General features: G+C 50.8%; 53 protein-coding genes (1 of these 53 running past the window's edge). 5 read left to right on the forward strand and 48 right to left on the reverse strand.

Annotation, left to right across the window (positions count from 1 at the left end; translation table 11 throughout):
• Positions 1-2,354, reverse strand: a 2,354-nt coding sequence (gene topA, locus KK083_RS26640) for a type I DNA topoisomerase (protein WP_254169177.1), incomplete at its 3' end; no start/stop codon positions are given.
• A gap of 206 nt (positions 2,355-2,560) precedes the next feature.
• Between topA and KK083_RS26645 the strand changes: the two genes are divergently transcribed.
• The 3 genes from KK083_RS26645 (at position 2,561) to mtaB (ending at position 5,637) form a co-directional block, all read left to right on the forward strand.
• Positions 2,561-3,076, forward strand: a complete 516-nt coding sequence (locus tag KK083_RS26645; protein WP_254169179.1) for a SixA phosphatase family protein — start codon at positions 2,561-2,563, stop codon at positions 3,074-3,076.
• The gene (locus KK083_RS26650) at positions 3,073-4,128 is read left to right on the forward strand and encodes an agmatinase family protein (protein WP_254169181.1); all 1,056 of its coding nucleotides are present in this window, start codon (positions 3,073-3,075) and stop codon (positions 4,126-4,128) included. Before KK083_RS26645 ends, KK083_RS26650 begins: the two co-directional genes overlap by 4 nt.
• 189 nt (positions 4,129-4,317) lie before the next feature.
• Positions 4,318-5,637 carry a tRNA (N(6)-L-threonylcarbamoyladenosine(37)-C(2))-methylthiotransferase MtaB gene (gene mtaB, locus KK083_RS26655; RefSeq protein ID WP_254169183.1) on the forward strand — a complete coding sequence of 440 codons (1,320 nt, stop codon included), beginning with the start codon at positions 4,318-4,320 and terminating at the stop codon, positions 5,635-5,637.
• Positions 5,638-5,838: 201 nt separating this feature from the next.
• Here the strand turns inward: mtaB and KK083_RS26660 are convergent, their stop codons facing one another.
• On the reverse strand, positions 5,839-6,492 hold the full coding sequence (locus tag KK083_RS26660) for an ABC transporter ATP-binding protein (RefSeq protein ID WP_254169185.1): 654 nt from the start codon (positions 6,490-6,492) through the stop codon (positions 5,839-5,841).
• A gap of 332 nt (positions 6,493-6,824) precedes the next feature.
• Between KK083_RS26660 and sucC the strand changes: the two genes are divergently transcribed.
• Both sucC and KK083_RS26670 read left to right on the forward strand, forming a co-directional pair.
• The gene (gene sucC / locus KK083_RS26665) at positions 6,825-8,036 is read left to right on the forward strand and encodes an ADP-forming succinate--CoA ligase subunit beta (RefSeq protein WP_254169187.1); all 1,212 of its coding nucleotides are present in this window, start codon (positions 6,825-6,827) and stop codon (positions 8,034-8,036) included.
• A gap of 54 nt (positions 8,037-8,090) precedes the next feature.
• A complete protein-coding gene (locus tag KK083_RS26670; RefSeq protein WP_254169189.1) occupies positions 8,091-8,942 on the forward strand; it encodes a DUF6089 family protein in 852 nt (283 codons plus the stop codon).
• 400 nt (positions 8,943-9,342) lie between these two features.
• On the opposite strand, the gene KK083_RS26675 is transcribed toward KK083_RS26670, so the two are convergent.
• From KK083_RS26675 to KK083_RS26900, 46 genes are all read right to left on the reverse strand, one after another.
• Positions 9,343-11,274 carry a polysaccharide biosynthesis protein gene (locus KK083_RS26675; protein WP_254169191.1) on the reverse strand — a complete coding sequence of 644 codons (1,932 nt, stop codon included), beginning with the start codon at positions 11,272-11,274 and terminating at the stop codon, positions 9,343-9,345.
• 66 nt (positions 11,275-11,340) lie between these two features.
• On the reverse strand, positions 11,341-11,544 hold the full coding sequence (locus KK083_RS26680) for a hypothetical protein (protein ID WP_254169192.1): 204 nt from the start codon (positions 11,542-11,544) through the stop codon (positions 11,341-11,343).
• 12 nt (positions 11,545-11,556) lie between these two features.
• Positions 11,557-15,570 carry an Ig-like domain-containing protein gene (locus KK083_RS26685; protein WP_254169193.1) on the reverse strand — a complete coding sequence of 1,338 codons (4,014 nt, stop codon included), beginning with the start codon at positions 15,568-15,570 and terminating at the stop codon, positions 11,557-11,559.
• 568 nt (positions 15,571-16,138) lie between these two features.
• Positions 16,139-16,576 (reverse strand): exosortase F system-associated membrane protein, encoded by a 438-nt coding sequence (locus KK083_RS26690; protein WP_254169194.1) that lies wholly within the window; start codon positions 16,574-16,576, stop codon positions 16,139-16,141.
• Entirely contained in the window at positions 16,555-17,079 is a 525-nt protein-coding gene (gene xrtF / locus KK083_RS26695; protein WP_254169195.1) for an exosortase family protein XrtF, read from the reverse strand. Before xrtF ends, KK083_RS26690 begins: the two co-directional genes overlap by 22 nt.
• Positions 17,076-17,717, reverse strand: a complete 642-nt coding sequence (locus KK083_RS26700; RefSeq protein ID WP_254169196.1) for an acetyltransferase — start codon at positions 17,715-17,717, stop codon at positions 17,076-17,078. The genes xrtF and KK083_RS26700 overlap by 4 nt, the downstream gene beginning before the upstream one ends.
• A gap of 121 nt (positions 17,718-17,838) precedes the next feature.
• Complete coding sequence (locus KK083_RS26705; RefSeq protein ID WP_254169197.1) at positions 17,839-18,960, reverse strand: DegT/DnrJ/EryC1/StrS family aminotransferase; 1,122 nt, start codon at positions 18,958-18,960, stop codon at positions 17,839-17,841.
• A 146-nt stretch (positions 18,961-19,106) separates the two neighbouring features.
• Complete coding sequence (locus KK083_RS26710; RefSeq protein WP_254169198.1) at positions 19,107-19,859, reverse strand: YdcF family protein; 753 nt, start codon at positions 19,857-19,859, stop codon at positions 19,107-19,109.
• A gap of 56 nt (positions 19,860-19,915) precedes the next feature.
• Positions 19,916-20,569 carry an acetyltransferase gene (locus tag KK083_RS26715; RefSeq protein ID WP_254169199.1) on the reverse strand — a complete coding sequence of 218 codons (654 nt, stop codon included), beginning with the start codon at positions 20,567-20,569 and terminating at the stop codon, positions 19,916-19,918.
• A gap of 32 nt (positions 20,570-20,601) precedes the next feature.
• On the reverse strand, positions 20,602-21,366 hold the full coding sequence (locus KK083_RS26720) for an SDR family NAD(P)-dependent oxidoreductase (RefSeq protein ID WP_254169200.1): 765 nt from the start codon (positions 21,364-21,366) through the stop codon (positions 20,602-20,604).
• Between the two features lie 2 nt (positions 21,367-21,368).
• On the reverse strand, positions 21,369-22,427 hold the full coding sequence (locus KK083_RS26725; RefSeq protein ID WP_254169201.1) for a 3-oxoacyl-ACP synthase III family protein: 1,059 nt from the start codon (positions 22,425-22,427) through the stop codon (positions 21,369-21,371).
• Between the two features lie 8 nt (positions 22,428-22,435).
• Complete coding sequence (locus tag KK083_RS26730; RefSeq protein ID WP_254169202.1) at positions 22,436-22,669, reverse strand: acyl carrier protein; 234 nt, start codon at positions 22,667-22,669, stop codon at positions 22,436-22,438.
• 33 nt (positions 22,670-22,702) lie between these two features.
• Positions 22,703-23,305: a sugar transferase gene (locus KK083_RS26735; protein ID WP_254169239.1), complete on the reverse strand. Its 603-nt coding sequence runs from the start codon at positions 23,303-23,305 to the stop codon at positions 22,703-22,705.
• Positions 23,305-24,435 carry a glycosyltransferase family 4 protein gene (locus KK083_RS26740; RefSeq protein WP_254169203.1) on the reverse strand — a complete coding sequence of 377 codons (1,131 nt, stop codon included), beginning with the start codon at positions 24,433-24,435 and terminating at the stop codon, positions 23,305-23,307. The genes KK083_RS26735 and KK083_RS26740 overlap by 1 nt, the downstream gene beginning before the upstream one ends.
• 32 nt (positions 24,436-24,467) lie before the next feature.
• Positions 24,468-25,631, reverse strand: a complete 1,164-nt coding sequence (locus KK083_RS26745) for a glycosyltransferase (protein WP_254169204.1) — start codon at positions 25,629-25,631, stop codon at positions 24,468-24,470.
• Between the two features lie 51 nt (positions 25,632-25,682).
• Positions 25,683-26,597: an NAD-dependent epimerase/dehydratase family protein gene (locus tag KK083_RS26750; protein WP_254169205.1), complete on the reverse strand. Its 915-nt coding sequence runs from the start codon at positions 26,595-26,597 to the stop codon at positions 25,683-25,685.
• Positions 26,598-26,680: 83 nt separating this feature from the next.
• Positions 26,681-27,784 (reverse strand): glycosyltransferase family 4 protein, encoded by a 1,104-nt coding sequence (locus KK083_RS26755; RefSeq protein ID WP_254169206.1) that lies wholly within the window; start codon positions 27,782-27,784, stop codon positions 26,681-26,683.
• The gene (locus KK083_RS26760; protein WP_254169207.1) at positions 27,781-28,755 is read right to left on the reverse strand and encodes a glycosyltransferase family A protein; all 975 of its coding nucleotides are present in this window, start codon (positions 28,753-28,755) and stop codon (positions 27,781-27,783) included. Before KK083_RS26760 ends, KK083_RS26755 begins: the two co-directional genes overlap by 4 nt.
• Position 28,756: 1 nt before the next feature.
• Positions 28,757-29,404, reverse strand: a complete 648-nt coding sequence (locus KK083_RS26765; protein ID WP_254169208.1) for an acetyltransferase — start codon at positions 29,402-29,404, stop codon at positions 28,757-28,759.
• A 2-nt stretch (positions 29,405-29,406) separates the two neighbouring features.
• Positions 29,407-30,486, reverse strand: coding sequence for a DegT/DnrJ/EryC1/StrS family aminotransferase (locus KK083_RS26770; protein WP_254169209.1), 1,080 nt, complete (start codon positions 30,484-30,486; stop codon positions 29,407-29,409).
• Between the two features lie 72 nt (positions 30,487-30,558).
• Entirely contained in the window at positions 30,559-31,572 is a 1,014-nt protein-coding gene (locus KK083_RS26775) for an ATP-grasp domain-containing protein (protein WP_254169210.1), read from the reverse strand.
• Complete coding sequence (gene asnB / locus KK083_RS26780) at positions 31,572-33,461, reverse strand: asparagine synthase (glutamine-hydrolyzing) (RefSeq protein ID WP_254169211.1); 1,890 nt, start codon at positions 33,459-33,461, stop codon at positions 31,572-31,574. The genes KK083_RS26775 and asnB overlap by 1 nt, the downstream gene beginning before the upstream one ends.
• A 47-nt stretch (positions 33,462-33,508) precedes the next feature.
• The gene (locus tag KK083_RS26785) at positions 33,509-34,639 is read right to left on the reverse strand and encodes a CapA family protein (RefSeq protein ID WP_254169212.1); all 1,131 of its coding nucleotides are present in this window, start codon (positions 34,637-34,639) and stop codon (positions 33,509-33,511) included.
• Positions 34,636-35,760 (reverse strand): hypothetical protein, encoded by a 1,125-nt coding sequence (locus KK083_RS26790; protein ID WP_254169213.1) that lies wholly within the window; start codon positions 35,758-35,760, stop codon positions 34,636-34,638. Before KK083_RS26790 ends, KK083_RS26785 begins: the two co-directional genes overlap by 4 nt.
• Positions 35,760-36,881 (reverse strand): polysaccharide deacetylase family protein, encoded by a 1,122-nt coding sequence (locus KK083_RS26795; RefSeq protein ID WP_254169214.1) that lies wholly within the window; start codon positions 36,879-36,881, stop codon positions 35,760-35,762. The genes KK083_RS26790 and KK083_RS26795 overlap by 1 nt, the downstream gene beginning before the upstream one ends.
• A 12-nt stretch (positions 36,882-36,893) precedes the next feature.
• Positions 36,894-38,147 carry a hypothetical protein gene (locus KK083_RS26800; protein ID WP_254169215.1) on the reverse strand — a complete coding sequence of 418 codons (1,254 nt, stop codon included), beginning with the start codon at positions 38,145-38,147 and terminating at the stop codon, positions 36,894-36,896.
• Positions 38,144-39,259 (reverse strand): glycosyltransferase, encoded by a 1,116-nt coding sequence (locus tag KK083_RS26805; RefSeq protein WP_254169216.1) that lies wholly within the window; start codon positions 39,257-39,259, stop codon positions 38,144-38,146. The genes KK083_RS26800 and KK083_RS26805 overlap by 4 nt, the downstream gene beginning before the upstream one ends.
• Positions 39,252-40,343 (reverse strand): non-hydrolyzing UDP-N-acetylglucosamine 2-epimerase, encoded by a 1,092-nt coding sequence (gene wecB, locus KK083_RS26810; RefSeq protein WP_254169217.1) that lies wholly within the window; start codon positions 40,341-40,343, stop codon positions 39,252-39,254. The genes KK083_RS26805 and wecB overlap by 8 nt, the downstream gene beginning before the upstream one ends.
• A 2-nt stretch (positions 40,344-40,345) precedes the next feature.
• Positions 40,346-40,873: an acyltransferase gene (locus KK083_RS26815; RefSeq protein WP_254169218.1), complete on the reverse strand. Its 528-nt coding sequence runs from the start codon at positions 40,871-40,873 to the stop codon at positions 40,346-40,348.
• A gap of 30 nt (positions 40,874-40,903) precedes the next feature.
• Entirely contained in the window at positions 40,904-41,938 is a 1,035-nt protein-coding gene (locus KK083_RS26820) for a glycosyltransferase family 2 protein (RefSeq protein WP_254169219.1), read from the reverse strand.
• A gap of 5 nt (positions 41,939-41,943) precedes the next feature.
• On the reverse strand, positions 41,944-42,915 hold the full coding sequence (locus KK083_RS26825) for a glycosyltransferase family 2 protein (protein ID WP_254169220.1): 972 nt from the start codon (positions 42,913-42,915) through the stop codon (positions 41,944-41,946).
• Positions 42,916-42,921: 6 nt separating this feature from the next.
• Entirely contained in the window at positions 42,922-43,707 is a 786-nt protein-coding gene (locus KK083_RS26830) for an acyltransferase (protein WP_254169221.1), read from the reverse strand.
• Positions 43,700-45,190, reverse strand: a complete 1,491-nt coding sequence (locus KK083_RS26835) for an O-antigen translocase (protein WP_254169222.1) — start codon at positions 45,188-45,190, stop codon at positions 43,700-43,702. The genes KK083_RS26830 and KK083_RS26835 overlap by 8 nt, the downstream gene beginning before the upstream one ends.
• Before the next feature lie 31 nt (positions 45,191-45,221).
• A complete protein-coding gene (locus KK083_RS26840; RefSeq protein WP_254169223.1) occupies positions 45,222-46,337 on the reverse strand; it encodes a DegT/DnrJ/EryC1/StrS family aminotransferase in 1,116 nt (371 codons plus the stop codon).
• The gene (locus KK083_RS26845) at positions 46,334-46,837 is read right to left on the reverse strand and encodes an acyltransferase (protein WP_254169224.1); all 504 of its coding nucleotides are present in this window, start codon (positions 46,835-46,837) and stop codon (positions 46,334-46,336) included. The genes KK083_RS26840 and KK083_RS26845 overlap by 4 nt, the downstream gene beginning before the upstream one ends.
• A complete protein-coding gene (locus KK083_RS26850; RefSeq protein ID WP_254169225.1) occupies positions 46,834-47,745 on the reverse strand; it encodes a DegT/DnrJ/EryC1/StrS family aminotransferase in 912 nt (303 codons plus the stop codon). Before KK083_RS26850 ends, KK083_RS26845 begins: the two co-directional genes overlap by 4 nt.
• Before the next feature lie 2 nt (positions 47,746-47,747).
• Positions 47,748-48,689 carry a GNAT family N-acetyltransferase gene (locus KK083_RS26855; RefSeq protein WP_254169226.1) on the reverse strand — a complete coding sequence of 314 codons (942 nt, stop codon included), beginning with the start codon at positions 48,687-48,689 and terminating at the stop codon, positions 47,748-47,750.
• Positions 48,690-48,721: 32 nt separating this feature from the next.
• Complete coding sequence (locus KK083_RS26860; RefSeq protein ID WP_254169227.1) at positions 48,722-49,141, reverse strand: sugar 3,4-ketoisomerase; 420 nt, start codon at positions 49,139-49,141, stop codon at positions 48,722-48,724.
• The gene (locus tag KK083_RS26865) at positions 49,119-49,544 is read right to left on the reverse strand and encodes a sugar 3,4-ketoisomerase (protein WP_254169228.1); all 426 of its coding nucleotides are present in this window, start codon (positions 49,542-49,544) and stop codon (positions 49,119-49,121) included. Before KK083_RS26865 ends, KK083_RS26860 begins: the two co-directional genes overlap by 23 nt.
• A 5-nt stretch (positions 49,545-49,549) precedes the next feature.
• Positions 49,550-51,922 (reverse strand): polysaccharide biosynthesis tyrosine autokinase, encoded by a 2,373-nt coding sequence (locus tag KK083_RS26870; RefSeq protein WP_254169229.1) that lies wholly within the window; start codon positions 51,920-51,922, stop codon positions 49,550-49,552.
• A 4-nt stretch (positions 51,923-51,926) separates the two neighbouring features.
• A complete protein-coding gene (locus KK083_RS26875; protein ID WP_254169230.1) occupies positions 51,927-52,718 on the reverse strand; it encodes a polysaccharide biosynthesis/export family protein in 792 nt (263 codons plus the stop codon).
• 357 nt (positions 52,719-53,075) lie between these two features.
• A complete protein-coding gene (gene gmd, locus KK083_RS26880) occupies positions 53,076-54,194 on the reverse strand; it encodes a GDP-mannose 4,6-dehydratase (RefSeq protein WP_254169231.1) in 1,119 nt (372 codons plus the stop codon).
• Between the two features lie 36 nt (positions 54,195-54,230).
• A complete protein-coding gene (gene fcl / locus KK083_RS26885; protein WP_254169232.1) occupies positions 54,231-55,181 on the reverse strand; it encodes a GDP-L-fucose synthase in 951 nt (316 codons plus the stop codon).
• Positions 55,182-55,345: 164 nt separating this feature from the next.
• Complete coding sequence (gene cysQ / locus KK083_RS26890) at positions 55,346-56,107, reverse strand: 3'(2'),5'-bisphosphate nucleotidase CysQ (RefSeq protein WP_254169233.1); 762 nt, start codon at positions 56,105-56,107, stop codon at positions 55,346-55,348.
• 104 nt (positions 56,108-56,211) lie between these two features.
• Entirely contained in the window at positions 56,212-57,471 is a 1,260-nt protein-coding gene (gene cysN / locus KK083_RS26895; RefSeq protein WP_254169234.1) for a sulfate adenylyltransferase subunit CysN, read from the reverse strand.
• A gap of 44 nt (positions 57,472-57,515) precedes the next feature.
• Positions 57,516-57,671, reverse strand: partial view of a four helix bundle protein gene (locus KK083_RS26900; RefSeq protein ID WP_254169235.1) — the 3' end only. It continues 294 nt past the right edge of the window; the window shows 156 of its 450 coding nt (coding positions 295-450); its start codon lies beyond the right edge, outside the window; its stop codon occupies positions 57,516-57,518.

Raw genomic sequence — 57,671 nt, forward strand, 5'->3', positions numbered from 1 at the left:
GTCTTGGCAGGAGCTTCTGCGGCTTTCGGCGTAGCAGCCCTTCCCCACCGCCCTTTCTTCTCGGGAGCGGCAGCGGCGAGCGTCACACACTCTTCATACGTGAGATCTGCAGGCACCTTGCCTTTCGGGATCTTCACGTTCTTCTTGCCAGCCTTGATGTAAGGACCAAAACGACCATTGAGCACCTGCATGTCAGGGTCTTCGGGGAATAGCTTGATGGTTCTGTTGGCGTCGGCGATGCGCTTGGCCTCGATCAGCTCCACAGCCTTTTCAGGTGTGATCGTATAGGGATCGAGGTCTTTGGGGATCGATACGAATTTCTTATCGTGCAGCACGTAAGGGCCGAACCTGCCGATGTTCACCACCACAGGCTTCTCTTCGAACAACCCGAGGTCGCGCGGCATCTTGATCAGCTCCAGGGCATCTTCAAGTGTGATGTTCTCGATGAACTGGCCCGGTCTGAGGCTCGCAAACTTCGGCTTTTCACCACCATTATCGTCGGGATTCTCACCGATCTGCACATAGGCGCCGAACTTGCCCAGCTTGGCATATACGTTCTTACCTGTTTTAGGATCCACGCCCAGCTCCCGCGACTTGCCCACGGAAGAGCGCTCCACCTTCTCCGTCTTCGACACTTTCTTGTGGAAAGGCTGGTAGAAGTTGGCGATCATCTTCTTCCACTGAAGCTTGCCGTTGGCGATCTCGTCGAACTCCTGCTCGATCTCGGAGGTAAAAGAATAATCGGTAATATCAGGAAAATGCTCCACCAGGAAATCGTTCACGATCATGGCGGTGTTGGTCGGGAACAACTTGTTCTTTTCCGCACCCGTGATCTCGGAGTCTACCTGCTTCTCTATGTTGTTGTCTTTCTTCAGCGTGAACACATTGTATTTGCGCTCAACGCCTTCGCGGATCTCTTTTACCACATAACCACGCTTCTGAACGGTGGTAATGGTAGGCGCATACGTCGATGGCCTTCCGATGCCCATCTCCTCGAGCTTCTTCACAAGGCTGGCTTCCGTATAACGGGGAGGATGCCGTGAGAACACCTGCTTGGCCACGAGCGAATCCAGGTCGAGGTTCTGACCGATGGTGAGGGGTGGCAGCGTTTTGCTGTTCTCCTCCTCGTCCTCATCGTCGCCGGATTCCATATATACCTTGAGAAACCCGTCGAACTTCACCACCTCACCTGAAGCGATGAGCCTGTAATTATTGGTGGAGATGCCGATGGTTGCTGTTGTCTTTTCCAGCTCGGCGTCAGCCATCTGGGAGGCGATGGCGCGTTTCCAGATCAGCTCGTACAAACGCAGCGCATTGCGGTCCATACCAGGATCGTTCACTGAAAAATCTGTAGGCCTGATGGCTTCGTGAGCTTCCTGGGCGCTGGATGACTTGGTCTTGAACTGGCGTGGCTGATGATATTGCTGTCCGAAGGCGGCGTTGATCTGCCGCTGGGCTCCCTGCCGTGCTTCGTCAGAGAGGTTGACGGAGTCCGTTCTCATATAACTGATCTTACCCGCTTCATAGAGCTTCTGCGCCACCATCATGGTCTGGATCACAGAGAACCCGAGCTTGCGGGCTGCTTCCTGCTGCAACGTTGACGTTGTAAAAGGGGGTGCCGGCGACCGCTTCGAAGGTTTGGTCTGCAGGTCAGTGATGGTGTACTTGGCACCTTTACAGGACTCGAGAAATGCAAGCGCCTCCTGGTCTGTGTCGAAACGCTCCGGTAGCTCGGCCATCAGCTGCTTGCCCTTGCCGAGATCGAAGATGGCGTTGACCTTATAAGACGATTTCACTTTGAAATCGGTGATCTCACGCTCGCGCTCCACTACCAGCCTCACAGCCACGGATTGAACACGACCGGCGGAAAGCCCGGTTTTGATCTTTTTCCAGAGGATCGGTGAAAGCTCATAACCTACAAGCCTGTCAAGCACACGGCGCGCCTGCTGGGCATTCACCAGGTCGACATCGATGCCGCGGGGGTTCTCCAGTGCATTGAGGATCGCCTTTTTGGTGATCTCGGTAAATACGATCCTTCTGGTTTTGGCGTCAGTGAGGTCAAGCACCTCTTTCAGGTGCCAGCTGATAGCTTCTCCCTCACGGTCCTCGTCGCTTGCCAGGTACACCGTTTGGGCGTCATCGGCAAGTTTCTTCAGTTTTTGTATTACATCCTTTTTTTCGGGACTGACCTCGTAGGTCGGCTCAAAATCATTTTCGATATCAATGGCGCCCCCGCCCTTGGGCAGATCCCTGATGTGGCCCATGCTTGACGCGACCTTAAAATCCTTTCCCAAATACCCTTCAATGGTCTTCGCTTTCGCGGGTGACTCTACAATTACTAGGTTTTTTGACATGTTTTTGCCCCTCTCAAAGAGGTCAAATATCAGTATTTTTTTAAAAAATCAAATTTTACCCCTTTTTGCAGCCGCTTTTGAACCAGCTATAAACCGCATCGCAAACTGGCGAACAGGTGAGGATTTCAGCGTAGAATTTGATTTTTTTGCCCCAGAACCGGTATAAATTTGAAACTTAAAATAATTCGGGGAACTGTCTTTTTATTATGGTAAAACAACTCTATCTGTTCCGTCATGCCGAAGCTTTGGACAAATCTGCCAATCAACCGGACAAAAACCGCGAACTGACCACAGCAGGCGTTCAACAGGCGCTTCAGGCCGGCGCGTACCTGTCGCGGGAAAACCTGGCCCTGGACGCCATTTTCTCCAGCAGTGCCGAACGGGCCCGGCAAAGCGCCTCCATTATCGGAGACGTGCTCAAGCTGGATCCGCAGCGCGTCGTTTTTGAAGACGAGCTTTATGATGCCTCGGTGAGGACCTTTTTTGCCTTCATCGGGCAGCTTGACAACGCCTACAATCATGTGATGTGCGTAGGCCACAACCCTACCATCTCTTACCTGGCCGAGTACCTTTCAAAGGCGGAGATCGGCGACATGACCCCGGCAGGCGTTGCCATCATCACCTTCAATGTTTCCTCATGGTCTGAAGTAAACCAGGGCAATGGCGAGCTGCTCCGGTACCTGACACCACGCGAGATGATGAACACGGGCTTTCAGGCATGACAAAAAATGAACTGATCGCACAATTTGATCCGAACGGCCCCGGTGTCGCAGGGAACCTGTTTGGGCTTCCGTTCACGCCGGCCACCGCCGAAGTAGTGATCATACCCGTGCCCTGGGAAGTGACTGTCTCCTATCATGCAGGCACTGCGCGGGGACCGCTGGCCGTACTGGAAGCCTCCTCGCAGGTAGACCTGGCCCTGAAAGAGATCCCCAACGCATGGCAGCTGGGCATCAGCGTCCTTCCCTTCCCCGCCGATATGCCGGAGGAAAGTGAAAAGCTCCGCGACCTTTCCGTACGGCACATCCGGGCGCTGGAGGCGGGAGAAAAAATGTTGCCGGGAAACCCCATCACCACCAAGATCAACGAGGCCAGCGAGAACCTGAATATCTACGTGAAATCCACAGCGCAGAAATGGCTGAAGGAAAAGAAGATCGTGGGCCTGCTCGGGGGCGACCACAGCACACCCCTGGGCCTGCTGCGGGCGCTGGGTGAGCAGTACGATCGTTTCGGCATCCTCCAAATCGATGCCCACGCAGACCTGAGAAAAGCCTACGAAGGCTTCACCTATTCGCATGCGTCCATCATGTTCAACGCGCTGAAGCTTCCTTCCATTGGCAGACTGGTGCAGGTAGGCATCCGCGATTACTGCGATGAAGAGCTCAGGGTCATTGAACGTTCGATGGGAAGGGTTACCACTTACTTCGATGAGGACGTAAAAGCGCAGCTCTACCAGGGAAAGTCGTGGGAAAATATCTGCGACCGCATTATCCAGGACCTTCCCGAACACGTCTACATCAGCTTCGATATCGACGGGCTCAACCCAAAGCTTTGCCCGAACACCGGAACCCCCGTAGCCGGAGGACTTGAATTTGAACAGGCGATATATCTGCTCAAAAAGCTGGTCCGGTCAGGCCGCAGGATCATCGGCTTCGACCTCAGCGAAGTAGCTCCCGCCCCCGACAACGACTGGGATGCCAATGTAGGGGCGAGACTTCTTTACCAACTTTGCAACTGGGCTGCCGTGTCGCAGGGCAGGTTATCAGCGAGCTAGTTGCCGGTTACCAGTTGCCGGTTTCGGGAGGTGTGTGTTTTCGAAGCATTGCTTCGATTCAAAGAGCAAGACCAGAACCTCCTAAGCAAACCCAGTCTGAGCTGGCCATCCGGAAACCGGCAACCGGCAACCAACCCAAACTTTAAACTTCAAACTTTAAACTTTAAACTCTACCTTTGCCCCTTCATCATGAAAAAAGTCGCTTTTTACACGCTGGGATGCAAGCTGAACTATTCGGAGACGTCTACCATTTCAAGGATGTTCGAAGAAAAGGGCTACAGGAAGGTGGACTTTACGGATACGCCTGACATTTTCATTATTAATACCTGCTCGGTAACAGAGAACGCCGATAAGAAATGCCATAAGATCGTACGCGAAGCACGCGGCATTTCACCGGAGGCTTATGTAGCCATTATCGGCTGTTATGCGCAGCTGAAGCCCAAAGAGATCGCGGAGATCCCGGGTGTTGACGCCGTACTGGGCGCCGCTGAAAAGTTCAGGCTCGTGGAGCTGCTCGACGGTTTTGTGAGAGCACCACAGCCGCAGGTGCTGGCTTCGGAGATCAGCGAGGCTACGCGGTTCAATACTTCGTACTCACTGCACGACAGAACACGCACATTCCTGAAAGTGCAGGACGGATGCGATTACTCATGCTCTTTCTGCACTATCCCCCTGGCGCGGGGAAACAGCCGCAGCGACAGCATTCAGAATATCATAGAAACGGCCCGTGGCATCGCCGCCACCGGTGTGCGCGAAGTTGTGATCACCGGGGTGAACACCGGCGACTTCGGCTTGCAGAACGGCCAACGTGTGGAGCGTTTCATAGACCTTATCAAAAATCTCGACAACGTTGAAGGCATCGACCGCTTCAGGATCTCTTCCATCGAGCCTAACCTGCTCACCGACGAGATCATCGAGTTCGTAGCTACCTCGCGGAAGTTTGTTCCGCATTTCCATATTCCGCTTCAGTCAGGATCGAACAAAGTGCTCAAGCTGATGCGTCGCCGATACCAGCGTGAGTTGTATGCGGAGCGGGTTGCCAGGATCAAATCGCTTATGCCCCATTGCTGCATTGGCGTGGATGTGATCGTAGGATTCCCCGGCGAGACCCAGGAAGATTTTCTGGAGACGTACAAGTTCCTGAACGAGCTCGACATTTCGTACCTGCACGTGTTCACCTATTCAGAGCGTGAGAATACCCTCGCCGCCACTATGCCCAACGTAGTGCCTGGAAATGTACGCGCGGACCGTTCGAAGATGCTTCACATTCTCTCCGACAAAAAACGCCGCAAGTTCTACGAAGAAAACCTGGGCAGCACCGCCACGGTGTTGTTTGAAAACGACGTCGAAAATGGAATGATGCACGGCTTCACCCCGAACTATGTGCGCGTGACCGCGAAATACGATCCCCTGCTTATCAACGAGCTTAAATCACTGCAGCTTATTTCCATCAATGAGAAGGGAACGGTGGAGGTGATGGAGCCGGAAACGGTGTTGGTTACAGGTTAGAAGTTTGAAGTTTGAAGTTTAAGGTTAGAGGTTGAAAGTTGGGGGTGGTACCGTTGCCGGTTACCGGTTGCCAGTTGGATGAGTTGACCTCAACGGATCGGGTGATGGTCAAGCGTTGAGCAGAACACCGTAACCAGAAACTTACACTGTACTAAACCGGCTATCCGGCAACTGGTAACCGGCAACTTTAGACTTTAAACTTCAAACCTCCAACTGCCCATCCCTGATCTCGAGTCGCCTGTCGGCCATTCGGGAGAGGTCGCTGTTGTGGGTTACGATGATGAATGTTTGTCCAAGGTCTTTGCGCAGCTGGAAGAAGAGATTGTGAAGCTCTACTGCATTTTTCGAGTCGAGGTTTCCGCTGGGTTCGTCGGCCAGCAGCAGGTCAGGTGAGTTGATGAGCGCGCGGGCCACAGCGGTGCGTTGCTGTTCTCCTCCCGAAAGCTCCGAAGGTTTATGATGTTTGCGTCCGTCAAGTCCCAGCATTTCCAGCAGGCCCTCTGCCCTCTTTCGTACTTCGCCTTCATTTCGTTTGCCGATCATGCCGGGGATGAGCACATTCTCCAGTGCCGTGAACTCCGGCAGCAGGTTGTGAAACTGGAACACGAATCCGATGGACTGGTTACGGAACGCCGCCAGGTTTCTGGCCGATTGTGCGAACACGTCGCGGTTGTTGATCAGCACCTTGCCGATATCAGGTGTATCCAGCGTTCCCAGAATATGAAGCAGCGTGCTCTTACCAGCACCCGATGCCCCCACGATGGCCACGATCTCCCCTTTCAGCACATGAAGGTTGACATTTTTCAGCACCTGCAATTGACCGTACGTCTTCTGGATCCCCGTAGCCTGTAACATTAAAAGTTCTTGGTTTAAAAGTTTAAAGTTTAAAGTTGAGGTTTGAAGTTGGGCCGGGTTTCAGTGTTCAGGAAACGGGCACCTCAGTCAGCTTCAACCTGTTTTAAATTTAACGATCTCAATCTCACCTTTCACAATCGTTTCTAACTCATTGAAACACCAATCATTATCATAAAAGGTTAGCCGGCAGTATGATGTTGGTGCTCCGTCTTAAATCTCATATCCCGCATCGCCAATCTAATTCCTTCACATCTCAAATCTAATATCTCAGCGCTACATCGCTTGAATTAACGGTTTAAATAAACTAGTTTTCGCACCAAAACAAAAACTACATGAACATTCACGAATACCAGGGCAAAGAGATTCTTAAAAAATACGGTGTTGCCATTCAGCGTGGCATTGTTGCGGATACCCCGGATGCTGCGATCCAGGCGGCGAAGGAGCTTCAGGCTGAAACTGGCACCAAATGGTTTGTGGTAAAATCACAGATCCATGCCGGAGGCCGTGGTAAAGGTGTTGTGAGAGAAACAGGTTCAAAAGGTGTTGTGCTGGCCAAAAGCATCGCCGAAGTTCCTGATAAAGTAAAAGGTATTCTCGGTGGTGTTCTTGTGACACACCAGACTGGTCCTGACGGAAAGAAAGTGAACAAGGTGCTGATCGCGGAAGACGTGTATTACCCCGGCGAATCAGAGCCCAAGGAATATTATATGAGCATCCTGCTCGACCGTGCTACAGGCAGCCCGGTGATCATGGCCTCCACGGAAGGCGGTATGAACATCGAGGAAGTTGCCGAAACACATCCTGAAAAGATCGTTAAAGAATGGATCGATGCCACCATCGGTCTTCAGCCTTTCCAGGCGCGCAAGATCGCGTTTGCCATGGGCTGGGAAGGAAACGCCTTCAAAGAGGGTGTAAAGTTCATTCACTCATTATACAACGCTTACCTGGGCCTGGATGCCTCTATGTTCGAGATCAATCCGCTGCTCAAGACATCTGACAACAGGATCCTGGCCGTTGACGCCAAGGTAAATCTCGACGACAATGCATTGTACCGCCACAAAGACCTGGCGGAGCTCAGGGATATCACTGAAGAAGATCCACTGGAAGTAGAAGCCGGAGCCGCAGGACTGAACTACGTGAAGCTCGATGGCAACGTGGGATGTATGGTGAACGGCGCAGGACTTGCCATGGCCACCATGGATATCATTAAACTTTCAGGTGGAGAGCCTGCCAACTTCCTCGACGTAGGTGGTGGAGCCAATGCCGAGACCGTGGAAGCCGGCTTCAGGATCATTTTGAAAGACCCCAACGTAAAAGCTATCCTGATCAACATTTTCGGTGGTATTGTGCGTTGCGACAGGGTGGCGAATGGCGTGGTAGAAGCTTATAAGAAGATCGGAAATATCAGGGTGCCCATTATCGTAAGGCTGCAGGGTACCAATGCCGAAGAAGGCGCCAGGATCATCGAAGAATCAGGCCTGAAGGTAAAATCTGCGATCCTTTTGAAAGACGCTGCCAAACGCGTTCAGGAGGTATTGGGTTAATTATTGCAGAAAAGTCGATAATTCTTGTTATATTTCGCTGAAATTTGCCATGCTATGAAAAGGCTTTTTACTGTATTGCTATTGATCGGTGCCGTTGTCCAACTGGCGGATGCCCAGAGCTTCTATTCTGTGCGCAGGAACCGCAGCCTGTTGTTCACCGCCGGGGTCAACACTTCGACCTACTATGGCGATCTGAAAGACAATGGCGATATCTTTGATGTGAAGCCCAGCCTGTCGCTCGGCCTGCTGTATTACGCCAGCAAACGCGTTGGTGTGCGGGGCGAATTCTCATGGGTGACGCTGTCAGGCTCGGATGCCAACTCGAAAGATGAGGGCCGCGCTAACCGCAACCTGTCTTTTACTTCAAGCAATTACGAATTCAATGTCTCAGCTGTCATTAACCTGATTCCCCAGGGAGGCCGATTCTACCAGCGCCCGCCTTTCAACCTTTACGGTTTTATTGGCGTGGGTGGGTTGTACTTTAATCCCAAAGCCGAACTGGATGGCACTAAATATGCCCTGAAACCGCTGCAGACAGAAGGTGTTTCCTACAGCACTTTTACACCCATCATTCCTTATGGTATTGGTGGAAAAATAAAGGTCAATCCATTCTTTAACTTCGCTGTTGAAGCCGGCTGGAGGAAAACGTTTACCGACTACATCGATGACGTCAGCACCCGATACGTTGACAACGCGTCTTTCACAGATCCCATTGCACAAAAACTGGCTGACAGAAGGCCCGAATTAGGACTGGCCCCAAGGCCTGCAGGATCGATCCGCGGTGGAAAATCAAAGGATGCCTATATGCTGTTCAGCGCACGGATAGAGTATTATCTCCCCTATCAGTTCGGAAACAACAACAAGAGACTTTATCGCTCTAAACGCAGGGGCATGTATCACCGCTGATCTCAGATACGATCATTATAACCGAAGCTCCGTTCGCTCATCAGGGCAAACGGAGCTTTTGTTTTATAACAGGACCATTTGATTTAGCATTGTTAGTCTATCAATAATAATCAGGATGTTTGCGTCATAGCGCATGCGCTCATGATTGATGCCTCTGGATCAGCGTAAGGGATTTGAGCTTCTATCGCTCGTAAAAAAGTCAGAGACAGACCTCAATAATGAGACGATAAGATATGACCAGATCCAAACGCTGAGCTCCCCGGACCGGAGATTTCAGCAACAGAGCCTCTGTTCGACGTGAATAGCAATGACAAGGAAAAGTTTGGATAGAACGACTTATTCCTTCTTTACCTGAAGCAAGAACCGGATGTCAAATACGCAGACGGATCTCCATTACAGATCACCTGTCGGTGATACCAGCGCCGATGTTATCGAGCACTTCGAACCTGGAGTAATTGCTTCTGAACTCAGGCACCAGCTCCTTCATCAACGCCACCATCTTCAGCTCGTTCTTGTCATTGATCAGATCGTTGAACAGCTCGATGTAGCTATTGATCTCCCCGTATTCGTAGGTCATTACACGGGCGATCATGATCTTTTCGTGGTGTGTAGGGATGGTGTTCTCCTTATCGTTCAGCAGCTCTTCGAACAGCTTTTCACCGTTGCGCAGGCCCGTGAATACAATGTCGATGTCTTTGCCGGGCACCATGCCCGAAAGCAGGATCATCTTCTTGGCGAGGTCGAGTATCTTTACAGACTGCCCCATATCGAAAATGAAGATCTCGCCTCCACGGCCCATGATGGCAGCCTCCAGCACCAGCTGACACGCCTCCGGAATGGTCATGAAGTAACGGGTGATCTCAGGGTGGGTCACAGTGATAGGACCACCTTTTTCGATCTGCTGTTTAAAGACAGGAATAACAGAACCGTTCGAGCCAAGAACATTACCGAAACGGGTGGTCACAAAAGAGGTGTGACTGTTTCCGAGCTTTTGAAGCTCGTTGTTCAGCGATTGAACGTAGATCTCGGCAATCCGTTTAGAACATCCCATGATGTTGGTAGGGTTCACCGCCTTATCAGTGGAGATCATCACGAATTTCTGCACCTGCTGCTCTACGGCCACATCGGCCAGGTTCTTTGTACCCAGGATATTGCACAGTACGGCCTCGCTCGGGTTGTTCTCCATGAGCGGAACGTGCTTGTAGGCGGCAGCATGGAACAGGATATCAGGCTTATGCTCTTTCAGGATCGCCCGGATCCGTTCTTTATTGACAATGTCGGCTACGTAAGAAAAGATCGGGGTCTCGAATCCAAGCGATTTGATCTCACGGTCGATCTCAAACAACGGGGACTCTGCCTGATCGATCAATACAATAAGCTGCGGATGGTGGTGGGCTACCTGCCGTACCAGCTCGCTACCGATAGATCCGGCGGCTCCGGTAATACAGATCTTCTTTCCCTTGATCTGGCGATTAACGCTGGGGTTCTCAAGCTTGATGGGATCGCGCTCGAGCAGGTCTTCGATGTGGATCTCCTTGATCTGGCTGAGGCTCAGCTCTCCCTTCACCCACTTTTGAACGGGTGGCACCACGCGCACCTTCACCTGGTTTCTCAAGCAGATATCCACGATCTCGTTTTTCCGGTCCATCGACAGGTTCTTCACGGTAATGATCACTTCATCCACGTTCAGTCCCAGTAAAAGGCCATCGAGGTCTTCTCCATCGGCGCTGTAGATCTTCGAACCGTTGATAACCTTGCCGATCTTGTTGCGGTCGTCTTCCAGGAAACCGACCACCCTCGACGACGGTGAAGAATCAATAACGTGTTTGGTAATGATGCCGGTCTGGCCGGATCCGAAAATCAGCACCTTGGAGTTCTTAACGATACCGCGGTTGTAGAATGAGAATACGTACTTGACCAGCAACCGGTAGTTGAACAGGAACAGGAAAGAAGCGAGGCCGGTGATCAGTACTACCGAATACGGAATGAGGTTATGGCCGCCGTTATTGTAATAGATCCGGTTCACGCACCATGCCAGAATAGAATTCAGGATCACCATGAAGAAGATCCTTACGCCATCCTGGATGCCCGTATACCGCACGATACCCTGGTGGCTACTGGTGATCAGGATCGCCACCAACGCACAGGCTGAGGTCAGCAGCACGCCCGAGCCAATGTTATTATTGATGATATCCGCCGTCATGAAGTTGAAGCGGAGCAGATATCCCAGCACACAGGAAATAGAAATAAAGAAAATATCGATGATGATAATAACCCACCGGGGAAGGATACGGAAGTTATAGATCCACCTGATTACTGAATATTGAAACATGAAGCCTTGATGTGATAAAGATCGATATTCGGAATATTTGGAGACTGTCTAACAATCAGCTGACAATTAAGTTCCCGGCTTGCGCGACTTGAATTTAAAATATGACTTGATGGCGCCGAACAGTCCCCCTCCCAGCATCAGCCATTCAATTCCTGAAATAGGTGCCACGCCCGGCTTTGATCCGCCGTTGGGGTCACCACCCGGCTGCGCTGCCACCGCTACAACCATCATAGCTAGGGATACCAAAAGAATGACCTTTTTTTTATTCATACCCACTGCGAATTATTGCTTGATAACTTTAATCCTCAAAACCTGATTCTGATCCCTGAGATTCACCAGATACATTCCTTTCACAAGCGAACGCATATCAATGGTGACACCCTCTTTGCCGGCCTCTACCGGTGCGCTGTTCACTTCCCTTCCCTGCGCATCATACAGCGATACTTTCACCTGCGCAGGAACATTGGCGATATTCAGGTAATCCGATGTAGGGTTCGGATAGAGCCTTAGGTCGCTGTTCTTACCTTCAATACCGTTGATGATGAAGCTGATCTCATCCGATACTGTCACGCAGCCGTCTTTGGTTGTTACCACGGCCTTATAGAGACCGGTTTCTTTCACCTCATACTGGCTGGCTACTGCTCCGCTCACAGGCGCATTGTCTTTATACCACTGAACAACCGCGTCCTGTGCCACAGAAAGCACATTATCGGTAACCACTACTTCGGGCTTGGCAGCATTCACGATCTTTGCTTCTACGGGAAGCCTGAGGGCCGATTCGCATCCGCTGCTGTTAACGACGGAAACAAAGTAGGTTTTCGATGCACTCAGCACGGGCGTTGTAAATGCAGCCTCGTTGGCAGCGGGAATGGCCGCGCCTCCGGTTAAAGCTTCATACCACCTGTACGATCCGCCTTTCGGGGCACCGGATGCCGACAACGTAACGCTGCCTTCACCACAGCTTTGTGCCGCCGTAACCGAAGTCACTTCGTGAACCGTGTTGATCTTTGCCTCCACAGCCTTGCGCTGAACAGATTCGCATCCGCTGATATTTACCGCCGTTACAAAATAAGTTCTCGATTGCTCCAGCACAGGTGTTGTAAAAGTTGGTTGGTTTGCACCAGCAAGTGGTTCTGTGGCGGTGGCAGTTTCATACCACCTATAGGTACCTCCCAGCGGCGCACCGGCTGCTGTCAGCGTAACACTTCCTCCTCCACAATGCTCTCCGGCAGTAACAGTGCTCACTTCAACCACGGGGTCTATGGTAACGCTCAGGGCATCATTAAAAGTATGGGCATCGCATCCGGCCGCGGAAGAGGCCACCAGCGACAATTTGTTCAGGCCAGTAGCCAGGCTGCTCCGGTTTACGGACACCGTGATCTTCTGGCCATTGCCTGTGACCGGCGCGTGCAGGTCGGCATTGCCCAGTTTAAAGACATACGCCACGCCCGGCTGGGAATTGGCTACTTCCAGCTTCACCAGCGGATCGGCACATTGCTGCACGGCGGTCAGCGGAAGCTCACGCTGCACATCTACGGCCACCGGATTGAACTTCAGCTCAAACCGGGAAGCACCTTTAGACAGGACATCGGCCGTAACGGCAAAGTTGTATTCGGCACCTTCTTCGATCACTGTTTCCTTATTCAGGAAATGGTCGATGAGCACGATGCCGTAAGCGACATCCATTTTATCCAGGTCGCCGAACCTGAGTGTATAATTTCCGGTAGCAACATCTTCCACCCTTAACTTGATATTCTTCGCAGCACATTGCAGCAGGGGGATGCTGTTGATGGCATAATCCTCGGCAGCAGTGGTTGTGTAAGAAGATACGTTGAGGTGCGTGTAGCGTTGCAGGGCATTGCTGAAGTCTCCGTTCTTACGCTTGCGGGCATCATACTGGCCATCGAAGGTTTCAACGGCATCGTCCTTGAAACGGATCACGGTTTCATCGTGCTGATTCGCTGAGAGCAGTGTAATACGCATGTAGTCGCGTGGCTGCACTTCCCTGAGGAATTCGTATTGATTGGAGGTCTTGTCTGCTTCTTTCATTACCAGGTTAGAAGCGCTGGTAGACTGGATCCAGTACGCCTGCCCCATCGCTACTTCGCCGGTCCAGCCACCAAAGGGAGGATTGGTTGCCACACCCGACACATAGGAAGCAAACTGGTTGTTGGCAGTCCGGATCCACATCGCGTCGTTCAGTCCGGTCTTCGTCACATTATCCCAGTCGATGGCCGAAGGGTAAGGATTGGGGATCAGGTTATAACCGTTGTTAGCAGTAGAAATTGGAATCGACACATTGTTTTTACCGATCGTACCGCGGACCGAGATCGTAAAATCTCCCGTCAGGTACGAATAGGCTGAATAACCTACAGTATTGCTCAGCGATGTTGAAGCCGTTGAGCCTCCGGAGCCGACCGCCACATACCCATTGGTTGCAGGGTTGAAAAAATAGATCGAGGCTGACGAGCTGTTAACAACGCCGTTAACGCCATTAGGACTCGGATCGGAGAAATTACCCGTAACCGGGAAATCATCTTTCCACATAGACACATTACCATTGGTAATGGGCATGGAGAGATAACGCCACGTATCGGGGCCGTTGATGAAACGTTGAACGGTAACGGAACCTATGAAATTTGCAGGTGTAGGCAAGGTGGCTATACGTCCGCCTGCGTTGACGCTGGTAGACCGTACGGTGAGCACACCGCTGCCTGAACCGTCGGCGTCAAACTTCGATCCGCTGTTCACCAGTGTTAGTGTGCCATCGAGATTAACATTTCCGTTTACCAGGATACCGTTTGAAGCGGTTGAATTGGTGATATTGATGTTGTTCGCGGTAAGCGTACCAGCAATGCTTTGATCCGTTGTACCGTTGAATACCAGCGTGCCGCTGTTAGCATTAAAAGTACCGTTGTTGGTCAGGTCGCCGGCTACGTTCAATGTTGATGGAGACGTGAAAGTGCCGTTGATGGTAAGGTTATTAAAGGCTGTAGTCGAGCTTCCGCCGACAGACGTGGTGCCACTGATAATGACCGTGCTGGTAGATGGGGTGAACGTGCCGTTGTTGGTGATGTTGTTGTTGGTGACCGTCAGTGTATGGGTAGCGAGATCGAACGTGCCCGCCGATACCGTAAGTCCTGCCGATACCGCAATATTCTGCGCAAGGGTCAATGTCCCGGCCGATTTATTGATAGTAAGTCCATTGCCAAAAGAAGTGGTTGATGTTCCTCCGATCAATTGAGCGCCTGTTCCATTAAAGGTCACCAGCGCGCCGGGTGAGAATGTACCGTTGTTCGTGAGGTTGGTGCCGATATTGATGGCTGATGAGCCCGAGCTGAGTGTTGTCGAGGCGGAGTTTATGGTGAGCGATCCACTAACATTCAACGTTCCTCCGCCGGCCAGTGTCTTTATTCCGGTTCCGTCCAGGATGAGATTGCCGTAAGTTCTCGTATAGACATTCTGGTTAGCAGCCGCTTCGAATGATACCGTAGCGCTGGCATTCATGGTTCCACCCGTAGGTCTCGCTGACTGATACCACCAGCCCTCTGTCTGGTTAGACCCGTTAAACGTGGTGTGCAGTATGCCCGCTGCACCCATGGTGAAGTTGGTAGCGTTCACGTAAGACGAGGTGGTGAGTGTTCCGTTTACAGTAACTGTGGCAAATCCGGTGGAGACCGTTCCTGCCCTGATGGGATCATCGGTTTCGAGAAAAGCATTCGCAGCGACTGTCAATGTTGAATTGGTCAGGCCAAGGATTTCAACGCCGGGATCCGCTGTTAAAGTGCCTGTAGTCACTGTTAAAGATCTAGCAGAGCCGATGTTAATGGTTTCCATCAAACTGCCAGTACCCGCAGCGCCGAAATCAAAAGATAATGCACAAAAATCAGCTACAGTATTATCCCAAAGCAGGATAACGTAAGGTGAAATAAGATCCACATTCGTTGCCGTAAATCGCAATGTCCCTACGTTTGAGATCACATCGGCTGTCGGATCAGCATAAAATCCAGCGCCAGTATCCCAAACCGCCAGTGATCCAGAAATGGTAAGCCTCGCCGCACCGTTACTAAAACTTAACCCGTTGGCAATATTATATTCTACGAACAGGTTATGGCATGAAAAATTGCCATTTACCGTAACGAGGAACGAGTTGGTATAGGCATTGTCATTAATCCCTGGATAATCGGTGCCTTCCACACAGCCGGTGGTACATGCCCCTCCCCAAGTGGTGCCAATATTCCAGTTACCATTTTGTGTTGCTGTAAAATCAGCTGAAAAGCCGATTAGGGAAATCATCAGAAAGCAAACCGTAAAAAGTATTCTCATAGTCAACCCTTAAGACCCGCAAAAGTAACGAAAACTTAATGTACTTCGAAATTACTGAAAGTTCTGTGAATGGCTTATATATTCGATAAACAGCCCTATTAGTAACTCAGCTACCCAATATTTTTATCTCATCGGTGCAATTTGCAGAATATTTGATTGAAGCAGGCTCTCATGATCACAAAGGTTTCTCTTACGCATGTCCCGGAACCTGCCTTGTAAAGAGCCTGGAGACATGCCAATTCTAAAAAACCGTAAAAAATGCTTGTAAAACGGGCTGCAAATGCAGATCCGGCGCTTCCCTGCCATCGACGGTCCGATATTACATTCTTCCAAAAAAACAGGTATTGTGCCGCTCGTAACTATTTTGTTTACAATTAAAAAAACAGTCGTTAGGAGCTATCCGCACAACATGCAGGGTCAACTGCGCGGCGAAGATATGGCGTTCACTACAAACATTGCAGCATTTCGGGACAGCATGCGTTGGAAGGTTATAATCCGGACTATTTCCCGGTTGAAATGCATGGGCGGGTGGCAGCGCTTAAGGATGTTGCCGGTCTTTCCTTGCCAGTCGCTGGTAATACACGGCGGGAATGATCAGGATCATCAGGGTTGGATTCACGATCAGTCGGTGAAACTGTGAAAGAAACGGAGAAGAGATCTCGGAGTCGCCTTCCAGCGAAAGCTTAACCACCAGGTACAGCGGCAACAGCACCAGCAGATCAATGACCTGTACCCACAATGCCAGCTTTAAGATACGGGTGTCGGCAAAAAGCGCATACAGCACCAGCAGCATGAAGATGTCGTTGAGAAATATGCGGGCGAGCCGGTTTATGGAGAAGTGCATCTCCGGACTGAGCTGCGCCTGGCTGATGAGTGCCAGCACGTCTGTTCGCTGAAACAGGAACACAAATGCCAGACCGGCTACACCGGCTGCCCCGATGGCAACACGTTTCATCAGGCGTTGACCGTGTTCCACCTGCCAAAGTTTTTGATCCAAAAATACCACAGCACAAATACCACGGCATAAAGAATACCCGTGAAAAAGAACTTATGAAAGAAGTACAATTGCTGCGGATAATAGAAGGCAATGCCGTACAACGCTGCCAGGCGCAACACATTCATAATATAAATGACCGCAATTCCAGCAAAAGCAAATTTCAGCAGCGCCTTCCATGCGCCCCGGAACGCGATCAGAAAGCACAGGTAGACAATGATGACATTGACGCTGTTACATCCTTCGTAAACCTCGATCACGGTGACGCCATTGCGCACCAGCGGAACATTGATGCTCCCCGTTACCTGCACAACCGAAACGGGCTCATCGAACATGCGCAGAAAGGCAGCGGTCTGCCGCGTGATCGCCAGGGTCAGCGGATCTTCTTCCTCGTAATGATCGATGTAAAATGCATACAGGGTGTTGAGCACCAGGTAAAGGGCCAGATACCGGAGGAGAAAATAGATCGCGGGTTTGTAATTCATCGCTTCACGGATTTGGCTGGAACACCCACCACTGTATGACCGGCCGCAACTTCTTTGATAACAACCGCTCCTGCTCCTACTTTGCTGCTGTTGCCGATGGTCAGGTTCTGAAGAATAACAGCGCCAGTGCCCAGCAGCACTTCTTCACCGATGTGCACGTTGCCTGAAATACGGCAGCCCGGCATGATAGCGGTAAAAGCGCCGACCTGCACATCGTGACCAATGGTGGTGTCCAGGTTAACGATCACAAATGCACCGAGCGTAATGCCTGTGGTGAGGATCACTCCCGCGGTAATGATCGTTCCCTGCTCAAAGATATTGGTATCGCTGCCAGTCTGCGCCGATGGATGGACCAGCACAGGAAACTGTATGAGGGAATTGCTGATCTGAGCAATGATCTTCTTGCGGGCCTGCGGGTTTGAAATGGCTACTGCTACCGAGAGCGGAGCAGTGGTAGTATTCAGGTCGTGAACGCCACCAAGCACGGGCAGCCCATCGATCTGCGCACCCTTCTGTTTTCCGTCATCGAAAAAGCCCAGCAGGTCCCACTGTTTTTGATGCGCATTGATCTGCTGCACCATCAAAGCTGTTTCGCGTCCCAAACCACCGGCTCCGTAAATAACGAGGTCAGATACCATTATTCAAAAATAGGTGATTAAATTGAATCAGGCCGGTAATTGGTAATCGGGTGATCGGTAATCAGTAAATGCAAGGTACAGTTCCAAACCGATTACCGATTACCGAATACTGATTACCGGCTTAAAGCATTTTACCAACCAGCGTAGTGATCTTTTCAAGCTGTGCATCCGTGAGGCTGCTGCCGGAGGGCAGACACAGGCCACGTGCAAACAGGTCCTCGCTCGCCTTCGAACCATAATAAGGGGTTCCGTTGAAGACCGGCTGCAGGTGCATGGGCTTCCATAACGGGCGGCTTTCGATGTTCTCTTTCTCCAGCGCCAGCCTCACCGTTTCGGGGGTAAGCTTGCTGGTAGCAGGTAAAAGCATACACGTGAGCCAACGGTTAGAAACACTGCCGGGAAGCTCAGGCTGAAACGATACACCCGGCAGTCCGCCCAGTATTTTTTTATAGTAGTCGTATATAGCCCTGCGACGTGCCACCCGCTGGTCGAGCACTTTCAGCTGGCCGCGTCCGATGCCTGCACTGATGTTGCTGAGCCTGTAATTGTATCCGATCTGTGAGTGCTGGTAATGCGGCGCCTGGTCACGGGCCTGGGTAGAGAGGAACTTTGCCTGCTTCACCCATTCTGCATTCTCCGATACAAGGGCTCCCCCACCCGAGGTTGTAATGATCTTGTTGCCGTTGAAAGAGTAAATGCCGATGTCGCCGAACGATCCCAGCTTTTTTCCCTTGTAAAGTGAGCCAAGGCCCTCTGCAGCGTCTTCGATGATCTTGATGTCATAGTGACGGGCGATGGCCACGATCTCTTCCATCTGCGCCGGCATGCCATACAGGTGCACCACGATGATGGCCTTGGGTTTCTTTCCCTTCCTGATCCTGTCTTCAATGGCTGACCGAAGTGCCTGAGGGTCCATATTCCAGGTGCTATCTTCTGAATCCACATACACCGGGGTGGCACCCTGGTAAACAATGGGATTACAGCTGCCGGCAAAGGTGAAGCTCGAGCAGATCACTTCGTCATGCTGCTTCACGCCCAGCATGATCAGGGCGAGATGAATGGCAGCAGTGCCCGAAGACAAGGCTGCGCAATGAGGTGTATTGTTATAATCCGCCAGCTCCTTCTCGAACAGGTCGAGGTGAGGACCTGCGGGTGAAATCCAGTTCGATTGAAACGCTTCCTGTACAAACTTCAGCTCGTCACCTCCCATGTGCGGCGGTGACAGATAGATTCTTTCGTTCATTTAATCTTTTGTTATAAAGGGCGAAAATATACTTAAAAAGTTGCCGGTTTCCAGTTGCCAGTTACCGGTTGGCGTAGTCATCATTAGCGATTGTGGTCAGTTTCAAGTTAAAAAGTTTAAGGTTTAAAGTTGCGGCCGGCAACCATTCACTTAGTCAGTGCTAGTTTGGCCAGCCCTCCGTATTCATGAATGACCAGGGCCATCATGTGGATCTTGGCTGACGATGGCCAGAAGTCGTAGGCATTTTTCTGAGGGTCGCGTTTGATGTAGTGGTCCGTGGGTGCCGCCACCGGAGCCAATCCCTCACGCTCGAAATACTTCATGGCCCTGCGCATGTGAAAAGCACTGGTTACCAGCACGAGCTTGTGCTGCTTTCCAAATCGCCGGCTATAGTCCTTTGCTTCTTCCGCCGAGTTTGCCGGTGTTGGTACCATCAGCGTATCGGCGGGTGCCACGCCCAGCTCGAGCGCAGCCTTCGCCAGCATCTCAGCTTGTGGGATGCGGCCCGACGCCGAGTATCCGCTGCACACGATCCTGCTACCGGGCAGCAGGCGGTGAAGGCGGATCGCTTCATTCAGCCTTGCGCGGGCGGGATCAGAGAGCTGATTTAAATGAGGCAGGCCGGGTGCATAGGCATGTCCTGCGCCCATGACCAGGATGTGCACGTCGGGTGCACCACCGGCCTCCGCGATATCAACCACGGGGTATGTGTCTTCCAGGCGATGAATGAGCCACTGAGGCACCGGTGAGATGCTGATCACGAAAAACCAGATCGCCGCTGTATAAAGACAAATTTGGAACAAGCGCTTTTTACCGAACCTGCGCGCGACCAGGCACACAATGATCAGCAGCCACAGGATCACCAGCGGATGAAGCATGTCGTTGAAGAATCTGTACATGGCGTGATCCGTAAGTTAAGCCAGGAATGTAACGGAAACCGTAACCGGAAGGCTGATCATATTTTTTGCGTGGCGATAACTTTCTCCTTAAACCTGTAAAACACCACGGTATCGTCTTCCACTGATTTATCGAGCACCATGCCTGCGGCGATCTTGTTCCTGTTGCCCACGGTGATACCGGGTATGGTGGCGCTGTTGATGCCGAAGAGGTTATCGTCGCCCACTTTGGTGAATCCCGAAAAAGATACGTTCGGACTGATAAAATTGTGTTGCCCCACAGCGCTGTCGTGCCCGAGGCTTACCCGCGCGTTGAGCAATGTAAAGTCCCCCACTTCCACATTAGGGCCGATGTTGACGTATGGTGCAATGACCACACCGGTGCCGATCTTCGCTGACGGCGAGACATACGCCACGGGATGGATAACGGTTGCAAAGCGCGCGCCTTCCGCCAAAAAGCGCTCGACGATGGGCCTGCGGTAAGCCAGGTTGGCAATGCCCATCACGTATTGCTTATCTTTCTGGATCACGTGCTCACGGATGCTGCCTAAAAAAGGTGCTGATAATTTATAACGCGCATAGCTGGCGGGGTTGTCGTCAATAAAACCTGCCACTTTGAAGGCTGGTGTTTTGCTACGGTCAAACCCGGCGAATGCGATGTATTCGTCGATCTCGGCGGCGTGTCCTCCTGCGCCTATGATGATAACTTCCATGAATGATTGAATGAATGATTTTAATTTTCTCGTCAGCGTGCGGTGTAACCTCCGTCGACCATCAGGTTTGTTCCCGTGATCCATCGTGATGCATCCGACAGCAGGAACACGCAGGCGTTGGCCACATCTTCCGGTTCGCCCAGCCCCAGGGGGTGATAGCTCCTGATCTTTTCAAGCGAAGCCTCGTCCTGGCTATAGACAGCACTGCTGCTCATGGGTGTAACCACCACACCGGGAGAAACACAATTGACCCTGACCTTTTTCGGCGCCAGCTCCAGCGCCAATGATTTCGCACCCGCCACCAGCGCTCCTTTGGTAAGGCTGTACAATGTTTTGCCGGCTTCTCCCACCACACCCATCACCGAGGTTATAAAGACCACGCTCGCGCCTTCCTTCGCCGCATAGCCCGGCCGGGTGAGCAGCCTGGTCAGGTTGATGGAAGCGTTCACGTTCGTTTTGAAAAAATTACTAAGCTTATCTTCCGAAATATTCCGCAAAGGCAGCGTGGTGGAAATGCCGGCGCTGTGAATCACACCGTGAATACCGCCAAGGTCTTTCAACGCGGCGAGCTTCTCTTCTGTTTCCGCCGCCTCGGTCAGGTCCATGGGCAGGATCCGGTGATGTGAATGATCCATCAATGACAATGTCTCGCCGAGCCTGACTTCATTGCGGGCGATCAGGATCACCTTCGCTCCCACTCTGCTGCAGGATATGGCGCACTGGCGGCCGATGCCTGATGAAGCACCGGTCACTACAATCACTTTTCCACGCAGGTCAAAAGGATGATGCGCTTCCATGGTCAGACCTCAACCAGTTCACTGATGTGGCAATTTTCAAAATTCATCACGGCGGTAGCCCACGACATGCCCACACCAAAACCACACAGCAGCATTTTTTTAGATTCAGCAAGATTGTCTTTCAGCTGAGAGACAATGGTGAGCGGAATGGATACCGATGACGTATTGCCAAATTTCTCGATCGAGGCCGGAACTTTGCTGTTGTCGAGCTTCAGCTTATTCTTCAGGTAATCGTTCATGTAACTATTGGCCTGATGGAATACGAAGTAATCGAGGGAGTCCATCGCCGTATTGGAAAAAGACAACAATTTCTTAATGTCTTTCGGGATCTCCAGCAGCACAAAATTGAAGACATCGGCGCCGTTCATGTATCCGTGCTCTTCGGAGCGGATGTTGCCGTGCTCGTCCACCACTTTTTCTTCCAGGGTCTCGGGCGTGCTGGGGTTCCTGTATCCGCCAGCGTTCACCTTGATGAGCGATTCTTTGGAACCATCTGAGTTCAGCGAGAACCAGGCATTGCCATACTTCTCGTCACGTTCGATGAGCGCTGCCACGCCGCCATCCCCGAACAGGAAAGCGGTCTTCCTGTCTTTGGGTGAATAAATGCGTGAGCGTGTTTCTCCATCCAGTAAAAGCGCTTTGCGGAAGCCACCGGTCTGCATCATGGAATAGACCACCGAGAGGCCGTACACAAAAGCGGAGCAGCCGAGGTTCATATCAAAAGCCGCCGTTTGTTTGGAGAGTCCGAGGCGTTCCTGCAGCAGCACACCCGTTGCGGGCATCCTGTAGTCAGGTGTTTGCGACACGAAGATGAGCAGATCTATTTCGCTGCGATCAACGTTCAGGTCGGCGATCAGGCGCTCGGCAGCTGCGAAGCAGAGGTCGGAAGAGCAGATGTTGGCCGGCGCGAATCTTCTTTCTTTAATGCCGGTCTTCTCTACAATATCCCTGACAGAATCCTTATCAAAATACTGCGTGTATTCGTAATTGTTAACAACCTGTTTTGGCACCGCTGCGGCAAGGCCACGAATGCCAACACCGTTAAAAGAGATTAATGCCATTGATGGGTTTAATTTTTAGCGGCAGCACGTTTTGCCACTTCATTGAAAAGATCTTCGACCGTGATCAGTTTTTGAAATACTTCGTCCTCGATCGTTACATCAAACTGGTCGTCAAGGTTTGCGATCAGCGAGAGGCGGCCCAGCGAGTTCCATTCGTCGTAATCGCGAAATTTGTCACTCATGGTGATTGGCCGGTCTATTTCCAAAGCTTCCTTGAACGATTCTATAAACTTGTCTTTCATTGTATTACGGATAAACCGCAAATTTACACATTTTTAATTGCCTTTAAAAGATTCCATGGTGGCCGACCCGGAGGCACTGATGCCCTCCCGTTTGAATACTTTGCTGACCGTCATGAAGAGGATCTTCATATCGAGGCGAAAAGACAGGTGCTCCACGTAGTAAACATCCAGCTCGAAACGCTCGGGCCATGAAATAGCATTGCGGCCATTGACCTGCGCCCAACCCGTGATGCCTGGCCTCACCTCGTGGCGGCGTGCCTGCCGTGCGTTGTACAACGGAAGGTACTTCACCAGCAACGGCCGGGGGCCGATCAGGCTCATGTCGCCCAGCACTACGTTGATCAATTGCGGAAGCTCGTCAAGGGATGTGGACCGGACAAACTTACCCACGCGGGTCAGCCTGTCCCTGTCAGGAAGCAGTGCGCCGTTGCTGTCACGCTTATCGTTCATGGTCTTGAACTTCAGCACCCTGAACACCTTACCTCCCCTGCCAGGCCGCTGCTGTGTAAAAAATGGTTTCCCTGAATTTACAAAACTGAGAATGACCGTCACGATCAGGATCACGGGCAGGGCGATCAGCAGCGCGAAACCCGCTACAACGATGTCGATGGCCCGTTTAAAAAAGCTGCGGTACATCATGAGACAGCGATCAATTTATGTGCATTCTCAGGACCAAATTCCGTGGAGGCAGCAAGGGCGTTCGTGTGAAGCTTGCGCTGGTAGTCGGGGCGGGCCGCGATCTCTTCAATAAAAGCAACCATGGCGTCGAGCTCGGTATCTTCAAAACACCGGCCCATGCCATACTTCGCGATGAGGGCAGCCAGCTCGGAGTGTTTCGATGCCAGGCAAAGCATGGGCGCTCCAACCGACATCAGGTTGTAGGTCTTGCTCGGCACACTCAGCAGCGACGCCTCCTTGCCCAGCGTTACAACAGCGAGGTCTGCCGCTGACAGTGAATACGGAAGCATCTGCACATCCTGCCACGGCAACATCAGGCAGTTGGTAAGCCCATAAGAAGCGATGCGTTCTTCCAGCATTTTCTTTTTATCTCCTTCGCCGATGATGACAAACTGCACCTGGTTGTTCCGGAGCCTGGCAGCAGCCTCCACCAGCATTTCAAGGTTGTGCGTGAAGCCCAGGTTACCGGAATACATCACCAGGAACTTGCCCTGCAGCCCGTTTGCTGCGATGAACTTGTTCTCGTGCTTATCTACAGGTTTCAAAAATGTATTGTCTGTCCAGAGTGGCGCAACTTCTATTTTCGACGCATCGGCATACTGACTCAGCAACGTCTTCATACCCTCACTGAGGGTGAAGAGCTTCGCTGCCCTGGCAAATATTTTTCTATTGGCGCGCTTCCATAACCTGATCACGAAGGAGTCTGCCTTCATGATCTTGTATTCCACCAGGGCATCGGGGTACACATCGTAAGTAAGAATGAAAAACCTGTTGCTGCAAAACAACGGCAGCAGCGGCGCGAAGGGCGGATTGGATACAATGTAAAGATCTGCCTTGCGATATTTGGTCTTCACCAGGAACAGGATCTGCACAAATGCCCAGCCCCAGGTCCAGAGTCGTTTGATCGTGGTGGTGCGGTTATAGGTAACGATCTTCTCCACCTTCACATCGCTATCAAGGGGTACGTTGCGCGCCGTAAGCTTGCCGGTAATAAAGGCGCGTGTCTTGTACTTTCCCCTGTGGGCGTTGATGATATCGATCATCAGGTACCCGGAGTTCTGATTAATGAATACGATCTGATCACTCATGGGTTCAAAAGGTCATGCATGTGACAGGTTGTTCAGCGCTGCTTGCCAAAAATGCTGACGAAGTTCATCGCGAAGGTTTTCAGCCGGTCTTCGTACTTCTGGTACAAGGCCTGGCCCTGACGACCCGGAAATGACGCGAGGAGCTCTGCCAATTTCTTCTCATCGTGGGGTTTGAAGAAGATACCTTTTTCGCCCAGCTGTTCTATGTTCACATCAAGGTCAGAAGCGATCACAGGAACCTGCAGCGATATCGCATCTTCGATCACGGTGCTCCATCCTTCGAACAAGCTTGGCTGAACGATCGCTTTCGCGTGTTTCATCAGGCAAAGCTGATCCTGGCGGGGTATTACGCCCAGCAGGCTGATGCGGTCATCCAGTGCGTTGTCGCTGATCAATGCTTTCAGCTCGCTGATATAAGCCTGGTTGATAGCCGACTCCATCTTGCCAGTGAAGGCCACGTGCACTTTTTCATTCTGCGCTTTGAGCAGTGCCAGGGCCTTCAACACCACCGTGTGGTTCTTGTGATTGTGAAACTGGTTCGATACCAGGTAATAGCTTGCCGGCAGCTTATACTTCTCCCGAAGCTGATCGATGTTGCCGTTGCTGGCCTTTTCATCGATGATGGACGCAAAATGCAACACATGCACCTTCATCGAGTCCCTGAGCTTATAGAACTTGCGGAAGTGGCTGGCCACATCATAGCTCGATAGCACCAGGTGGTCTGTGTTCTTCAATAACAGCCTGAGTCTTGCCTCGCGCAAAATGAGCTGGCTTTTGGTGAAGAACTGCGGATAGAATTTGTGCTGCAGGTCGGGGAACCATGCTGCGGCAACGAAGCCTGGCTTGCGGAAAGCTTTAGACGCCGGAACAGGCTGATCGTTCAACGGATAAAGTCCATCGAGATCAAATTCATTGACCAGTGATTCAGCGAAAAGGTTCTTGCCTTTAAGCATCGAGAACAGGTATTGCTTGTAGAGGTTGCCAAAGTTACGCTGAACGAGCTTGAGGTAAGGATACTGGATCTCCTTCGTAAATTCAGCCAGCGTCGGGTTGTAAAAAAGGATTATCTCAGGTTTGTCCTCATCATCCAGGAAGTTCAACGCGTTCACGAGATTGATGACATAGATCACGCCTCCCATCCAGCTTTTGCTGAAGTTGAAGATCACCCCTATCTTGAGTCTTTTCTTTGTATTCATGTTTTCAATTTTACCACGGCTTCAAACCGCGGTGACTTTCTAAAATTTTTCTCAGATCAATTTTTCAAAACGCAGCAGGTCGGTCAGTCCTTCTTCGATGTTCACCTGGGGCGTCCAACCTGTGAGCTGCTTTAAAGTATCGATGCTGGCCACCTGTGTTTGTTTATCGAACCTTCTTACCCTCGTGTTATCGAACTTCACATCGATGGTTCGTCCGGCGATCTTTCCGATCATGTTAATGATCTCGTGCACGGTGAAGCCCTTGCCTGTGGCTACGTTCACGGTGCTGACACCCGAGTTGCAAGACTTCCACAACCTGATGAGGGCTTGTGCGCAGTCGCGGGTATGGATGTAATCTCTCACTGTTGAAATGTTACCGAGCTGAAGCTGGCTGGTGGATTGCAGCTGGCGCAGGATCTCGGGAATGATGTGCGGGTTGGTCTCCCGCGGGCCGTAGTTATTAAAAAGTCGTGCGATCACCGTTGTAGTGCCATTGAGGCTGTGATTGAGCTGACAGAGCTGTTCGCCAAACAATTTGCTCCATCCATAGATATCCACAGGAGCGATCGGTGTAGACTCTGACAACAAGCCGGCGCTGTCTGCATAAACGGCTCCTGACGAAGCGAAGACCACTTTATTGACGCCTGCCGCCGCGGCTGCCCGGAGAATGCTTTGTGTACCTTCGGCATTCACACGCAGGGTCCGCTCGGGGTTATCGTTGCACTCCGGTATGTAGTGGATGGCCGCCATGTGAAAAACGGCGCTGGGTTTTACCTCGCGGAAAAAGGCCGTAACCATAGCGTGGTCGGTGATGTCGATCTCGGCCAGCGACACATTCTGGATGTCCTGAATGTGGGGCGCAATCCTGTTCTTGTTGTCGAGAATAACAACCTCTTCTCCCGAAGACTTCAGCTGCCGAACCAGCTCGTTACCGATAAAACCTAAACCTCCTGTGACAATGACCATATTTTTAGCTAATTGAGAACGCTATCAAACCGCAAAACAACGAATTTAGGCGGACATCGATAGCATGGTGTACGATTATATATTTAATTTCTTTTTGCCGAGGCGATCTCTCCAAAAAACCTGCGATAATCATCGCCGATCTTGCCAATCGCGTATAATTGCCGGGCTTCCGAGGCCTTTTGCTGGATCCTTTCCCGGAGCTGACTATCTAAAGCCAATGCCTGCAGCCTCTTCGCCAGGGTGTCTACGTCGCCTACTTCTACCAGGTAACCGTTTTCGCCGTCGTGGATGATCTCCGAAGGACCCGCCTCACAATTGAAGCTTACGCAGGCCAGCGGCGTTGACATGGCTTCGATCAGCGCGTTCGGAAATCCTTCGATCACTGACGTAAGCGCGAATATTTTACTTTGCGCCAGGAACAGATCCACATCCTGCTGAAACCCGGCAAAGTGCACCCTGTCCTGTAAACCCAGCTCCTGGGCCAGCTGCTCCAGCCCGGCTCTTTTAGGGCCATCGCCCACAATCACCAGCTTCCAGCCAGGGGCGTTCACTTTTGCAAAAGCCTGGATCAGGAAGTGCTGACCTTTTTCACGCACGCACCTGCCCACGGTCACGATCTGGTCTTTCCGCTCCACGCGGTGCTCTTTAATTTCTCTTAAAAAATTCGGGATGATGCGGATAGGACAGGCGTAGCGTGTGCGGTAAGCTTGCGCCGCGGCCTCGGTCTGGGCGATGATACCATTGACCCGTTGTTTCAGTACACTGTGCGAAAAACGGTAGAGGGCATCCAGCATCTTGTTGTTCGGGAATCGCACACGCGAGGGACTGCTCCGTCCTGAGATCACAACTTTGGTCGGGAGCCCCAGTGACGAAAACAATGTCAGCGCCATATACCCCAGTGAAAAAACAACATCAGGCTTGCCCTTCCGCAGCTCGGTGCGCAGGAAACGCAACACATACGGCATATACATGACCCTTCCCAATTTCTGGCGTACAGATGCGGGAGGTTCGATGAGCTTGACCGAAGGATGCAATTCGTAGAACACGGGCTTTTTGTACATCACCAGAATGGAGACATCGTCACCCAGGCCCACCAGATAGTTGGCAAGCACTGCGGCGGTACGTTCTGTTCCACCCACGGTCATTTGGGGAAGCACGATAAAGACTTTTTTTGCCGGATGGTTCACTTTGAAAGTTTCGTTTTGTAAAAATTGTTGGCCATCATGGCTATGCGCAGGAGCCCAGCCTTGTCGAGCAACAACTTGTATTTGTTGACCCTTGAATTGAAGTTCAGTTTATTAACACTGTAGTCGATGTGCGCTTCTATCGCCTCCGGAAGCTGTACAGGGTTTTCCTTTTCCAGGAAAGAAATGTCGGCGCTGGTAAACTTCTCACTCTTCCTGGTCCTGGTACCGCTGCCGTCGTTGCCAACGTTAAACGATTTGGGAACATACGGTGACACGGTGAGCAGGTCGTGCTTCACCATGTGGTACACGTTCAGATAATCCAACGCGAGCATTTTATTCTGCGAGACAATGCTAAGCATCGCCGGATAGAGGTCAGCGCCGTTCCTGTAAAGGCGGTCAACGAACGTTTTATCTTTCAGCGACGCCTTCACCTGTGCCAGGTCATATTCATTGCCCTTCAGGAACCTGTCCTTCCACATAGCAAAACCCCATGGATTGAACCTGTTCTGGAAATAGACCTTATTCTTTTTATCAGCCTCTACAGGGAAAAACACAGAAAAGGAAAAAGCAGATATGGAGTAGACACGTTTGTTGTGCTCATAGAAGGATAGTCCTTCATTCATATACTTCAGGAAATCGGGCGCCACAACCACATCGTCTTCGAGGAAGATGAACCGGTCGTGATCCCTGAACAAAATTTCGAATGAATCGGAATATGCTTTTGCCAGTCCTTTGTTCTTTTCATGAAAAACGCGCACTACCTTACCAAAGCCTGTGATCTGGCGGATATAATTCCTGACCTCTTCAATGGAAGCGCTGTGCTCCGGCTTATACGGTGCATCCGAAGAAATGTAAACTGTGGTATCACGCGCAAAGTCACATCGCTTCAATGATTCGATGCATTTCTTCAGGTATTCCAACCGGTTATACACCATGATCAGCACCGGGGCTTTCTTATTCTCGATACTCATGTCATCCAATATTCAGTGGTGGCAGCGTTTTGATCTTTCTTGCCGGCACGCCAACGGCAAGGGAATTGTCAGGCACATCTTTCGTAACAACAGCTCCGGCCCCCACAACCACGTGATTGCCGATGACCACATTGGGCAGGATGATGGCGCCACTACCAATGGAGCAGAAGTCGCCTATCGAAGCGCCACCCAGCACGGTTGCCCGCGGCGAGAGCTCGCAGTAACGGCCCACCGTCACATCGTGGTGAACGGCAGCAAAGGCGTTGACGAGGCAACCTTCACCGATGCGCACGCTGTTGCTGATCATTACAAATTCCATCACATTCAACCCTTCACCGAGGCTTACATCAAAATGACCTGTTCGCGACGTAGCAGCAACAACCGAGACCAACTTTCCTCCGGCGGTACGCAGCTTCGATGCCACTTTCCAACGGTTGGCCGGGCTGCCGAGCCCCAGGATGAATCGCGGATCCTTTTCGAAAATCACCGCAGCCTGCTCAACACTTTTCACTACCGGAAACCGGCCATAAAAAAGCTCCGGACCTCCTTTGCTGATGTCGTCAAAGAAATAAAGATCATCAAGGCTTTCCTGCTGGTGCAGTAATTCCAGTATCTCTTTCGCGTGTCTGCTGGCGCCGGCTACGATCATGTTCAGTTATTTTGAACCCTCAGCATAAGCCTCGCCACAAAATCGATCTCCTCTTTGGTGAGCGAATGGTAAATGGGGAGACACAGGATGCGGGTGCTGACAGTTTTGGTGACGGGCAGATTGGCCTCCTTCACGTAGGGCAGGCTATCGAGCGAGGGATAAAAATATCTTCTCGGATAGATCCAGTTCCTGTTAAGCTCCTCGACGATGCGCAGTGTGATGTCTTCTGACGGCAGCACGATGGGGTAATAGGCGTAGTTGAACTCGGCGTGTTTGCTGACCACCGGTCTTTCATGGCGCAGGTTCTTCAGCACTTTGTCATAGTAAAGGCTTTGCGTGCGCCTGCTTTCCAGGATGGAGGCGATATGATTCAGGTTTACCAGCCCCATGGCGGCATGAAACTCGGAGTTCTTGCCATTGATGCCCAGGTCGGCAAATCTTTCGGGGCCGTCGTGCCCGAAGTTACGCAGGTACGACATTTTCTTCAGCAGCTCAGGCCTGGTCGTAAACACCGCTCCTCCTTCTATGGTATGATAAAGTTTGGTAGCATGAAAACTGGTGGTGCTTACGTCGCCATACTCGAATACCGATCTTCCCTTGTACTTCGTGCCGAAGCAGTGGGCGGCATCGTAGATCACTTTGAGATTATGCTTTTTCGCAATGGTTTCTATGGCATCGATATCGCAGGGAATACCGTAAACGTGCGTGGCCAGGATGGCTGACGTTTTCGGCGTGATGGCAGCTTCAATTTTGGAAGGATCGATGTTCAGCGACGAGGGGTCGATGTCAACAAATACCGGTGTGCATCCTTCCCACACAATGCTGCTGGTGGTGGCCACATAAGAGAATGGTGTGGTGATGATCTCTCCTTTCAGGTCGAGCGCTTTGATGGCGATCTGAATGGCAATGGTACCGTTGGTCATATACAACAGGTGATTGACATTCAGATACTCCTTCAGCTTCAGCTCCAGCTCATTGACCAGCGGGCCATTGTTGGTGAGCCAGTTGCGCTCCCAGATACCATCCAGATATTTATCAAACTCTGCTCTTGGCGGTAAGAATGGTTTTGTTACTTGTATCATAGGTATTTTTTTGCCAAAACTTGTCGCGGCAAAGTTATTAACTTAATTAAATTTATTCTTCTTCATTAAAAGTTACTCCTTACAAACAGCATCCACCATCCATCCATACGGATTGAATTTGCCCTCGTGCCAGTTCATCTGCCGGTCCCAGAAACCGGGACATGCCTCATACACCGCCGGTGCAAAACCATAACTGATCTCGATCAACAAAGGGTTGTTTTTCGCATCAAACACAAAATCATAAGCAACACACTGGGCCTTCAGCTTTTCTGTGAACGCAAAGGCCAGCTTCACGCAGCGCAGATCGATCTGTTTCATATCGTGCACAATGTGGCCACTGCCCGAAGCCCTGAAATCGTTTTTGCGCACCATTCTTTTGATGGCGAATGCTTTTCCATCGATCACGATGATGCGGGTGTCTGAATCATTTCCGGGCATAAACTCCTGGAAGTAGATATAACCTGATTCATTACCCATGATCTGCGCATAGGGCGGGGGTACGATCAGCCTCACCATTCCTTTCACCACCTCTCTTGCATTCGCTTTGCCGAGCCGGTATTTCCTGATCCGCTCTTTCAGGCTGCCGAATGCATCATAAGCTTTGAATCCTTTGCTAAACGCACGATCGATCAGCTTCCTGGCCATCGCCTTGGTCCGCACCAGCCTGACATTCTGCGAGGCGGCGCCACCACGCAATTTGAATACTTTCGGAAACGAGACACTATCCGCCCACTTCAATGCATCGGCTTTGTTATAAAACACCCAGGTGGGCACAAGCTCCGTAATATTCAAAGCTTCCAGCAGGTATTTCTGCCCGATCTTGTCATCGAAATGCCAGCCGGTGTTGAAGTCGGGAAAAACCTTCTTCCCGCTCTGCTCGAGGGAGAAGAGAAGTTGTTTGGCAAAGAGAATATCTTTGGGTCCCCCCTGCTGGTGATGCCAGAGCAATGCGTCACAATCCGCCAGCTGCTGCACGATGTCATTTGCGTGGCAATTGACGATCTTGTAAGGAATGCGCTTTTCCTCGCAGTAGGCGATCCACCGCTCGGCGAACGAGCTTTTTGTATTATGAATGGCCAGTCTCATCACACTTTGAATTTTTTCGCCCATGCTTCGAACGCAATCATGATCCAAAGTGCGTCCAGCTCTGCGGATGAAATGTGTTGTAATTTCTGAAGCCAGCCCTGCACCACCTTTCCATCGAAAAGTCCTCTTCCGGAAATGGATGGAATAATATCATCCATCAGGTATGCGCTGAACTCTTTATCCGCGAAGAAATTGCGAACGGGGATCCCGAATCCTCCTTTGCTGCGATAAGCGAACTTGTCGCCGAAGATGCCCGCGGCCATTTTCTTCAGCTCGAATTTCGTTTGCCCTCCTTCGCCGATCAGGTAATGCTCTGGGATTGTAAAACTGCGCTCCACCAGGTCGTTATCCAAAAAAGGCACCCGGTTCTCTATGCTGGCGGCCATCGACATCTTATCCTGGCGGATGAGCAGGTCGGGCAGATAAGTCTTAATCTCATACTTCACCTGCTTATCAAAAACAGATCCACCCAGTGCGTTGTAGATATTTTTCCTGTTGGCCAACGCCACGTCCATACTAAAATCCTTCTTCAAGGCGGCAGCCAGCGCAGGCGTCATATAGGCCGATCCCATGATGGCCCGGTAATCTTCCGACAGGTAAGACAGCAGATGCCGCACCGGAGTCTCTTTGTATTTTTTGAGGCTCGATAAAACAGTACGTGGCTTGAAAGGCCTGTACGTGTTGGCAAAACGGCTGTATCCGCCGAACACTTCGTCAGCGCCTTCTCCGCTCAGCAGCACGGTAACATGCGCTTTTGCTTTTTGCGATAACAGATAAATGCCGATGGTGTTCGGGTGGTTGAGGGGCCCTTCAAAATGCCAGGTAGATCGCTCGAAGCTCTTCAGGTAAAAGGAAGCATCGAGCTGGAACTTGTGCGAGATCAGACCGAGCTGTGCCGTAACATGATCCATGTAGGGCTCTTCGTTGAAGAAGGGGTCTTCGAAAATAATGGAAATGGTCTCGAGCCGGTCGTCCTGCTTGATCTCCTTGGCGAAATACGTCACCAACGATGAGTCTATACCTCCTGAAAGCTGACAACCCAACTTCACATCGCTGATCAACTGGCGGTCAACGCTCTTTTTCAGATTAGCACGCAGGTCTGAGCTTATGCGCGCACTGCCTGAATCGCTTTGCTGGCGGGTGTAATCATTGATATCGAAATACTGGCGTGTCTCGACCTTTTTACCGGGAGAATAGACCTTAAATGTTCCTGGCTCGAGGCAGCTCACGCCTCTGAACAAGGTCTTGTTAATGCTATTCCTGAACAACAGGTATTCATCCAGCAGCGTTTGATCGAGCGCTGGTTTAAATTCCGGCAGTGATAAAAAACTTTTGATCTCGGAAGCAAATGCAAACATCTCTTCCGTTTCAAAGAAATACACGGGCTTGATGCCGAAGCGGTCTCTGGCGATGTAGATTTCGCGTGAGCGCAGGTCGACGATCGCCAGGCCGAACATGCCATTCAGGCGGCGGATCATTCCATCAAAGCCGAACTTGAGGTACAGGTAAAGGATCACTTCCGTATCGGTGGAGCTCCTGAACCGGTAACCATCCGCCACAAGCTCATCCTTAAAATCAAAGGCGTTGTAGATCTCACCATTGAAGATCAGTATCACCTGGTTGTCAGGACTGCACATGGGCTGATGACCATTCTTGGATAAGTCGAGGATGCTAAGCCTGTTGAAGCCGAGCATGCCTTCAAACCCATTGCGGACCTGTTCTGTCTCGCCTGGTGTATATTCAAAGCTCTGCGGCGCTACGAGCGAGAACGCGCGCACACCTGCATCATCGGGACCACGGTGATGCTGCAGCTCCAGCATCCCGTTGATGCCGGCTGTAGAATTTATACTCTTCCCAGATTTATAATAATATCCCGTGATTCCACACATAACTTTATTCCAGCGATTGAGGGTGAGGTTTATTTCAGTAACGACATTTAATTTTCAAGGCTTTTGAGCAAAATATCCCGGTGCGCTTCACATCGCGTGATGTTCAGCATCAGTCTTCTTTTCTCTTTGCTGAACATGCTCGGAATGAACCCGCGCTTGCGAAGGGACGCGAGCAATGAATTCCGGTATGGCTCGAGGTAAATGTTATAAATATCTTTTTTGCTCCTGCAGTAGTCATCAAACTGTTTTTTTAGCTGCGCATCATCTGCAATGACGGAATTCAACCTGCTGAGGTTGTCATTAAATTTCGACAACGCCTCCCCTGACAGCCTGAATACGCCCGGCTTCGCGTCGTTTTGCTCAAATGGTATGATCTCAAACGATACCGGTGTATGCTTGCCGATCTTCAGTCGAACGGCGTAGCCTGTATTCCAGAAAGAATTTCGCTGGCCTGCCCAATCGAACACAAAATTGCCCAGGCTGTAAAAGATCGGGGCGCCTTCATAGACCTCGTATCCTGACACAATGTGCGTGTGGTGGGCTATCACCGCTGAGGCACCGGCTTCAACAAAAAACCGGAGGGTCTCCTTTGTACGGGGGCTCGGCAATTCATAGAACTCGTTGCCTCCGTGAAAGATCACGATCACAACATCCGACTGGGATTTCGCCTGGCGGATGTCGTGAAAGTTCTTCGCCAGGTCGAGCGGGTTCGCACCGGCCTCATCGCCATGGGTATTGGACCATTCGTTCTCGGTGATGTTCAGCACCGCGATGCGCGTTCCCTTGATCTCGGTATAAAAAGGCTTTCGCGCTGCTTCCAGGTTACGGCCTACGCCAACGGTAGCAATACCCGCGCCTTTGCAAAGCTCCATGGTATCGAACAGTCCCTGGCTTCCGTAATCCATGATATGGTTATTGGCCATGGCCACCAATCCTACACGGGCATACTGAAGCGCCTTCACACCTTCGGGATGTGCTTTCAAATGAGGGCCTGTCTTGGGGATCGTTTGGCCATCCTTCACCAGCGGGCACTCGAGGTCCACGATATTGAGATCGCTTTTATCGAACTCTGCCTTGAGGTCGTTAAAGACAGCCTGCATCTGACCTTTCAGGATCAGGTCTTCAACGCGCAGCTGCGGGCAAAAATCGCCTGTTAACAGTATGCTTACTTCATTCATTTTGACGTTGTTGTTTTGATCAGGTCACCCAATTCGTCTGAGCTCATGAATTCAACATCGGGCCATTTTTTTACAATGGTGCTGAGCAGCTGTCTGAGCATCTTTAAATTATTATCTCTGTTGGCAGGATCGATGGTGCCGATAAAATTGATCCTGTGCGAGCAAATGATCGCTGGCTTATTCCATCGAAAAGCATCGTTGATACTTGCCAGCGTATAATCAACCCAGTCGCTTTTGTAAAGCAAACCTGGCTCGAACACACTGTTCCTCACCAGGTAGATCAGGTTGTTGTCATTTCGTTTTCCGAGATAATGAGAGGCTTTCTTATAATTATCGAAGCCTCCATTCGGTATATACTGGTACCGGCTACCCTGTAGATACGAAACACCCTGCTTCGCCAACTGACCTTCCATCCCGCTATCCCAGGTATAACAGGGTGCGATAAAGGATTGTGAGGCATACCCGAATGTTTTCCTGAACATCTGCAAACCATCCGCTGCGATCGCTGTTACCTGATCGAGCTCCGCAGGGCTGTCCATGTCCATCGCTTCCATAAAGCTGTAGTCGCCCTGGCCCGAGAAGGTTGTTTCCTGATCAAATGCAAACAGCACATCCTTGCCTCCTTGCTGCAGCGCCTTCATCCATCTACTGATATTCAGGTGTTCCCTGCCGTGGAACTGTGGCCTGAACAACCGCTGCTGCTGGCCTTGCTCATATAACTGAAACACCTTGTTGTGGCAGGGATACCGCTTCAGGGTTTCAGTAAAATGTTCGTAGTGATATTCACGATATCCTGAATCTTTGATCTTCCTGAAATCGGGGTTGGCCATGATGGCGTTGGCTGTGAGCACTGCGGGATTGCCATTCTTATCGCGCGACGAGCTCAACACCTCAAACAACGACTCAAGGTCTTCATTGGATTCAAGACAATCCAGCCGGTTATACTGACTACTCGTTACCTTGAACCCGTATTTCAGAAAACGTTCATACACTTCTTTCGAAGGTACGCGAATGCTTCCCCAGTCATCGGACTCAATAACAACGATCTTCCGCCGGCTGGTCCAGCCCGGTATGTTCCTGAGATTCCTCATGACGGAGGCGCCAATAGTCCTGATGTTCATTATTTCGATTGGTTCATGAGGTCTCCCAACTGGTCTGAGGTGATGAACTCCGCGTCAGGCCAGGTCTTTAAAATTTTCCCCAGCAGCTCATCCAGCATCCTTAGTCCATTTTCCCGGTTCTTAACATGGATGGCACCGATATAATTCACCCGGTGGCTACTGATCACAGCCGGTTTGTTCCATTGAAATGCCTGCTCGATGTCGCGCATACAGGACGACACCCAATCCTTGCCTGCTTGCCCGGGTTCGAAGAAACAATTTCGTGTGATGTAGCGCTGGCCATGTTTGTTCTTTTGTCCCAGGTAATGCAGCACACGCCGGGTCTTCCCTTCTCCCAACGCCTCCTGCTGGATCTTGGAGCACGACATATACTTTACCCCGCCGGCGGCCGCTGCTGCTTCCAGTGTATTGTTGAACGGTCCGTTCGGCGGCACAAAGAATGTGGCCTTATACCCGAAGAGCTTTTCAAATAGCTGGAGGCCGTCTGTGATGATCAGCTTCTGCTCGGCCACTTCAGACGCATCGGTGAGATCGAAGGCTGCCTGGTAGCTCACGCCATAGGGATGCAAATTGTTAAAGCCCCACATCTGTTCATCGAAAGCCAGCCGCGTAGGTTTATCGTTCTCACGAAGCGCTTTCATCCACGCGGCCACGTTGAGGTGCTCTCTTCCATGGAATTGTGGAACGAACAATTTTCCTTTAATGCCCTGCTGCCACAGTGTGAACACGCCTTCACGGCCCGGATAGCGACGTAAGGTCTCTGTAAAAGGCTCGTAGTGGTATTGCTGAAAATCAGACTTTCTTATTTTTTCAAAGTCAGGATTGGCAACCATGCTCACGGCGGTGAATGCTGCGGCGCGGCCATTCTTGTCTTTGTGGTTTTGCAATGTCTCGAACAGCGCTGTGAGATCAGCGGCATTAGCCAGGGTATCGTTGTTGTTATAACGAAATGAGTCACCTGAATCCAGGTCCACACCTCTCGATTTCAGGGAAAGGTAGGCCTCGTGTGATGGCATCCGTACGCTGCCCCAGTCATCGGACTCGATCACTACGAGCCGGCGCCTGGTTTTCCAGCCGGGAAGATTGGACAAGAACTTTTTGATATTGGATACGACGCTCACCTGGAAAAATATTTACTTGATCAGATCTATTAAGGGCACATCATTATCAACAAACGGCGCTGTCAATGGATTACCGACCACCGTCATCATTCCCAGTGTATTAAAACCAACCCTTATTTCAACAACGATGAACAGGAGCGCCGCCAGGATGAACGGGATTCTGATCCACTGCGGGAATAAATTACCCTGATGTGTTTGCACAAAAAGAAATAACGCTGCAACGATGATCATCAGCGAGACCAGCTGAAACCTCACGCCCAAAGACGGGACACTGATCATCAGGTTGGTTAAGGTAAACAGCATCAACCCGAATGAAAGAATGCTCGCCGTTGTATGATCTTTCGCAATGGTGCCTCTGTACTTGAAAAAGATAATGGCCAACATCACGTTGATCACATACATCAGCGCCACCACTCTCCACCGGATGTACCAGTTGGTTTGCTGGGGAGCCACGTTGACTTTTTCAAGATATTCTTTGCTGACATAAGTGCTCGAGCGTTGTTCCAGCACCGTGGGCAGAAAGCTCGCGTAGGTTCTCAGCGCATCGGGGCTGACCTGCGAAATAAAGAAGGAAGAAAAATAGAGCAGTAAAAGTAACAGCAGGCGGTTGCCCACAAGAAAATAGATCAGCAAAATAACCGCAGGCAGCACAAAGCTGAAATGAACGAGCAGCGACGAAAGGCAGATCAGGAAACCGCGTATTCTATGGCCTGCCGAGATCTGAAAGAGGCCGTAAACAAATATGTGCGCCGCCGTCCAGAACCTGAATCCATTGATCTGCCAGATGGCCACGATGAGCGCGAACAATATGATAAACAGGATCGCTTCCTTTTTTAGCTTGTGTTCTACAAAAGACAAAAGAAACCAAAGGTTGCGCGAGTAGAAAAAGCCGAAGATCAATCCGAAGAAAGCGAACAGCACCCTGCCGTTATCGGTGAACCTTGAAACGATAAAGGTCAACAAAGGCTGCACCACATCGATGTAGCTTGTCTGCTCGCTGTAAAGCAGCTGGGTAAAGTCGCTCAGGCCGAGGCCGTGCTCTTTTGAGAAACGGCTCAGGTTCAGCTGATACCGGTTGGCATCGATATCATTGTTTGAAATAACAAAGGTGAATCCATAAAACACAATGAACAACCAGACGAGGTTTCTGGCACCAGAGAATTTATAATTGCGCACAGCCGCTATCAGTGCCCCGAAAGGCATGATCAGAAACAACACGAAAGGTACAGGTGCTGCGTTGGCCGCGCGGTTCAATGGCTGGTTCAATTCGTTTTATTCATCAAATTTAAAAAAGAAACTGATACGTTTTGTATTCGATATTGCTCGTAACCTTGCATAGGCACCCGTGCAGTAAAGTCTCTGTTCAGGAACTGGTCGATCTCCGCTTTGTTCAGCCGGTTGCTGGGGATGGAAAGCACGGGCCTGCCCGTCAGGTAATAGTCGATAAGCTTGCTCGGCGCCTGTGTTACGGTGCTGTTCTCGAAGTTCACAAGGAAGTCCATGGCCGCAAGTGTATGGATCAGCTCCTGCCTTGGAATGTAGGGCCTGATCACCACCTTACCCTCAGACCGTGCGGCATAGTCAGCCACCAGCGCGGGAGCGTTTGTAAAAATAACAAACCTGTAATCTATCTTCTGGGTAAGCAGGTAATCCAAGAACATCCGCGGATCACGTTTACCCATGATGAATGAGCCAGCATATCCAAAAGTGATGGTCTTGTTCGGTGTGAAAACAGGAAGCCCTTTTGTGAATTCATCGAAGTCAAGCCCCTGGGGGATGATCTGCATCTTGGGATGGAACTCTTCGTAATAGGCAGCGCGTGCAGTCTCGATCGGGATGGCGATATGATCCGCCCTCCTGAAAGTAAACTGCTCCACATATTTGAAATAGAACATCTTTTTGAACGAGTCGCTCAGGTCTCCCATGTAAGGATCTCCGCAGTCGGCCACCCATACTTTGGCGATCTTTTTCTTTTTGCCCTGCGCCCAGGCAACTCCCCAATGCACGGGATAAGGCACTGCAAAGGACAACAGCAGGTCATAGCCACGTTTAGACCGCAAGGCACTTTTGTACCGGAAAGCCAGTTCAAGATCAGGGTACTCCAGCAACAGCAGCAACATCCTGTTAAGCGCCCTGAAAAAAATGCTAAGCCTGCCGTTGGGAATGCGTACTGGTTTCAACAAAAGTTTGGGAAGGTATTTCAGATCGATTCCATGAGCTTTGCAAAACGTACGGGTAACTTCTCCCCTGTCGAGGGTGATCACCGTTACATGATGTCCCTGGCGCACCAATTCCTTCGCCAGCTCTGTCGCCCTGAACGAACGCGGAGAATTCTCAGGATAAAAAGCCGAAGAAGCGATCAGGATCTTCTTACGCATACAATGCTAATAAATGTTCTACAATCCGCTCGGCTGTGTGGCCATCCCATTTTTCAGGAATGCCTCCCTTCTTCCACTGCCCTGCAAACAACCTGTCGAGGGCTGGCCTGATGTTCCTGGGATTGGTGCCGATAAGCTCGTTGGTTCCGACGGCTACGGTTTCAGGACGTTCCGTGCTGTTGCGCAGTGTCAAACAAGGTATGCCCATCACCGTGGTCTCTTCCGTGATGCCACCCGAATCGGTGATCACAGCTTTTGCATGCTGCACCAGGTAATTGAACTCGAGGTATCCCAACGGATCGACTATATGCAGGTTCTTTGCGCTTATTCCCAGTTCTGAGAAGATCCTTGCGGTGCGGGGGTGGATCGGGAAAACAATGGGCAGGTCTCTCACATTAGCAGTGATCTCATGCATCAATTCTTTTAAAGTATGATGATGATCCACATTGGCGGGGCGGTGCAGTGTCAGCACAAAATAGCCGGACCGGTTGAGCTTCAGCTGATCGAAGAATGCAGGTCTTTTGAAGTTCTTCTGATTCTTCAGCAGCGTATCGATCATCACGTTCCCAACGAAGAAGATCTGATCGTTGGTAGCACCCGCCTTTCTTAAATTATTGCTGGCTTCTTCTGTTGTGGTAAAGAAATAATCCGTGATGCTGTCAGTCACCATCCTGTTGATCTCTTCAGGCATGGTCAGGTCAAACGAGCGGATCCCAGCTTCCACGTGCACTACTTTTGTATTGAGCTTTTTGGCCACGATCGAACAGGCCATGGTGGAGGTCACATCGCCCACCACCATCACAAGATCTGCGGGGTTCTGTATCAGCTCCTTTTCGAAGGCCACCATGATCGCCGCCGTTTGCTCTGCCTGTGTTCCTCCTCCGCATCCGAGGTTGGCGTGCGGCTCAGGAATGCCCAGCTCGTGAAAGAAGGTATCACTCATTTTCTGATCATAATGCTGGCCGGTATGCACAAGGCGATAGGAAATATTAGATCCTTCGGTTGCCGCTTTCTGAATGGCGCTGATGATCGGAGCTATCTTCATGAAATTAGGACGCGCGCCTGCAATAATCGTAATGGTCATTCTTAAAGTGAATTTTGTTTAATGATCTTCGCCGGACACCCGGCAATAATGAGATTGCTGTCAAAAGATTTTGTAACCACGCTGCCGGCGCCGACAATCACATCGTCTCCGAGGCGAACTCCCGGCAGGATCACCGCGTTGGCACCGATCCAGCACCGCTTTCCGATAACGATGGGACCAATGGTTTTGTCGTGTTTAGTAAAATCGTTCTTCACGTGATTCGCTGAAATGATCTTGACCCCTGGCGCGAATATGGTATCGTCACCAATGATCACACCATTGATACCTTGAATATAACATGAGCCCGAGTTCGCAAAATAGGGCGCAACATTCTTACCGAGGGTAATGGTCTTGCTCACAATAGACGTGTAGTGTACCATAAAAGGCACCTCCGCATTGATCCTGAAGATCTTCTGGTAGATAAAATTGATGATCCTCAGCCCAAGGGTACAGGGTGAGAACATGTACTCCATGAGGTTCTCGGGTTGATTTTTTTTCCAGTTCCTGTATTTGAATCTATTAAAAATCATATGCGCGATGTTTGAACGTGTATGCCGCTACTAAGGACGAAGGATCCTCAGCAGTGGCGTTTTCAAAATCCTGTGAAGGAAAAACAAATACGGCGACACGTTATAAAACCATCCTTCAATGCGATAATAATTATTACAATCCTTTAATTGACATTTCGAAAGCCCGGCATCTTTCAGGCGTTTTATTGCCATCCTGAATTCCTTGAGCCGCGACAGGGAGCAGCGGGGTATCAGCACCAGCAAAATAAACTTGCAGATCGGCTGGTTCAGAAAATCTTTTTGATGCTGATCCAGTTTTTCCTTCTCCCTGAAACGAATGAGGTTCTGTGCACCTAGAATAAATCCCTGCGTAGCCCTTTCTGTGTAGAAGAGTGTGGAGTTGGTGGCAGACCCCGGCCTGGTCGTGCGCTGATAAAATGACCCGCCATCGAAGGCACAGCGCTCGGCGAGGCAAAGCAGCCTGGCGAGGAACTCTCCATCTTCCAGGTAGGGCACATTGGCCACATACCGGAGGTTAAATTGATTGATAAAACTTCTTTTGTACAGGATGCCCACCGATCTGTCGGGATCTGTTTTGCCATCTCCCCTCGAGATGTGGTACGCTTCCGGGCCTTTGAAGACCCGTCCCGCCACATCGGTGTACAGGATCTCGATGCGTTCACTGCCATCTGCTTCCAGGAATTTGTATCCGAGAAAAGTCACCTGCGCATCATGGCGCGACGCCGTTTCCAGGATCCGGCCGAACGAGTTCTCCAACACGTAATCGTCAGGGTCGATGAAAAGCAAGTACTCGCCTGTTGCCCTGTCGAGGGCGGCATTCCGTGCCATTGAAACGCCTTTGTTCACCTGGTCTATCAATACAATGTTGCTGAACTCCTTCATCAGGCGCAGCACCACCTCCCGGCTATTGTCCGGTGAGCCGTCGTTCACCACAATGATCTCATATTCATCGCGGGGTATGTCCTGGGCTTCAAGTGAACGGATACCTTTTTCGAGGTAGTCTTCGACCTTATAAACCGGGAGCATCACACTCAAACGTTTCTTATGGTTCAGGGACTCTGCCATTGTGATCAATTGGAATAAAATACATCATGCTTGCCTTTGCCCAGAACACGCTTCTTGAACGCAACAGCATACTGGAATGGGTTCAGGTATACCGTTAAGAATTTATAAAGCGTTTTCTGAAAGGCTTTGTTCTTGTTCAACCCAGCGCTCTGAAACAGCCGCGATACCAAAATGACGAATCGCTCCTGCCCGATGATATCCCAGGGCAGGTAAGGATAAACAAACTCCTTGCGGAAGAAATGCGTCTTTAGCAAAAGGGGTTTAAAGATTTGCTGGTTTCCAATATTATTCAACGCCTGTCCGTGCTGACGGTATCCCACGGTAAGCTTCATCATAAAATACAGCCTGAATCCCGCGTGTGTCAGCTTCAGCCACATGGGATAATCTTCAGCCACTTTGTGACGTTCATCGTACCCACCCACTGAAGTCAACGCCTGTTTATTAAAGAAGTAAGAGGGTGTAAAAGAGATCCTGTCTGAGATCAGCAGCAGCCTGAACTGGTCATCCGCGCTCAACTCAGGTTTCATGATATTTACCGGGAATTGCGCAGGCAGGATCCTCAGAAAACTTTTCTCATGGAAGTTGTCGGCATATAAAGCCACCTGCGAGAACAGGATCTTCACCTCGGGGCGCTCCATGACAAAGCTCATATTGTCTTCGATGCAATTCGGCAGCAGGATGTCATCGCCTGCAATGAACTTTATCCATTCAGCGCGCGAAGCTTTGATACACCGGTTGCAGTTGGCGGATACGCCCGTGTTCTGCGGAACCGTGATGAGGTCTGTTCTTACAAACCGGGAGCCATTCTTTTCCAGCCATGCCCTGCCGACCGCCACCGTATCATCAGTAGAGCAATCGTCAGATATGATAAGCTCTATGTTCTGATAGGTCTGCGCCTTCACACTTTCCAGCGTCTCAACGATGAACCGCGCCGAGTTATAGCTTGTTACAATGACCGATACTAAAGGTGTTGCCACTTTAAATTAATACGTTACTGATGTATATTGTCCATCCCTGTTTGCCGAATCATAAAAGTACCTGTACAGCTTTCGTTCCATTGGCTTGTCGCTGATGTATTCTACATTTTCCTTCAGCAGCTTAGCCGGTACTCCGCCAAGCATAATGCAGGAGGTATGGGTACTTGTGTAATTTTTATTGCATACGCTGCCGACGGCTACGATACAACAGTCAGGCAGTTGTGTTCCTTTCAATACCGTGACCCTGCTCCCGAGCCAAACCTGATTGCCGATGCTGACCGGTGCCGTGTTATCCGGAATACTGTTCAAGGCTGTGTCCCGGATAAAATGAAAGTCTGTATCGAAGAGCTGACATTCCCATGAGCCCATAAAATTATCGCCAATGGTCATACTCCTAAAAGAAACGATCTTTGAAAAACTACCGAACCATGCGTTGTTTCCCACTTCAAGCGATCCATTGGTCCATACAAGCAATTGCACCGCCCTCGAGAACTTGCACTCGCCTTTAAAGGTCAGGTTCCCTGACACTGAGATGCGCACAGGCTCGCGGGTGGCGATGATATTTTCATCTTCGCATCCGAATTGTATCATGCCTCTTTTCACGTTCTCCGCTTCTATCTGTATTTTCCCTGACATATCCGCCAGCTTCACCGGCCCGAAAATATATACAGGAAGTTTAAGCGCCCCACGCCAGCCAAATGCCCTGACATTAAAGTAGATCGTCTTCACAATATTTAATCTCACAAGCAACTTCAGGAACTCCCATGCGCGCGTCAACAAAAACCTAACCATTTCTCTTAAAAACCAGTTTATTAACAATTCCTTTCAGATCGATCCGGCGATTTATCTCATAATAAGAATAAACAACCGACAGGATCAATAAAGGTGCTGAAACAACGTACAATAAATTGCCTTCGATGTTTTTCGCCAGGACAAAACTTAATGCTGCGATTAGAAAATGCACTGCAAAAACCCTGTAGCATTCCGGGCTGAAAGCAAAGCCATAGCGATTACGAATGACTAAGAAATTCTGGACAACGGCGACGACATACGCAACTAAAAAAGAGATCCCAAGGCCTTCCAGTCCGAACAGGTAGTAACCAGCAATGTTCATCGCCAGTGTATAGACATTTGCGATCAGCTCATTATAGAAGAATACCTTTGTAGCGCCCTTGGCCATAAGCATAAAACCCATTGCCCAGGCGACCGCTTTCAGGAATATTGCCATCACGATCCATTGCACCATGCCGAGTGACGCGAGGAATTGCGTGGAATACAATACGACGATCGCAAATTTTATAAAGATCAAAAAGAGGATCAGGATCGGGCCGAGGATCAAAAGGGTCATTTCAGCCTGGTGGTTGAGCAGCGACCTGGCCTGCCCATCATCGTGCGCTACTGCCGAGAGTCTGGGATAATAATCCGTGCTCATCGCCGTAAAGACCATACCTACATATGTATTCACAATCGCAAAGCCGGCATTGAAGAGGCCCACATCTTCCACGCCACCGGTATTGCTGATATAGATCCTGGTAACGTATGAAGTTGCCAAGCCTATCACGCCACTCAGGCTGAGCAACACGCCCATCTTTACCATCCCCTTGCCCTCTTTGAAAAGGGTTGGCGTATCGAGCGGAACGGGAGCAACTTTCACCTTATTGCCAAAATAGTACGCGAGCATCATGGCCGACAGGGAGGTCAGCACCAGGGCTGGCACGATGCCGTCCACGCCATAATAGTAATAAACCGGCAGCGACACGATCAACCCTATGGTGGCACCCGCCACATTGGCCTTGGCAAGATAAGCCACCTTTCGAAGACCCTGCAACAACACATACTGGCCATTGCTCAGCGTGCTGAATAACAGCGTCACCGACAGCCACACAAATCCCAGCGTGTAATCCCTGTTGCCGAAGGTGATCTCGCTAAGCCAGGGAGACAGCACGATCACAACCCCTGTTCCCAATAAACCGGTGATCCAGACCAGCCTTCTCAGCGCGCTTGTTACCAGCGCAACCCGGTTCATATCACCCGTTGCATTGGCTTCGGAAACATTCTTCACTGCGCTCACATTCAGACCCAGCGACGTGATGCCGGTGATCAACGTGGTGGCTGATGTAAACAACCCGGAGATGCCCATCCCCGCTGTGCCCAGAAGAACAGCAACGATCTTGGTCCGTACAATGGTCAGCACGATCTGATAGAACTGAACACCACCGAAGATGGAAGTGGCCTTCATGATCTGACGGTACGATGACTGATTTGTGTTGGACATCTGCTATGCCAAGGGCTTTAAGGAATAAGACCTAAAATGTGTTTACTGCTTCCACTACTTTTTTAACCTCATCGTCTGTCATCACCGGGCTGATCGGGAGGCTCAGCACCTCATGATGAATCAGTTCCGTGATAGGAAAGGTCAGGTTGTTCCAGCTCCGGTAGGCTCCCTGCTTGTGCGGGGGGATCGGGTAATGGATCACCGTCTGCACGCCACGGTCAGTCAGGTGCTTTTGCAACGCATCGCGCTGTTTGCTCCTGATCACAAAGAGGTGCCACACATGCTGCAGGTATTCCACCGGCGCACCGGCGCTGCCGATCTTTGGTAACTGAACTTTGCCGTTCGTGATGTTATTCAAATAGAAGGCAGCAACTTCGCGACGCCGCAGGTTGTCTTTGTCCAGGCGCCTGAGCTTTACGCGCAATGCCGCGGCCTGAAGCTCATCCAGGCGGGAGTTCACACCCTGTATATCGTTGTGGTATTTCTGCTTCGAGCCATAGTTGCCCAGGGCAGCCACGACACCGGCAAGCTCATCATCATCGGTGGTAACGGCACCGGCATCGCCCAATGCGCCAAGATTCTTACCGGGATAAAAGCTGTGGCCCGCCGCATCTCCCAACGCCCCTGTGCGCTTACCGTCATGAAAACAGCCAATAGCCTGCGCATTGTCTTCGATCAGCTTCAGGTTATGTTTTTTGGCCAGTCGTTCGATCTCAGGGTGCATGGCGTTTTGACCGTAGAGATGAACCAGCAAAATACCTTTGGTGCGCGGTGTGATCTTCTCCTCTATCCGGAGCGGATCCAGGTTGTAAGTATTGATATCCGGCTCCGTCAGCACCGGCACGAGGCGGTTGTCTGTGATGGCCAGGATGGAAGCGATGTACGTGTTGGCGGGTACGATGATCTCATCGCCTTCTTTCATATGGCCCAGCTCCATGTATGCCTTCAGGATCATGCGCAGCGCATCGAGTCCGTTGGCCACGCCAACACAATGCTTCGTGCCTGTGAACGAAGCGTATTCCTTTTCGAAAGCCTTGAGCTCATCACCCAGCAGATACCAGCCTGAGTCGAGCACGCGGTTTACGGCCTGCTTCAGCTCAGGGTTAAAAGAGTCGTTGATTTTTTGAAGGTCGAGAAACTTGATCATTCACTTAAGATTTTAGCTTTTTCCGCTTCCGTCATCTCGCGGATCACTTTGGCCGGCGCGCCGCCGATGATCGTAAAGTCGGGAAAGGACTTATTGACAAAACTATTAACAGCAACAATACAATATTTACCCAGCGTCACGCCCGGCATGATCACGGCCCCTGCCCCGATCCAGCTATGATCGCCGATGGTCACGGGTCCGCTGGTGATGGGGAACACACGCTGAAGGGCTTTGGATGCATTGGGACCCGACGCTGACATGATGTGCACGTTGGGCGCAATGCTCACGTTGGTTCCGATGATCACCTTCTCGGCATAGCCGTCGATGATGGTATTCATTCCCACATACGAATCGTTCCTGATCTCCAGGATGTGCGCCGCGCTGCCATACACACTGCAACGCTTGGCGATCTTCACATTGTCGCCGATCCTGATGTTGTTAAAAGACGTTGAAGGATCTATCTCAACATTGTTGCCAAGGTCTATGTTTGAAAATTTCATTTTGAAAAAGATTGTATGACCATTGCAAAATAATCCAGATCAACACCGATCAACGACTGGTGTACCGGTATAAAGAACGCGCGCTCTCCGTAAAAAACGCTGCACTGTATGCCGTGACTGAAAAGATAGTCGCGCATTCTTTTCAGGTCGGTTTTTTCGTCAGGAACCTTGAACATAAAGACACCGGGCACAACACCTTCCTCGAGCGGAAGCCGCTCTTCGAAACCCAATGCGTGCAGCCGCATCTTCAGGCCGTTGTAGCTCCTCAGCCTGTTGGCGATGATCTCCGCTTTTTTGGCAAGATGAAAAGACAGCACTTTTCTGATATACGGCAACATCCGCGGATGCTCCCAACGCTCCGGTTCAACAGCAACGTCTTTGTTGTGCACCAGCACGCCGCCTATCTGAACGGGAAACATCTTCGGAAAGCTGTACACGACAAAATCGCCGACCTTGCCGATAGTGCTGTTCGCGTCTTCCGAAAAGAAAGCATAGGCAACGTCTTCGATGATGGGAAGGTTATAAGCCCTGAGCTGCTCCAGCTGAGGATACGGATAGCCGAATTCATGGATGACCAGGATCACCTTGGTTGTGGCGTCAACCTCCCTGTTCCACCGGCAATATCTTTCGATCTCTCCGGTAACACATCCGCTCACGTAAAAATTACCGGTGGTCGTTAGAATGGTGACCACATCATGCTTCTGAAGCTTGTAATGGCTCAGCGCTTTGTTGATGGCACTTCTGCCATTGATCGTATAAGTAAAACGACGGCCGGGGAACCGTGTAGCAAAATATGTGTCTGCCGTATCATCGTCGGGCAGCCGCATATGCTCGTGTATGTCTGCTGTGGTGAACGGACTTATCTTGTAATCAGGAAGTAAATATGGATCTGGGTTAAGGATGAGCATATCTACAGCGCTTTGATAAAAGTAAACTTGGACGTGACCTCACAACCGATGCTTTCCTTGAACTCACACAAACCATAATTGGGAACGGAATTTTCCGTTGATGGCCCGATATCGACAATGCGGTAATTATTCTTTTTATAGTACTCAAAAACACTGTACGATAAAAAGTTCATCGTTCTCAAATGTGCGTATTCAGGCAGGTCGCCCCAATAGATCACCTGCACCACCTTGTCTGCCACGGTGAAAACAACGGCGGCGGCGATATCGGTACCTGTGGCATCTGCTGCCAGGAAAAAATCCGCGGGAACCACCTGCGAGGTAGCGTGCACCTGCTCCCAGGTCATGCGCAGCGGGAAGCCCCTCGCCTCACGGTTGCGCCTGATCACTTCATAGGCTGCTGCCTGCTCGTCAACCGACTCGCAACGCCTGAACGACAGGTTGCTCGCCAGCGATGCCTTCAGGTTCTTTCTCGCATTATGCCAGATCGACTCAAGGTAGCCCGGCCCCAGCCTCGACAGATCGAAGTGATGGTTGAGCTCGATGTTCCCAATAGTGAATTGCTTACGGTATAAGCTGTTGACCTGCTTGGCAATAAAAGTATTGTCATATACTGCCGGCGGCAAGGTCAGCTTGATCTTGCTGATCTTTTTTTCCCGGGCCCAGGTCTCCAGCGCGTCGATCGACTCTTCCAGGAAAGGAAGCCTCAGATCGGCACTGAGCGGAATAAATGCGCCAAAGGGAGCGGAAAAAGGCGAAGAGAACACACCCCCGGTAACACCACCTGAAATGGCTACACGGTTCTTGGTGTCTTTGAACAGGAGGTAATAAACACTTTCTGCTTTCGACTCGTTGAGCTTGTTGAATGCCGCACCGCCAAATACATGATAGGGTACTCTAACCGCACCTTTGTATAAGTCAGCCGACACTTCCTCTACCGTCATCATCGATGATTGAAAAAAATTACGTTTAAAGAGGATTACAATTTTTTCTTGTAATCGAGAAATTCATTATAGTGCCTGATGTAATCCGCCTCTGAATACAACAGCGACGATAACACAAGGCAGATTGCGCCTGATGAAAAATTATCCAGCTCGCGCCAGATACCGGGCGGCACAAACACTCCCATATAAGGCCTTGACAGGTTGAAGGTCCTTTTTACTTTTCCATCGTTCAGAATAATATCGAAACTTCCGCTGGCCGCCACGATAAACTGCTGCAGATCCTTATGCGCATGCCCGCCCCTTGCCTCACCCCCCGGCACATCGTATAAATAGTACACCCGCTGTATGTCGAACGGTATTTCCTGTCCGGTGTTCACGGCGGTGATGTTGCCAGAAGGACTATAGACACGCGGCAACTGCATCAGGCTGCAATCAAATACGGTTGTTGTTCTCATGCAGTTTTTTAAATTCATTAAAGTCACGGATGTAGTCCTCGGCGCTGTACACCATGTTCGACAGGTGCAGCCCCAGGGCATTCGTGGAAAAATTCTCCATATGTCTCCAGGTCAGCGATGGCAGGTACAAGCCATAATACGACCTGTTCAACGGATACCGCACCTGCGTGCCATCCGGTTTTGTTACCACCACGTCGAAGCTTCCGCTCAGCGCGATGATGATCTCCCGCTGCTGATGGTAAGCGTGCCCGCCGCGCGTATCTCCCCCCGGCACATCGTAGGTCCAGAAAGCGCGCTCCATCTTGAAGGGCAGATGATCGGGGTGTTGCAGAAAAGTGAGATTTCCCCGGGGATCGTTGATCTTCGGGAAGCTCAAAATGGCGGGCTCTGTTGAATGATCCATAGCAATTATTCAGTATAGTACCCGCCTCCGTTCTTTTCTCCTTTTATGTAACCATAGCCGTACCCGTAGCCATAGCCGTAACCATAGCCATAGCCATAACCGTAGCCAGGTCCTGACCTGTAAATATCATTGAGCACAATGCTGATGCGCTGCAGCTTTGACGAAGCATAAAAATCCTGCACGGTCTTCAGCAGGTCCTTCGGTGTATAGTTCTGCCGCACCAGGAAAAGTGTATGGTCTGCGTAACGCGACAGCGCAAAGGCATCTGTAACGATGGCCAGCGGCGGCGTATCGATGATGATGCAGTCGTATAGTTCCTTCGCTTCTTTGATGAATGAGTCCATGCGCGGGGTGAGCAACAGCTCGCTGGGGTTCGGAGGCACGGGGCCGCCGGTGATCAGGTCGAGGTTCTCGTACGGAGTCTTTTGCAGCACCTCCTTGAACGATCCAAGTCCTGCCAGGTAGGTGCTCAGGCCTGTGTTGTTGTTCAGGTTGAAGTCGCCAAACAGTTTGGGCTTCCGCATATCGGCGCCCACGATCAGTACACGTTTACCGGACAACGCAAGCACAGAAGCAAGGTTGATTGACGTAAAGGTCTTGCCTTCACCGCTGATGGAGCTGGTGATGAGAAATATGGATTTGTCTCGCTGCCCGATGAAATAATGAAGATTGGAACGCAGCGCCCTGAACGACTCTGCGATCAGCGATTTCGGCTGATTAAAAACGGCAAGGTTATCACGACCCTTCTTATGGCCTACCCCCCCGATGAAAGGAATGGTGGTGTGCTTCTCGATATCCTCCCTTGACTGGATCCTGTTATCCAACACTTCAAACAGGCCGAAGATCAGCAGGGGCAGGATCAGTCCGAGCGAGAATGCAAAAGCGTAATTGGTAGCTGCTTTAGGGGCGATGGGGCCGCCTGCAATGGGTGGATTCACCAATACGATATCCGATGTGTTGGATGCCTGGGAGATGGCTGCCTCCGAACGTTTCTGGAGCAGGAAAATGTAAAGATTCTCCATGAGCGAATAATTCCGCTGAATTGATACCAGCGCACGTTCTGTCACCGGCAGGTAGCCCAGCTCCTTTTCAGCGGCCTTGATCTGCCGGTCAAGATACTGTAGCTTGATGTCATCGGTAGATTCCTGGTTGCGTACAGACTCTACGATATCGCGCTTCATCTCACTGATGCCTTTTATCGCGTCCTGTACGATAGGGTTGTCTTTTTTACGGAGCATCTTGATCTCCATCTGGATCCCGGTCATTTTGGAGACGAGGTCGCTGAGGATCGGATCTGTGATGCCTACAGAAGTTGGCAGGATGATCTGATCAAGGTTTTCATTCTGCTGAATGTAATCGATCAGGTACTTATAATAGTTCTTACGGATGATGAGCTCCGCTTTCTGAGCCTCCACCACTTCAATTTTTTCGTACAGCCTGAGCGCCTCTTCCGAGAGGTCGGTCATCACATTCTTGCCCTTGAAGTGTTGGAGCTGGCGTTCAACCTGCCGCAGGGAATCGCTGATGCCTTCGAGCTGTTCAGAAATAAAATCCACGGTTCTCGAGGCCGTCTGGTTCTTCTTGTCCAGGTCGCTTTTCTGATAGTGGGCTATCAGTCCTGTCAGAAAATCCTTTTCTTTTTTGGGGTTGGAACCGGTGATCGACAGGTTCAAAACGCCTGCGCCCTCTTCCGCCCAGTTCACACCCAGATCGCGGATGTACCGTGATGCCATCGACATGGGCAGCGTGTATGTAAAGATCAGGTGCTCGTTGAAAATGGCTTCCAGGGTCTCAGGCGTCTTCACCCTGAATACACCACGGAATCCTTTAAAGGAGATCGTATCGTCGAAATGGAACTTCTTGGTCTGCAGGTCCTCTTCGTCACCTGTTTTCAGCTCGAACTCGCGGGCATTGAGCGCTACAAAATAGAAACGTGTATTCCGTGAAACACTGTCCCTGACAGGAATGGCTTCTATGGGAAGATCGTCATAAGCTTCCGTGGTGAGGATGTTCCCCTCGCGGAAAAAGGCAACGTCAAAATTCAGGTCTTCCACCACCCGCTGCACCAGCGGATAGGATTTGATGATGTAGGTCTCGTTAAGGTAATTGCGTTTAACGTTCAGCAACGGGTTGTTATAGATGAGCTCGGCGCCCGAGATATCGCCTTCTTCTTTTACAATAACAGAAGCTGTGACGGGATAAATGCGTGTAGAATAACGGTTGTTCAAAAAGGCAATGACCAGCGCAACCCCTATGGAGATAACCACGATGTACCAATAGTGCAACGCGCGGTACAACACTCTTTTGTAATCAATGTTGAACCCTTCATTGGATTGCCGCTCGATCAATGGTTCCGGATGTAATTCGGTTTTGTTCAAGTTGTTATTTACTTAAGGTAAAGGCCACCAGGATCAGGGAAAGAGTAGAAACGACCACAGTGAAGTTCTGACCAAAATACTTCCTGAAGGGACGTTGCTTCAACGGAGGCACGATCAGCACATCATTCTGATAAACATAGTAATAAGGCGAATTGATAAAATTCTCATCCAGCAGGTTCACATACTGCACTTCGGTCTTTCCGCCGTGCTGCCTGATCAGCTTGATGTTCGAGCGGTCGGCCAGGTCACTCAGTCCGCCTGCCTGCCCGATGGCTTCCAGCAGGGTTACCCGGTTGTTGCTCAGGGTCACCGTTCCCTCCTGGGCCACCTCACCGAGCAATGTAAAACGATAGTTCAGCAAACGTACCTTCACCACTGGCGATTCAAGATACTGGTTGGCCAGCTGCTGAAGTTTATCCTGGATCTGAAAAACCGTGAGGCCGGCTACCTTGATCTTGCCTACTGCGGGAAATGGTATTTCGCCATTGTCGTCAACCAGTTCTCCGATGAGCAGCGCCCCGCTTCCGGTGGCCATGTTACCGCCCATCTGCTGGAGGTTCTTGTTGGAGAGGAAATCGTATTTCTCAGGTGTAAGACTTTCAAAACGAACCGAGATCAGGTCGTTCGACTGGATCTTGTAATCGAAGGTGTCAGGCTGATACGACCGCAGGACAGTATCTTTGGGGATGCCCGTTTGGTGGAGGTCGTTCTTCTGTAAAAGGGTCACTTTCTTGTTCGAAACACAGGCGCTAAAAAGTAATAAGGCAAGAACAAAAAACAGCCATATTCGCGTCATTTTCACATTTTTTTCAGGTTAAAGGCCGTAAATATACAATAAGAAAAGGAAATTCCATTTCACTTTTTAAGCGGCACTAATTGCACTTTAACTGGCCAACAGTCACGTTAATCGCTTTACTGTTTGAAAAGTAAACGCGAGGTAAAGATTTATCTCAAATGATGAGCTCAACCATTAAAGCCTGTCTGCAACGCAGGAGATAGCGGCACACAAAGCCTGTTACGGGGACACCGGGATTTCACAAAAAAGGTTACAGCGCGTTCATCAAACTGCACCGGCATCTCGTGCAGACCCCGCCCCTGTCATTTGGTGTGCATGAACCTGGCCGGAATCCGTTTTTTGGCGATTGAAATAAGTTTACTCGTGGTAATTGAACACCCGGAAGCCTCCCTGCTTCAGGTGGGTGTCCCTCCTCATCAGGCTGAGGTCGGCGTCGACCATCTCTGCCAGCAAGGAGTTCACGTCATGCTTGGGTTTCCATCCCAGGATCGACTTGGCTTTGGTCGGGTCTCCCAGCAGCAGGTCTACCTCCGTTGGCCTGAAATAGCGGGGATCGATGGCCACGATCTCGTCTCCCGGCTTCAGCACACAATCCTCCACGGCATTGGTCACACTCTCAACAATGCCAATTTCATTCACACCTTTGCCTTTGAAGGAGAGGATCACACCTACGTGGGCAAAAGAGCGGGTCAGGAAATCACGCACCGAGGTAGTGGCACCGGTAGCGATAACGTAGTCTTCTGCTTGGGGCTGCTGAAGGATCAGGTGCATCGCCTCGATATAATCCCGGGCATGGCCCCAGTCGCGTTTGGCATCGAGATTACCCATGTAAAGTTTTTGCTGCAGTCCCAGCACAATACGGGCTACGGCCCTGGTGATCTTCCTCGACACGAAGGTCTCCCCGCGAAGTGGGGACTCGTGATTGAAGAGGATCCCATTGCAGGCATACATATCGTAAGCCTCGCGATAGTTCACGGTGATCCAGTACCCGTACAGCTTCGCCACGGCATACGGAGACCTCGGGTAGAAAGGTGTTGTTTCCTTCTGCGGGATCTCCTGCACTTTGCCGTACAGCTCCGAAGTGGAGGCCTGGTAGATCCTTGTTTTTTTGGTCAGTCCCAGGATCCTTACCGCTTCCAGTATGCGCAGGGTTCCAACGGCATCGGTATTGGCTACATATTCAGGCATCTCGAAGCTCACCCTCACATGACTCATGGCACCGAGGTTGTAGATCTCGTCGGGCTGGATTTCCTGGATCAGGCGGATCAGGTTGGTGGAATCCGTAAGGTCGCCATAGTACAGCTTCATCCTCGCACCTTTGTCGTGCGGGTCCTGATAAATATGGTCGATCCTGTCGGTATTGAATAAAGAAGATCTCCGCTTCAAACCGTGCACTTCATATCCTTTATTCAAAAGGTATTCGGCCAGATAAGCGCCGTCCTGTCCTGTGATACCTGTAATAAATGCCTTTTTCATATCAATGATCTATAACCAAACTTTAAACTTCAAACCTTAAACCTTCACAGTCGAGTAAACATCGACCTTCGCGAGAAAATCCTCGTATGTTTTTACCAGGCCTTCCCGGAGACCGGTTTTATGCTTGAACCCTAACGCATGCAGCTTCGAGCTGTCCATCAGTTTTCTGGGTGTGCCATCAGGCTTCGAAGCATCGAAGGTGATCTTACCCTGATACCCTACGACCTCAGCCACGAGGCGGGCCAGCTCGAGGATGGATACTTCTTCGCCGGTGCCCACGTTGATCAGCTCCGGGTTCTCATAACGCTCCATAAGGAAAACACAGGCCTCCGCCAGGTCGTCTGAGAACATGAATTCCCGCAGCGGTTTGCCCGATCCCCAGATAGCCACTTCCGGGCTACCCGCCACCTTGGCTTCATGGAACCGCCTCATCAGCGCCGGAAGCACGTGCGAGTTCTGCGGATGATAATTGTCTCCATACCCGTACATGTTGGTGGGCATGGCCGATATAAAGCGGCTGCCGTGCTGCTTGTGATAGGCCTGGCAAAGCTTGATGCCTGCGATCTTGGCAATGGCATAAGCTTCGTTGGTCGGCTCCAGGTATCCAGATAAGAGGCTTTCTTCCCGGATGGGCTGCTCGGCCAGCTTCGGATAGATGCACGACGATCCGAGGAACAGCAGCTTCTTCACTTTGTGGGTGAAAGCAGCATGGATCACGTTGTTCTGGATCATCAGGTTATCGTACAGGAAATCGGCGGGATAGGTATTGTTAGCGTAGATGCCGCCAACCTTGGCCGCAGCATCAAAAACATATTCGGGCTTTTCCTGTGAAAAGAAGTTGTTCACTGCCGCCGTGTCGCGGAGGTCAAGCGTAGCGCTGGTGGCATAGACCAGGTTCGTATATCCTTTGCTCTTCAGGCATCGCACAATGGCTGAGCCTACCATTCCGCGGTGGCCGGCTACGTATATTTTTGATGATTTCTCCATAACTGCTTGAAAGGCATTTGTCGTAACGAGGTTATGGAAGCCAAAACCTCCATACAGCACGATCCTGCCCGCTTTTTAACTTTAAAAGGCCGTAAATATACGGTGGAAAATCGAATTCGACGTTATTCCAGGGCATTACCCCTTGTAACAGAAAATCATAACGCTTACAGAACCAGGAAAAACGGATTCAGCAGGTTCTCTTTATTGTAGATGAGCGCTTCGTTTGTACCAGCCTGCAGCACCTGTGCGCCCGTTTCGAGCACCACCGCATGCGCTGCCGCTGTATCCCATTCCATTGTCGGTGCATACCGGGGATAAAGATCGGCGTGCCCCTCTGCCACCAGCATGAACTTGAGGCTGCTGCCTTTTGATACCAGCACAGGGTTCTTCAGTTTATCGATAAAATTTTGGGTCTCCTCATTCATGTGCGATCGCGAGGCCACCACCCGCAGCCCGGGTTGATCAAGCTTTACCGGGGCGCGTTTTTTCAACGGTACCTCCTGTCCATTTTTCTTCAGCCACGCGCCGAGTCCTTTCGCGGCATAGAACACGTCGCCCGTCACCGGAACAGCCACCACACCCAGCACCGGAGCACCTTTGTGGATGAGCGCAATGTTTACCGTGAACTCACCGTTGCGTTTGATGAATTCCTTGGTGCCGTCAAGGGGATCCACCATCCAGAAATACTCCCAGCCACGCCGTGCAGCATAAGCAACGTCCGCTCCCTCCTCGCTGAGCAGGGGAAGGTTAGTTGGGGTGAGCAGCTCACTGATCTTCTCGTGTGCCCGTTTGTCTGCAAGGGTCAGCGGAGAATTGTCTCCCTTTACCTCCGCCTGAAAATCGGCCGAGTTGTATACCGCCAGTATCTCCCTGGAGGCGGCAGTTGCGGCTTCGATAGCGGTGGGGAGTAGTGATTTTAGGTCCATCTTTGTAAACGCGGTATAGTTTCAGGTTTAAAATTTAAAGTTTAAAGTTAGCGGATGCTCCGACTCAACTTGAAACTTCAAACCTGAAACTTGCAACTTTAAACTTAAACTATCATCCCCGCTGCCACCGTCTCGTTCGTGCCTTCATCCACCAGGATCAGGCTGCCGGTGATCCGATTCTTCCGGTAGCTGTCGAAGAACAGGGGTTGTGCCGTTCTGATCTTCACGCGGGCGATATCGTTCATGGCGAGGTGGTCTACGTTCTCGAGGCGGGTGAGCGAGTTAATGTCGAGCTTGTACTGGATCTCTTTGAGCACACCGCGCACTTCACGGGTGGTGTGGCGCACGTAGAACTTGGTGTTGAGGTTTACAGGCTTCTGGTTCATCCAGCACAGCATGAGGTCAAGGTCCTGCTCCGACTGCGGATGATTGTTCGGTTTGGCGATGATGTCGCCGCGGCTGATATCGATCTCGTCGGCCAGCGTCATGGTCACCGACATGGGCGCAAATGCTTCCTCCAGTGGTTTGCCACCGAACTCGATGGTTTTGATCTTTGAATTGAAACCAGAAGGCAATACCACGATGTCGTCGCCCGGGCGGAAGATCCCGCCTGCAACCCTGCCCGCATATCCACGGAAGTCATGATACTCCTTCGACTGGGGTCTTATCACATACTGAACAGGAAAACGGCTATCGATATGGTTGTAATCACTTTCGATGTGAACCGTCTCCAGCATGTGCATCAGCGTGGCGCCCTGGTACCATGGCGTGTTCTCGGAACGGTGCACCACGTTGTCGCCCGCCAGCGCGCTGATGGGCACGAACTGGATGTCGGAAACTTCCAGCTTAGAAGAAAATGCTTTATACTCCTGTACAATCTTGTCATACACCGCTTCATCGTAGCTCACGAGGTCCATCTTGTTGACGCATACAATGATGTGGGGGATCTTCAGCAGTGATGCGATGTACGAGTGCCTGAAGGTTTGCTCCACGAGGCCTTTCCGCGCATCGATGAGGATCAGCGCCAGGTTGGCAGTAGAAGCACCCGTCACCATGTTGCGGGTATATTGAATATGTCCAGGTGTATCGGCAATGATGAACTTACGCTTGGGTGTGGCGAAGTAGCGGTACGCAACATCGATGGTAATGCCCTGCTCCCGTTCAGACTTCAATCCGTCTGTCAGCAGTGAAAGGTCCACATAATCGAAACCTTTCTTCGCGCTGGAAGCTTCCACCGCCTCGAGCTGGTCTTCAAAGATCGATTTGCTATCATACAGCAAACGCCCGATAAGCGTGCTCTTGCCGTCGTCTACGCTGCCGGCGGTGGTGAAACGGAGTAACTGATTATCTAAGTAAGTTGACATGGTCAAGTTTGAAATTTAAAGTTTGAAGTTTAAGGTTGAGGGGATCAGTTTGTTTCGGAGAGATCGGTATCAGAGATGGGGTGATTGCCGTATCCTTCAAAGGGTTCTAGAAATTTTGATCCTCTTATGGACGAAGTCTGAAGATAGCTCATAAATCCAGAAATCATTTTACTGATTGCCAGGGCTTCTGTCTTTAAGTT

The organism is Chryseosolibacter histidinae, from assembly GCF_018598225.1.
GTDB classification, from domain to species: Bacteria; Bacteroidota; Bacteroidia; order Cytophagales; family Cyclobacteriaceae; genus Chryseosolibacter; species Chryseosolibacter histidini.

What these genes read in the sequence shown, in the direction of transcription:
- KK083_RS26645 (WP_254169179.1), top strand. Translation starts at nt 2,561, where the DNA reads ATGGTAAAACAACTCTATCTGTTCCGTCATGCCGAAGCTTTGGACAAA.
- KK083_RS26650 (WP_254169181.1), top strand. Translation starts at nt 3,073, where the DNA reads ATGACAAAAAATGAACTGATCGCACAATTTGATCCGAACGGCCCCGGT.
- mtaB (WP_254169183.1), top strand. Translation starts at nt 4,318, where the DNA reads ATGAAAAAAGTCGCTTTTTACACGCTGGGATGCAAGCTGAACTATTCG.
- KK083_RS26660 (WP_254169185.1), bottom strand. Translation starts at nt 6,492, where the DNA reads ATGTTACAGGCTACGGGGATCCAGAAGACGTACGGTCAATTGCAGGTG.
- sucC (WP_254169187.1), top strand. Translation starts at nt 6,825, where the DNA reads ATGAACATTCACGAATACCAGGGCAAAGAGATTCTTAAAAAATACGGT.
- KK083_RS26670 (WP_254169189.1), top strand. Translation starts at nt 8,091, where the DNA reads ATGAAAAGGCTTTTTACTGTATTGCTATTGATCGGTGCCGTTGTCCAA.
- KK083_RS26675 (WP_254169191.1), bottom strand. Translation starts at nt 11,274, where the DNA reads ATGTTTCAATATTCAGTAATCAGGTGGATCTATAACTTCCGTATCCTT.
- KK083_RS26680 (WP_254169192.1), bottom strand. Translation starts at nt 11,544, where the DNA reads ATGAATAAAAAAAAGGTCATTCTTTTGGTATCCCTAGCTATGATGGTT.
- KK083_RS26685 (WP_254169193.1), bottom strand. Translation starts at nt 15,570, where the DNA reads ATGATTTCCCTAATCGGCTTTTCAGCTGATTTTACAGCAACACAAAAT.
- xrtF (WP_254169195.1), bottom strand. Translation starts at nt 17,079, where the DNA reads ATGAATTACAAACCCGCGATCTATTTTCTCCTCCGGTATCTGGCCCTT.
- KK083_RS26700 (WP_254169196.1), bottom strand. Translation starts at nt 17,717, where the DNA reads ATGGTATCTGACCTCGTTATTTACGGAGCCGGTGGTTTGGGACGCGAA.
- KK083_RS26705 (WP_254169197.1), bottom strand. Translation starts at nt 18,960, where the DNA reads ATGAACGAAAGAATCTATCTGTCACCGCCGCACATGGGAGGTGACGAG.
- KK083_RS26710 (WP_254169198.1), bottom strand. Translation starts at nt 19,859, where the DNA reads ATGTACAGATTCTTCAACGACATGCTTCATCCGCTGGTGATCCTGTGG.
- KK083_RS26715 (WP_254169199.1), bottom strand. Translation starts at nt 20,569, where the DNA reads ATGGAAGTTATCATCATAGGCGCAGGAGGACACGCCGCCGAGATCGAC.
- KK083_RS26720 (WP_254169200.1), bottom strand. Translation starts at nt 21,366, where the DNA reads ATGGAAGCGCATCATCCTTTTGACCTGCGTGGAAAAGTGATTGTAGTG.
- KK083_RS26725 (WP_254169201.1), bottom strand. Translation starts at nt 22,427, where the DNA reads ATGGCATTAATCTCTTTTAACGGTGTTGGCATTCGTGGCCTTGCCGCA.
- KK083_RS26730 (WP_254169202.1), bottom strand. Translation starts at nt 22,669, where the DNA reads ATGAAAGACAAGTTTATAGAATCGTTCAAGGAAGCTTTGGAAATAGAC.
- KK083_RS26735 (WP_254169239.1), bottom strand. Translation starts at nt 23,305, where the DNA reads ATGTACCGCAGCTTTTTTAAACGGGCCATCGACATCGTTGTAGCGGGT.
- KK083_RS26740 (WP_254169203.1), bottom strand. Translation starts at nt 24,435, where the DNA reads ATGAGTGATCAGATCGTATTCATTAATCAGAACTCCGGGTACCTGATG.
- KK083_RS26745 (WP_254169204.1), bottom strand. Translation starts at nt 25,631, where the DNA reads ATGAATACAAAGAAAAGACTCAAGATAGGGGTGATCTTCAACTTCAGC.
- KK083_RS26750 (WP_254169205.1), bottom strand. Translation starts at nt 26,597, where the DNA reads ATGGTCATTGTCACAGGAGGTTTAGGTTTTATCGGTAACGAGCTGGTT.
- KK083_RS26760 (WP_254169207.1), bottom strand. Translation starts at nt 28,755, where the DNA reads ATGAGTATCGAGAATAAGAAAGCCCCGGTGCTGATCATGGTGTATAAC.
- KK083_RS26765 (WP_254169208.1), bottom strand. Translation starts at nt 29,404, where the DNA reads ATGATCGTAGCCGGCGCCAGCAGACACGCGAAAGAGATACTGGAATTA.
- KK083_RS26770 (WP_254169209.1), bottom strand. Translation starts at nt 30,486, where the DNA reads ATGATACAAGTAACAAAACCATTCTTACCGCCAAGAGCAGAGTTTGAT.
- KK083_RS26775 (WP_254169210.1), bottom strand. Translation starts at nt 31,572, where the DNA reads ATGAGACTGGCCATTCATAATACAAAAAGCTCGTTCGCCGAGCGGTGG.
- asnB (WP_254169211.1), bottom strand. Translation starts at nt 33,461, where the DNA reads ATGTGTGGAATCACGGGATATTATTATAAATCTGGGAAGAGTATAAAT.
- KK083_RS26785 (WP_254169212.1), bottom strand. Translation starts at nt 34,639, where the DNA reads ATGAATGAAGTAAGCATACTGTTAACAGGCGATTTTTGCCCGCAGCTG.
- KK083_RS26790 (WP_254169213.1), bottom strand. Translation starts at nt 35,760, where the DNA reads ATGAACATCAGGACTATTGGCGCCTCCGTCATGAGGAATCTCAGGAAC.
- KK083_RS26805 (WP_254169216.1), bottom strand. Translation starts at nt 39,259, where the DNA reads ATGCGTAAGAAGATCCTGATCGCTTCTTCGGCTTTTTATCCTGAGAAT.
- wecB (WP_254169217.1), bottom strand. Translation starts at nt 40,343, where the DNA reads ATGACCATTACGATTATTGCAGGCGCGCGTCCTAATTTCATGAAGATA.
- KK083_RS26815 (WP_254169218.1), bottom strand. Translation starts at nt 40,873, where the DNA reads ATGATTTTTAATAGATTCAAATACAGGAACTGGAAAAAAAATCAACCC.
- KK083_RS26820 (WP_254169219.1), bottom strand. Translation starts at nt 41,938, where the DNA reads ATGGCAGAGTCCCTGAACCATAAGAAACGTTTGAGTGTGATGCTCCCG.
- KK083_RS26830 (WP_254169221.1), bottom strand. Translation starts at nt 43,707, where the DNA reads ATGGTTAGGTTTTTGTTGACGCGCGCATGGGAGTTCCTGAAGTTGCTT.
- KK083_RS26835 (WP_254169222.1), bottom strand. Translation starts at nt 45,190, where the DNA reads ATGTCCAACACAAATCAGTCATCGTACCGTCAGATCATGAAGGCCACT.
- KK083_RS26840 (WP_254169223.1), bottom strand. Translation starts at nt 46,337, where the DNA reads ATGATCAAGTTTCTCGACCTTCAAAAAATCAACGACTCTTTTAACCCT.
- KK083_RS26845 (WP_254169224.1), bottom strand. Translation starts at nt 46,837, where the DNA reads ATGAAATTTTCAAACATAGACCTTGGCAACAATGTTGAGATAGATCCT.
- KK083_RS26850 (WP_254169225.1), bottom strand. Translation starts at nt 47,745, where the DNA reads ATGCTCATCCTTAACCCAGATCCATATTTACTTCCTGATTACAAGATA.
- KK083_RS26855 (WP_254169226.1), bottom strand. Translation starts at nt 48,689, where the DNA reads ATGATGACGGTAGAGGAAGTGTCGGCTGACTTATACAAAGGTGCGGTT.
- KK083_RS26860 (WP_254169227.1), bottom strand. Translation starts at nt 49,141, where the DNA reads ATGAGAACAACAACCGTATTTGATTGCAGCCTGATGCAGTTGCCGCGT.
- KK083_RS26865 (WP_254169228.1), bottom strand. Translation starts at nt 49,544, where the DNA reads ATGGATCATTCAACAGAGCCCGCCATTTTGAGCTTCCCGAAGATCAAC.
- KK083_RS26875 (WP_254169230.1), bottom strand. Translation starts at nt 52,718, where the DNA reads ATGACGCGAATATGGCTGTTTTTTGTTCTTGCCTTATTACTTTTTAGC.
- gmd (WP_254169231.1), bottom strand. Translation starts at nt 54,194, where the DNA reads ATGAAAAAGGCATTTATTACAGGTATCACAGGACAGGACGGCGCTTAT.
- fcl (WP_254169232.1), bottom strand. Translation starts at nt 55,181, where the DNA reads ATGGAGAAATCATCAAAAATATACGTAGCCGGCCACCGCGGAATGGTA.
- cysQ (WP_254169233.1), bottom strand. Translation starts at nt 56,107, where the DNA reads ATGGACCTAAAATCACTACTCCCCACCGCTATCGAAGCCGCAACTGCC.
- cysN (WP_254169234.1), bottom strand. Translation starts at nt 57,471, where the DNA reads ATGTCAACTTACTTAGATAATCAGTTACTCCGTTTCACCACCGCCGGC.